Source organism: Streptomyces polygonati, assembly GCF_042650325.1.
Taxonomy (GTDB): Bacteria; Actinomycetota; Actinomycetes; order Streptomycetales; family Streptomycetaceae; genus Actinacidiphila; species Actinacidiphila polygonati.
This window is the reverse complement of the sequence record NZ_JBHSBB010000001.1, coordinates 288,358-346,010: the sequence shown is the minus strand read 5'-3', so window position 1 is coordinate 346,010 and position 57,653 is coordinate 288,358. Positions and strand designations below refer to the sequence as shown.

45 protein-coding genes are annotated in these 57,653 nt (G+C 71.2%); 25 read left to right on the top strand and 20 right to left on the bottom strand.

Going from position 1 to position 57,653, the window contains the following annotated elements; all coding sequences use genetic code 11:
* Window positions 1-3 precede the first annotated feature (3 nt).
* The 4 genes from ACFO3J_RS01395 (at window position 4) to ACFO3J_RS01380 (ending at window position 9,152) form a co-directional block, all read left to right on the top strand.
* Entirely contained in the window at window positions 4-3,870 is a 3,867-nt protein-coding gene (locus ACFO3J_RS01395; protein WP_386425085.1) for an SDR family NAD(P)-dependent oxidoreductase, read from the top strand.
* Entirely contained in the window at window positions 3,857-6,109 is a 2,253-nt protein-coding gene (locus tag ACFO3J_RS01390) for a cytochrome P450 (protein WP_386425070.1), read from the top strand. The genes ACFO3J_RS01395 and ACFO3J_RS01390 overlap by 14 nt, the downstream gene beginning before the upstream one ends.
* Window positions 6,109-7,293, top strand: a complete 1,185-nt coding sequence (locus ACFO3J_RS01385) for a macrolide family glycosyltransferase (RefSeq protein ID WP_386425067.1) — start codon at window positions 6,109-6,111, stop codon at window positions 7,291-7,293. Before ACFO3J_RS01390 ends, ACFO3J_RS01385 begins: the two co-directional genes overlap by 1 nt.
* Before the next feature lie 212 nt (window positions 7,294-7,505).
* Entirely contained in the window at window positions 7,506-9,152 is a 1,647-nt protein-coding gene (locus ACFO3J_RS01380; RefSeq protein WP_386425064.1) for a thiamine pyrophosphate-binding protein, read from the top strand.
* A 75-nt stretch (window positions 9,153-9,227) separates the two neighbouring features.
* On the opposite strand, the gene ACFO3J_RS01375 is transcribed toward ACFO3J_RS01380, so the two are convergent.
* Window positions 9,228-10,016 (bottom strand): hypothetical protein, encoded by a 789-nt coding sequence (locus tag ACFO3J_RS01375; RefSeq protein WP_386425061.1) that lies wholly within the window; start codon window positions 10,014-10,016, stop codon window positions 9,228-9,230.
* Window positions 10,017-10,231: 215 nt separating this feature from the next.
* Here ACFO3J_RS01375 and ACFO3J_RS01370 point away from each other — a divergent pair, with 215 nt between their 5' ends.
* The 3 genes from ACFO3J_RS01370 (at window position 10,232) to ACFO3J_RS01360 (ending at window position 17,189) form a co-directional block, all read left to right on the top strand.
* Window positions 10,232-12,235 (top strand): FUSC family protein, encoded by a 2,004-nt coding sequence (locus ACFO3J_RS01370; protein ID WP_386425058.1) that lies wholly within the window; start codon window positions 10,232-10,234, stop codon window positions 12,233-12,235.
* Window positions 12,236-12,447: 212 nt separating this feature from the next.
* Window positions 12,448-13,200 carry an SDR family oxidoreductase gene (locus ACFO3J_RS01365; RefSeq protein WP_386425057.1) on the top strand — a complete coding sequence of 251 codons (753 nt, stop codon included), beginning with the start codon at window positions 12,448-12,450 and terminating at the stop codon, window positions 13,198-13,200.
* Window positions 13,201-13,673: 473 nt separating this feature from the next.
* The gene (locus ACFO3J_RS01360) at window positions 13,674-17,189 is read left to right on the top strand and encodes a phosphodiester glycosidase family protein (protein ID WP_386425054.1); all 3,516 of its coding nucleotides are present in this window, start codon (window positions 13,674-13,676) and stop codon (window positions 17,187-17,189) included.
* Window positions 17,190-17,319: 130 nt separating this feature from the next.
* On the opposite strand, the gene ACFO3J_RS01355 is transcribed toward ACFO3J_RS01360, so the two are convergent.
* From ACFO3J_RS01355 to ACFO3J_RS01345, 3 genes are read right to left on the bottom strand one after another with little or no spacing between them, the layout of a single operon-like run.
* Window positions 17,320-18,018 (bottom strand): hypothetical protein, encoded by a 699-nt coding sequence (locus ACFO3J_RS01355; RefSeq protein ID WP_386425052.1) that lies wholly within the window; start codon window positions 18,016-18,018, stop codon window positions 17,320-17,322.
* Window positions 18,018-18,917 carry an ABC transporter ATP-binding protein gene (locus tag ACFO3J_RS01350; protein WP_386425049.1) on the bottom strand — a complete coding sequence of 300 codons (900 nt, stop codon included), beginning with the start codon at window positions 18,915-18,917 and terminating at the stop codon, window positions 18,018-18,020. Before ACFO3J_RS01350 ends, ACFO3J_RS01355 begins: the two co-directional genes overlap by 1 nt.
* Window positions 18,914-19,306, bottom strand: coding sequence for a GntR family transcriptional regulator (locus tag ACFO3J_RS01345; protein WP_386425048.1), 393 nt, complete (start codon window positions 19,304-19,306; stop codon window positions 18,914-18,916). The genes ACFO3J_RS01350 and ACFO3J_RS01345 overlap by 4 nt, the downstream gene beginning before the upstream one ends.
* 158 nt (window positions 19,307-19,464) lie before the next feature.
* On the opposite strand from ACFO3J_RS01345, the gene ACFO3J_RS01340 reads away from it, so the two are divergent.
* Window positions 19,465-19,923, top strand: a complete 459-nt coding sequence (locus ACFO3J_RS01340; RefSeq protein WP_386425046.1) for an anthrone oxygenase family protein — start codon at window positions 19,465-19,467, stop codon at window positions 19,921-19,923.
* A 31-nt stretch (window positions 19,924-19,954) separates the two neighbouring features.
* Here the strand turns inward: ACFO3J_RS01340 and ACFO3J_RS01335 are convergent, their stop codons facing one another.
* The 5 genes from ACFO3J_RS01335 to ACFO3J_RS01315 all read right to left on the bottom strand — a co-directional run bounded on the left by ACFO3J_RS01335 (window position 19,955) and on the right by ACFO3J_RS01315 (window position 24,698).
* The gene (locus ACFO3J_RS01335) at window positions 19,955-20,614 is read right to left on the bottom strand and encodes a cysteine hydrolase family protein (protein ID WP_386425043.1); all 660 of its coding nucleotides are present in this window, start codon (window positions 20,612-20,614) and stop codon (window positions 19,955-19,957) included.
* Window positions 20,614-21,675, bottom strand: a complete 1,062-nt coding sequence (locus ACFO3J_RS01330; RefSeq protein WP_386425040.1) for an LLM class flavin-dependent oxidoreductase — start codon at window positions 21,673-21,675, stop codon at window positions 20,614-20,616. Before ACFO3J_RS01330 ends, ACFO3J_RS01335 begins: the two co-directional genes overlap by 1 nt.
* A 77-nt stretch (window positions 21,676-21,752) precedes the next feature.
* Entirely contained in the window at window positions 21,753-22,868 is a 1,116-nt protein-coding gene (locus ACFO3J_RS01325; RefSeq protein WP_386425038.1) for an ABC transporter substrate-binding protein, read from the bottom strand.
* 160 nt (window positions 22,869-23,028) lie between these two features.
* The gene (locus tag ACFO3J_RS01320) at window positions 23,029-23,877 is read right to left on the bottom strand and encodes an ABC transporter permease (RefSeq protein ID WP_386425035.1); all 849 of its coding nucleotides are present in this window, start codon (window positions 23,875-23,877) and stop codon (window positions 23,029-23,031) included.
* Window positions 23,878-23,900: 23 nt separating this feature from the next.
* Complete coding sequence (locus tag ACFO3J_RS01315) at window positions 23,901-24,698, bottom strand: ABC transporter ATP-binding protein (RefSeq protein ID WP_386425033.1); 798 nt, start codon at window positions 24,696-24,698, stop codon at window positions 23,901-23,903.
* Between the two features lie 308 nt (window positions 24,699-25,006).
* Between ACFO3J_RS01315 and ACFO3J_RS01310 the strand changes: the two genes are divergently transcribed.
* The 8 genes from ACFO3J_RS01310 (at window position 25,007) to ACFO3J_RS01275 (ending at window position 33,753) form a co-directional block, all read left to right on the top strand.
* Window positions 25,007-25,324, top strand: a complete 318-nt coding sequence (locus ACFO3J_RS01310; RefSeq protein ID WP_386425030.1) for a DEAD/DEAH box helicase — start codon at window positions 25,007-25,009, stop codon at window positions 25,322-25,324.
* 541 nt (window positions 25,325-25,865) lie between these two features.
* A complete protein-coding gene (locus tag ACFO3J_RS01305) occupies window positions 25,866-28,544 on the top strand; it encodes a M14 family zinc carboxypeptidase (RefSeq protein WP_386425028.1) in 2,679 nt (892 codons plus the stop codon).
* Between the two features lie 75 nt (window positions 28,545-28,619).
* Window positions 28,620-29,903: a threonine synthase gene (locus tag ACFO3J_RS01300; protein WP_386425025.1), complete on the top strand. Its 1,284-nt coding sequence runs from the start codon at window positions 28,620-28,622 to the stop codon at window positions 29,901-29,903.
* Window positions 29,900-30,688, top strand: coding sequence for an amino acid ABC transporter ATP-binding protein (locus ACFO3J_RS01295; protein ID WP_386425023.1), 789 nt, complete (start codon window positions 29,900-29,902; stop codon window positions 30,686-30,688). Before ACFO3J_RS01300 ends, ACFO3J_RS01295 begins: the two co-directional genes overlap by 4 nt.
* 31 nt (window positions 30,689-30,719) lie before the next feature.
* Entirely contained in the window at window positions 30,720-31,649 is a 930-nt protein-coding gene (locus ACFO3J_RS01290) for a transporter substrate-binding domain-containing protein (protein WP_386425021.1), read from the top strand.
* Window positions 31,650-31,651: 2 nt separating this feature from the next.
* The gene (locus tag ACFO3J_RS01285) at window positions 31,652-32,332 is read left to right on the top strand and encodes an amino acid ABC transporter permease (RefSeq protein WP_386425018.1); all 681 of its coding nucleotides are present in this window, start codon (window positions 31,652-31,654) and stop codon (window positions 32,330-32,332) included.
* Complete coding sequence (locus ACFO3J_RS01280) at window positions 32,332-32,988, top strand: amino acid ABC transporter permease (protein ID WP_386425016.1); 657 nt, start codon at window positions 32,332-32,334, stop codon at window positions 32,986-32,988. Before ACFO3J_RS01285 ends, ACFO3J_RS01280 begins: the two co-directional genes overlap by 1 nt.
* An 84-nt stretch (window positions 32,989-33,072) precedes the next feature.
* The gene (locus ACFO3J_RS01275) at window positions 33,073-33,753 is read left to right on the top strand and encodes a GntR family transcriptional regulator (RefSeq protein ID WP_386425015.1); all 681 of its coding nucleotides are present in this window, start codon (window positions 33,073-33,075) and stop codon (window positions 33,751-33,753) included.
* 52 nt (window positions 33,754-33,805) lie between these two features.
* Here the strand turns inward: ACFO3J_RS01275 and ACFO3J_RS01270 are convergent, their stop codons facing one another.
* The 3 genes from ACFO3J_RS01270 to ACFO3J_RS01260 form a co-directional block, all read right to left on the bottom strand.
* A complete protein-coding gene (locus ACFO3J_RS01270) occupies window positions 33,806-35,263 on the bottom strand; it encodes a gluconokinase, GntK/IdnK-type (RefSeq protein WP_386425012.1) in 1,458 nt (485 codons plus the stop codon).
* Window positions 35,264-35,476: 213 nt separating this feature from the next.
* Window positions 35,477-37,888, bottom strand: a complete 2,412-nt coding sequence (locus tag ACFO3J_RS01265) for a glycosyl hydrolase family 8 (protein ID WP_386425010.1) — start codon at window positions 37,886-37,888, stop codon at window positions 35,477-35,479.
* A 258-nt stretch (window positions 37,889-38,146) separates the two neighbouring features.
* Window positions 38,147-39,232 carry a hypothetical protein gene (locus ACFO3J_RS01260; RefSeq protein ID WP_386425007.1) on the bottom strand — a complete coding sequence of 362 codons (1,086 nt, stop codon included), beginning with the start codon at window positions 39,230-39,232 and terminating at the stop codon, window positions 38,147-38,149.
* 50 nt (window positions 39,233-39,282) lie between these two features.
* On the opposite strand from ACFO3J_RS01260, the gene ACFO3J_RS01255 reads away from it, so the two are divergent.
* The gene (locus ACFO3J_RS01255) at window positions 39,283-39,936 is read left to right on the top strand and encodes a TetR/AcrR family transcriptional regulator (RefSeq protein WP_386425004.1); all 654 of its coding nucleotides are present in this window, start codon (window positions 39,283-39,285) and stop codon (window positions 39,934-39,936) included.
* Between the two features lie 248 nt (window positions 39,937-40,184).
* On the top strand, window positions 40,185-41,654 hold the full coding sequence (locus tag ACFO3J_RS01250; protein ID WP_386425001.1) for a lamin tail domain-containing protein: 1,470 nt from the start codon (window positions 40,185-40,187) through the stop codon (window positions 41,652-41,654).
* Window positions 41,655-41,735: 81 nt separating this feature from the next.
* Here ACFO3J_RS01250 and ACFO3J_RS01245 read toward each other — a convergent pair whose 3' ends face one another.
* Window positions 41,736-43,346, bottom strand: coding sequence for a YncE family protein (locus ACFO3J_RS01245; RefSeq protein ID WP_386424998.1), 1,611 nt, complete (start codon window positions 43,344-43,346; stop codon window positions 41,736-41,738).
* 330 nt (window positions 43,347-43,676) lie between these two features.
* On the opposite strand from ACFO3J_RS01245, the gene ACFO3J_RS01240 reads away from it, so the two are divergent.
* The gene (locus ACFO3J_RS01240) at window positions 43,677-44,786 is read left to right on the top strand and encodes a fatty acid desaturase family protein (protein WP_386424995.1); all 1,110 of its coding nucleotides are present in this window, start codon (window positions 43,677-43,679) and stop codon (window positions 44,784-44,786) included.
* Here ACFO3J_RS01240 and ACFO3J_RS01235 read toward each other — a convergent pair.
* Window positions 44,771-46,150 carry an FAD-dependent monooxygenase gene (locus tag ACFO3J_RS01235; RefSeq protein ID WP_386424993.1) on the bottom strand — a complete coding sequence of 460 codons (1,380 nt, stop codon included), beginning with the start codon at window positions 46,148-46,150 and terminating at the stop codon, window positions 44,771-44,773. The genes ACFO3J_RS01240 and ACFO3J_RS01235 overlap by 16 nt on opposite strands.
* Before the next feature lie 70 nt (window positions 46,151-46,220).
* Here ACFO3J_RS01235 and ACFO3J_RS01230 point away from each other — a divergent pair, with 70 nt between their 5' ends.
* Together ACFO3J_RS01230 and ACFO3J_RS01225 are read left to right on the top strand one after the other, a co-directional pair.
* Window positions 46,221-46,817, top strand: coding sequence for a TetR/AcrR family transcriptional regulator (locus tag ACFO3J_RS01230; RefSeq protein WP_386424990.1), 597 nt, complete (start codon window positions 46,221-46,223; stop codon window positions 46,815-46,817).
* Between the two features lie 126 nt (window positions 46,818-46,943).
* Window positions 46,944-47,297: a peptidase inhibitor family I36 protein gene (locus ACFO3J_RS01225; protein WP_386424987.1), complete on the top strand. Its 354-nt coding sequence runs from the start codon at window positions 46,944-46,946 to the stop codon at window positions 47,295-47,297.
* A gap of 88 nt (window positions 47,298-47,385) precedes the next feature.
* Here the strand turns inward: ACFO3J_RS01225 and ACFO3J_RS01220 are convergent, their stop codons facing one another.
* Together ACFO3J_RS01220 and ACFO3J_RS01215 are read right to left on the bottom strand one after the other, a co-directional pair.
* Window positions 47,386-47,760, bottom strand: a complete 375-nt coding sequence (locus tag ACFO3J_RS01220; RefSeq protein WP_386424985.1) for a fluoride efflux transporter FluC — start codon at window positions 47,758-47,760, stop codon at window positions 47,386-47,388.
* Window positions 47,757-48,287, bottom strand: a complete 531-nt coding sequence (locus tag ACFO3J_RS01215; protein ID WP_386424983.1) for a fluoride efflux transporter FluC — start codon at window positions 48,285-48,287, stop codon at window positions 47,757-47,759. The genes ACFO3J_RS01220 and ACFO3J_RS01215 overlap by 4 nt, the downstream gene beginning before the upstream one ends.
* Window positions 48,288-48,837: 550 nt before the next feature.
* On the opposite strand from ACFO3J_RS01215, the gene eno reads away from it, so the two are divergent.
* From eno to ACFO3J_RS01195, 4 genes are read left to right on the top strand one after another with little or no spacing between them, the layout of a single operon-like run.
* Complete coding sequence (eno, locus tag ACFO3J_RS01210) at window positions 48,838-50,115, top strand: phosphopyruvate hydratase (protein ID WP_386424981.1); 1,278 nt, start codon at window positions 48,838-48,840, stop codon at window positions 50,113-50,115.
* On the top strand, window positions 50,112-50,849 hold the full coding sequence (locus ACFO3J_RS01205) for a 2,3-bisphosphoglycerate-dependent phosphoglycerate mutase (protein ID WP_386424979.1): 738 nt from the start codon (window positions 50,112-50,114) through the stop codon (window positions 50,847-50,849). Before eno ends, ACFO3J_RS01205 begins: the two co-directional genes overlap by 4 nt.
* Window positions 50,850-50,898: 49 nt before the next feature.
* The gene (locus ACFO3J_RS01200; RefSeq protein WP_386424977.1) at window positions 50,899-51,234 is read left to right on the top strand and encodes an ArsR/SmtB family transcription factor; all 336 of its coding nucleotides are present in this window, start codon (window positions 50,899-50,901) and stop codon (window positions 51,232-51,234) included.
* 1 nt (window position 51,235) lies between these two features.
* The gene (locus ACFO3J_RS01195) at window positions 51,236-51,952 is read left to right on the top strand and encodes a cation transporter (RefSeq protein ID WP_386424975.1); all 717 of its coding nucleotides are present in this window, start codon (window positions 51,236-51,238) and stop codon (window positions 51,950-51,952) included.
* 86 nt (window positions 51,953-52,038) lie between these two features.
* Here the strand turns inward: ACFO3J_RS01195 and ACFO3J_RS01190 are convergent, their stop codons facing one another.
* From ACFO3J_RS01190 to ACFO3J_RS01175, 4 genes are all read right to left on the bottom strand, one after another.
* On the bottom strand, window positions 52,039-53,922 hold the full coding sequence (locus ACFO3J_RS01190; protein ID WP_386424972.1) for a glycosyl hydrolase family protein: 1,884 nt from the start codon (window positions 53,920-53,922) through the stop codon (window positions 52,039-52,041).
* 278 nt (window positions 53,923-54,200) lie between these two features.
* Window positions 54,201-54,995, bottom strand: a complete 795-nt coding sequence (locus ACFO3J_RS01185) for a sigma-70 family RNA polymerase sigma factor (RefSeq protein ID WP_386424969.1) — start codon at window positions 54,993-54,995, stop codon at window positions 54,201-54,203.
* Entirely contained in the window at window positions 54,988-55,209 is a 222-nt protein-coding gene (locus ACFO3J_RS01180) for a hypothetical protein (protein WP_386424967.1), read from the bottom strand. Before ACFO3J_RS01180 ends, ACFO3J_RS01185 begins: the two co-directional genes overlap by 8 nt.
* 79 nt (window positions 55,210-55,288) lie before the next feature.
* The gene (locus tag ACFO3J_RS01175) at window positions 55,289-57,640 is read right to left on the bottom strand and encodes a M48 family metallopeptidase (protein WP_386424964.1); all 2,352 of its coding nucleotides are present in this window, start codon (window positions 57,638-57,640) and stop codon (window positions 55,289-55,291) included.
* Window positions 57,641-57,653 lie beyond the last annotated feature (13 nt).

Sequence of the window (57,653 nt, the reverse complement as noted above, 5' to 3'; positions counted from 1 at the left end):
TTTGTGGTGGGGCATTCGGTGGGTGAGTTGGCGGCTGCGCATGTGGCGGGTGTTGTGGGGTTGGTGGACGCGTGTGGGTTGGTGGTGGCGCGTGGTCGGTTGATGCAGGGGTTGGCGTCGGGTGGGGCGATGGTGTCGGTGCGGGCGTCGGAGGGTGAAGTGGTGGGGTCGTTGCCTGCGGGGGTGGGGGTTGCGGCGGTGAATGGTGCTGATGCGGTGGTGTTGTCGGGTGATGAGGGGGCGGTGCTGGCGGTTGGTGAGGTGTGGCGGGGTCGTGGGCGTGAGGTGCGGCGGCTGGCGGTGAGTCATGCGTTTCATTCGGCTCGGATGGATCCGATGCTGGGTGAGTTCGAGGCGGTGGTGCGGGGGGTGTCGTTCGGTGTTCCGGTGATTCCGGTGGTGTCGTCGGTGGTGGGTGGGCCGGCGGATATGGCGGATCCGTTGTACTGGGTGCGGCAGGTGCGGGAGACGGTGCGGTTCGGTGATGCGGTGGACTGGCTGGTGGGGCAGGGGGTGACGGGGTTTGTGGAGGTGGGTCCGCATCCGGGTCTGGTGGCGTCGGGGTTGATGCGGCGTGGTCATGATGAGCCGGAGCGGTTGTTGGCGGCGCTGGGCAGGTTGTGGGTGGCCGGGGCGCCGTGGATGCTGCCGGTCCCGGCCGGGGCGGCGCGGGCGGAGCTGCCGACGTATCCCTTCCAGCACGACCCCTACTGGCTCCTCCCGAAACCGTCGGCCGAGGGCCTCGATCCGCTGGACCACCCGCTGCTGCGGTCCCTGGTGAAACTCCCCGACGGACAGGGCGTGGTGCTGACCGGGAAGCTCTCCAAGTCGACGCATCCGTGGTCCGACGAGCACACCGTGCTCGGCTCCGCCCTGCTGCCCGCGACCGCTTTTCTCGAACTGGCCGTCCAGGCCGGCGAGCAGGTGGCCTGTCCGGTACTGACTGAGCTGGTCCTCGAAGCACCGCTCCTGCTGCCCGACCGCGACAGCGTGCATGTGCAGGTCACCGTGGGCGCGCCCGACGGCGCCGGCGGCCGGCCCGTCACCGTCCACTCCCGTACGTCCGCCGAGCCCGACGAGTGGACCCGGCACGCGACCGGTGTCCTGGGTTCCGCCGCGGCCAGCACGGACCGGCCCGAACCGAGGCCCGCCGACGCCGTACCGATCGACATCGGCACCCTCTACGACCGGCTCGCCGCGGCCGGCTACGACTACGGGCCCACATTCCAGGGGCTCACCGGAATCTGGCAGCACGGCGAGGACCTCTACGCCGAGGTCAGCTTCCCCGTGGAACCCGCGGAGCTGACCGGCTACCGCCTTCACCCCGCGCTGCTGGACGCGGCCCTGCAACCGCTGACCCTGCTCACCGCCATCACGGCCGGTGCCCGCGACCCCGGCGAGAGCCTGGCGCGGCTGCCTTTCTCCTTCTCCGGCGTGTCGGTCACCGGTTCGGCCGGCACGGTCCTGGTGGCGCTGCACCCGACCGGCCCCGACACGTACTCGCTGCGGCTCACCGACACCACCGGCACGCCGGTCGCGACCATCGACGCGATCGTGTTGCGACCCTTCGAACTGGCGGGCCTGGCCGCCAAGCGCCAGCCGAACACACTGTTCGCTGTCGACTGGACCCCGCTGACGGCACCGGAAGGCCCGGACGTCGAGGTGGTCTTCCACGAGGTCACCGGCGCCGGCGACCCGGTCGCCGCCACCCACGCGGTGACCGGGGAACTGCTCGGCCGGGTCCAGGAGTTCCTGGCCACCGACACTCCGGCCCGGCTCGTGGTCCTCACCGGGAACGACCTGGCCTCGGCCGCGGCCCGCGGCTTCCTGCGCAGCGCGCACACCGAGAACCCCGGGCGCATTCTGACCGTCGGGCTCGACGGTACGGCCGCGTCCCGGCAGGCGATCCCCGCCGCGGTGCGCGCCGCCGTGAGCGAGGGCGAACCCGAGATCGCGCTGCGCGACGGGACCGTCCTGGTGCCGAGGCTGGTCAAGCCGGTGGCGGACGGCACGGCCGGGCCCCTGGACGGCACGGTACTGATCACCGGGGGCACCGGAACCCTCGGCGTCCTGGTCGCGAGGCACCTGGTCGCCCGGCACGGCGTACGGCGGCTGGTCCTCGTCAGCCGTACCGGCGTCGAGCCGCCCGGGCTCCGGGAGGAGCTGGGCGTCGACCTCACCGTGGCCGCGTGCGACGCCGGCGACCGCGAGGCGTTGGACGGCCTCGTCCGTACGATCACCGACCTGCGGGTCGTCGTGCACGCCGCCGGGGTGATCGACGACGCCGTGGTCGGGTCGTTGACGCCCGACCAGGTCGGCAGGGTGCTGCGCCCCAAGGTCGACGCCGCGTGGAATCTGCACGAGGTCACGAAGGGCATGGATCTGCGGGCGTTCGTGCTCTTCTCCTCGGCCTCCGGGGTGTTCGGCGGTCCGGGGCAGGCCAACTACGCCGCGGCCAACGCCTTCCTGGACGCGCTGGCCGAGCACCGGCACGCGCGGAATCTGACCGCCACCTCGCTGGCCTGGGGCTACTGGGCCGAATCCAGCGGCATCACCGGGAATCTCACCGAGGCCGACCACCGACGGCTGGCCCGGACCGGGATGCTGCCGCTCTCCACCGAGCTGGCCCTCGACCTGTTCGACACCGCGCTGGCCGGCGGACGGCCGGCACTGGTGCCGGTCCACCTCGACCTCGCCGCGATGGGCACCCCGCCCGCGCTGTTCCGGGGACTCCTCCGGCCGCGGCGCACGGCCGAACCGGTCACCGGGACCGGACCCGAAGAGCTGGTCCGGAAGCTGAACTCCCTGCCCGAGCCGGAGCAGCGCGCCCTGCTGCTCGACCTGATCAGCACACACAGCGCGAACGTGCTGGGCCAGAGCACCGCGGGCACCGAGGACCCGCGGCAGGCCTTCCGCGACAACGGCGTCGACTCGCTGACCGCCATCGAACTGCGCAACCGGCTCAACGCCGCCACCGGGCTCCAGCTCGCGGCGACCGCGGTGTTCGACTTCCCGACGCCCGCGCAGCTCGCCAACCATCTGTACGGCCAGCTGTGCGCGCCGGAGAACCGGGTCACCGGGCCGATGGAGCGGCTGCTGCGCAAGGCCGTCGAGGTCGGCCGCGCCCCGGACGGTCTCGAACTGCTCGCCACCGCCTCCCGGTTGAGCCCGAGCACCGAGACGCCCACCTCGGAGGCGGTCAAACTGGGCGCCGGCTTCCTCCAGCCGTCGCTGGTCTGCCTGCCCTCCGCGCTGGCCTCCAGCGCGACGGAGGAGTACGGGCGGTTCGCCGCCGCGCTGGAGGCCACCCGCGACGTCTCGGTGGTGACCCTGCCGGGATTCGCCGGCGACCCGCTGCCGGCGGACGCCGACGTCCTGGTCCAGGCGCTCGCCGAGGCCGCGTCGACCGTCGCCAACCCGGTGCTGGTCGGCCGTTCGGTCGGCGCGTGGCTGGCGCTGGAGACCGCGAGGGAGCTGGAACGGCAAGGGGCCCGCCCGCACGCCGTGGTGCTGATCGAGGGCTTTCCCGAGGACCTGCCGGGCGTCCTCACCGGGATGCTCGACGCCGAGCACCAGGTCCAGCCGATCGACGACGACCGCCTCGTGGCGATGGGCCGCTATCTCGACCTGGCCGGCCCGCCGAAGCCCGTCACCGCGCCGGTGCTGCTGGTGAGTACCGAAAAGCGCTCGTGGCCCCGGCTGTCCACCACCGCCCAGGACATGATCACCGTCTCGGGCGACCACTTCACCGTCCTGGAGAAGCACTCCGCGGCCACGGCGCTGGCGATCAGTACGTGGCTCCTCGATTTCAGCGGATACGGCGCCGGGTTATCCGACCTCAGAGAAAGGGACGAGCATGATCTGGCATGACGTCTACATCGGTGGGACGGGCCGACATCTGCCGCCACGCACGCTCGCGACGGATGCCGTGCCGGCCACCGAGACCATGCGGCGGCTGCTCGCGCTGTCGGACTTCGTATCGTTCACCCAGTCCGCCGACGTCACCGAGCACGCGATGGCCGTGCACGCGGCGATCGGAGCGCTGCAGGAGGCCGGGCTGAGCGGGGCGGACATCTCCATGGCCGCCTACGCCCAGATGGACACGCGGGACCACATGGCGCCCTCCTGCCACCTTCAGCGCGTCCTCGGCCTCGGCCACGCCCTGGTCTACGAGGTCGAGGCGACCAGCAACGGCGGCTCCGCCGCGCTCCAGTCCGCCGCCGCGCACCTGGTGGCCGACCCCGGCGCGACCGCGACGCTCGTCACCGCCACCGCCCGCTTCCTGCCGCCCCGGTGGGAGCGCTGGCAGCCCACCATCGGCATCTTCCTCGCCGACGGCGCGGTGTCGGCGGTGCTCAACAGGGAGGGCGGCCGGGCCCGGCTGGTGGCGACCGCCAACAGCTCGGCGACCCAGATGGAAGTCCTCGCCACGCCGACCATCCCCGACCCGAAAGGTCACCGCGACCGCACGCCGATCGAGGTCACCGGCCTGGCACCGTACCTGACGCTGATGAGCGAGGCGCTGGTCAGCGCGGTCGAGCAGGCCGCCAAGGAAGCCGGTGTCAACATCGCCGACATCACCCGGTTCGTCGTCACCGGCCTGGGCCTGGCCCAACTCCAGGTCGTCGTGCTGGAGCCGCTCGGCATCGACCTGAGCCGCACCACCTGGCCGATGCTGCGCGAACTCGGCCATGTCGGGCCGTGCGACCAGCTGCTGGGCATCGACCACCTGCTGCACGACGAGACCCTCAAGCCCGGCGACACGGTCATGTCCATCGGCCTCGGCATGGGCTCGCGGTTCACCGCGACCCTGCTGGAGATCACCGAGCCGCCCGAGCCGCGCGGTACGACGACCGTCACCCAGCCGGTGCGGGCGAGGATCGTGCCGGTCGACGCCTATGTGATCGACCCGTCCGGCAGTGACATTTTCGGCGAGTCGGCCAACCTGCGCGAGCGCGGCGCGGCCACCCCGGTCGAGCTGCCCGGCGGCATCCACGCCTGGGCGGTCACCGGGCACGAACTGGCCAAGAAGCTGCTGCTCGACCCCAGGGTATCCAAGGACGCCAACCGCCACTGGCCCACCTGGCGCGACGGCGACGTCCCACCGGACTGGCCGCTGATCATGTGGGTGGCGATGAAGAACATGTTCACCGCCTACGGCGACGACCACACCAGGCTGCGCAGCCTGGTGGCCAAGGCGTTCACCCCGCGCCGTATCGAGGCGATCCGGCCGCGCGTCGAGGCGATCACGGCCGCGCTGATCGAGGATCTGGCCGCGACGGCGCCGGGCCAGCCGGTCGACCTGCGCTCGGCCTTCGCCTTCCCGCTGCCGATCCAGGTGATCAGCGGCCTGTTCGGGGTGTCCGCGGCGGAGGGCGCGGACCTGCGGCGGCTGGTGGACGCGGTGTTCAGCCTGGACGCCGATCCGGCCGGCGTCCAGGCGGCGTCCGGTGAGCTGTACATGCTGCTCAAGGAACTCGTGGCCGCCAAGAGGGAGAACCCCGGCGACGACATGACCAGCGACCTGATCGCGGCCCAGGAGGCGGACGGCACCCGCCTGTCCGAGGCGGAGCTGCTGGACACGCTGCTGCTGAGCATCTCGGCGGGCTTCGAGACGACGGTCAACCTGCTCGACCACGCCATCCACGCGCTGGCCACCCACCCCGCGCAGCTCGACCTGGTGATCTCCGGCGCCAGCACGTGGGACGACGTGGTGGACGAGACCCTCCGCTGGCAGGCACCGGTTCCGAACCTGCCGCTGCGGTACGCCATCGAGGACATCTCCGCGGACGGCATCGAGATCCGCAAGGGCGAGGCGATCCTGATGTCGTTCGGCGCGGCGGGCCGTGACCCGGCGCAGCACGGCGCGGACGCGGAGGAGTTCACCATCACCCGGCCCTCGCGGCAGGACCACCTCACCTTCGGGCACGGCGTGCACTTCTGTCTCGGCAGCCCGCTGGCGAAGCTGGAGGCCACCACGGCGTTGTCGGCGCTGTTCTCCCGCTTCCCGGGGCTGCGGCTGGCCGTGCCCTCCTCGGAGCTGGAGCCGCTGGGGTCCTTCTTCACCAACGGACACAAGACGCTCCCGGTCATCCTGGAGGAGAACTGATGGCCCACTTCGCTTTCGTGAGCGCGCCCGCCTCCGGTCATGTGAACCCGACGCTGCCGCTGGTGGAGGAACTCGTCCGGCGCGGTCACCGGGTCAGCTACGCGACAGGGCCTGCCACCATGGACGGTCCGCTGGCCGCCGGCGCGACGCCGGTCGTCCTGCCCTCGGAACTGCCGCCGGACATGGGCGCGCGGGGCGAATTCACCGCGGACCAGCTCGCTGTGACGCTGGAGTACTTCCTGGCCGACGCGCGCGCCTCGTTTCCGGTCCTGTCCGACCATTTCTCGGCGGACCGGCCGGACGCGGTGTGCTACGACTCGGTGACCTTCACCGGAAGGATGCTGGCGAATCTGCTCGGGGTGCACGAGATCTCCCTGGTGCCGACCTTCGCGGAGAACGAGTCCTTCTCCGCGACGCAGGTGTATCTGCCGCCCGACTTCGACCACACGCATCCCCGGCTGGTGGCGGCGATCCAGGAGATGGGGAAGTTCGCCCAGGGGCACAAGTTCCTGGACGACCCGAATCTGATGTTCGGCTATGTGGCGCCGACGAGTGTGGTGTTCATCCCCCGGGAGTTCCAGCTGTCGGGGGAGACGTTCGACGAACGGTTCCACTTCGTCGGTCCGTCATTGGGCAGTTGGCAGGTGGCCGAGGAATGGAGCCCCCGGTCGGACGCGCCGGTGCTGCTCATCTCGCTGGGAACCGTCTTCAATGAACGCCCGGAGTTCTACCGGCTGTGCGTCGAGGCGTTCGGCGACACCGCCTGGCAGGTGGTGATGGCGATCGGCGCGCTGGATCCGCAGTCGCTGGGCCCGGTCCCGGGGAACTTCGAGGTGCACGCCCGGGTGCCGCAGGTGGCGGTGCTCCGGCACGCGAAAGCGTTCCTGAGCCACGCCGGGATGAACTCCACCATGGAGGCGCTCTACCACGGGGTGCCGTTCGTGGCCGTGCCGCAGATTCCCGAACAGCGGGTGATCGCCCGGCGGGCGGAGGCGCTCCAGGTCGGCAAGGCGCTGGCCGAGCCCACGGTGCAGGGGCTGCGCGACGCGGTTTCCGAAGCCGAGTCCTTCCGCCCGCGGGTGGCGGCCATGAGCCGGACCGTGCGCGCCGCCGGCGGCGCGGCGAAAGCGGCCGACATGCTGGAGAAGCTGCTGACCCAGCAGCGGCTCGAAGGGATGGGCTGAGCCCGGGCGGACGGGCGCCGGCGATACTCCGGTATCGCCGGCGCCCGTCGTAAAAGGCCTTGAATTCGACCGGGGCGCCCGTTTGTCTTCCCGCCGGAGAACGTGTCGTCGATCCCCTGTCCACTGTCGTCGGTTATGGTCTGACGGAAATCGCCGCGACCGAATGTATTGACCTCTGGTGGCAGAACGACGCGAACCGAAGGGGAACTTCGATGAAGGCTTTCCAGGCTGTCAATGCCGCAGTGGCCGCCGAGGGGCTCGACCGCTTGTTCGCCGTGATGGGTGACGCGAACCAGGATCTGATCGTGGACCTGGGCGAACATCACGGCGTGAAATTCGTGCACGCGCACCACGAGGGCAGCGCGGTCGCCATGGCCGACGGCTACGCCCGCTTCAGCGGCAAGCCCGGCCTCGCGTCGGTCACCCAGGGACCCGGTTACACCAACGCCACCACCTCGCTGGTGGCAGCCCGGCTGCACCGCACACCCCTCCTGGTGCTCGCCGGGCACGCCTCCTTCCACGATCCCTACGACCCGCAGGGAATGGTGGACCAGGTCGCACTGGCCAAACTCACCACGGAGGCGAACGTCCGGCTGGATTCGGTCCGCAATGTGGATTACTGCCTCGGTGAGGCGTTCCGCCAGGTGAAGGTACGCAAGGGACCGTTCATCCTGAACCTGCCGCAGAACATCCAGCAGGCGGACATGCACGATCCTGACTGGGCGTACGAGTCGATGTACCGCTCCAACGCCCTCCAGCCGCCGCGTGCGCAGGATGTGGAGGAGGCCGCCCGGTTGCTGGCGTCCGCGCGGCGGCCGACGATCCTGTGCGGACTCGGCGCGGTCAACGCGACGGCGGAGTCGGAGGTCCGCAGACTGGCCGAGCAGTTGGGCGCGCCGGTCGGAGTCTCCCTGCTCGCCTCGGGATTCTGCGCGGACTATCCGCTGTATCTGGGAGTCAGCGGCGGACTGGGCTCGGATCTGACGGTGGACACCCTCGCCGACAGCGATGTGATGGTCGTCGTCGGAGCCAGCCTGAACGAATGGACGACGGATTTCGGCAAGCTGCTGAAGAACGGCAAGAAGATCATCCATATCGACAGCCGGCCGGAGGCTTTCGGCTGGTTCGCACGCGTCGCCATCGGCATGACAGCCGACGCCCGGACAGCGGTGGGCGCGCTGGCGGACCGGCTGAGCGCCACCACGGAAGCGCGCCGGCCCAATACCCAGCTCCAGCAGCAGATCCAGGAACGGAACGCGTGGAAGGTGTCGTACGAGGACGGGGATTCGGTCGATCCCCGCCGGGCGGCACAATACCTGGAGGACACCCTGCCGAAGGACGACCGCGTCCTGGTGCTGGACGGCGGTCACGCGGCGATGGTCTGTACGAAAGTCCTCACCGTTCCCCGCGCCGAGAACTGGGAAGTCGGCTGGGACTTCGGTGCCATCGGCCAGGGACTCGCCATCGCGATCGGCGCGTGCTTCGGACGGCCCGGACAACGTGTCACCCACACGACCGGGGACGCCTCGTTCATGATGAACGTCGCCGACTTCCAGACCGCGGTCCGCCACAAGCTGCCGCTCACCGTGGTCGTCTTCAACGACAACGCGGTGGGCCAGGAGAAGCACGACCTGATCCACAAGAAACTGAACCCCTCCTACGCCGACACCCCGCAGGCGGACTTCGCCCAGCTGGCCGCCGGCTTCGGCGCCAAGGGCTTCACCGTGCGCACGCCCGACGACTTCGGCGAGATCGACAAGGCGCTGGCCGTCGAGAAGGGCCCGGTCGTGATCGACGTGCGGATCAACGGTGACATCGAATTGGCGGCGAGCTGGGAGATCGCGAAGCACCTCAGCTGAGGCGTGCCGCCGGGACCCGCTGCGTGAACGGGCGCCGGCCGGCTCGCGGCCGGCGCCTCGCTCGCCTCTCAAAGCTCAAACGGAACGCAGCAGCAGGAAATCGTGCCGCATCCGGAACATCGCGGTGGGGCCGGACTCGACTCCGGGCCGGGCCACGCAGAGGAATCTCAGCCGGTCGCCGCGGGCCACGTCGGCGGAGGACACCGGACTCGCGCACCAGTCGATCCTGACCTGGACGGTGTGCGCACCCGGAGCCACCGACGTCACACAGCTCTCCCCCCTCCGCAGATCCCCCACACGCTTGCCGTCGACGTAGACCTTGTAGCGGCGCAGTCGGGCGTAGGAGTCCGCCTCGTCGCGGAACACCAGGATCTCGGCTGCGCCGTCCTGCTCGTACGGCAGTGACGTGGGCGCCACGGCGGCTCCTTGTCCAGCGGACGAACCGCTCTGCGGGCCGGGCCGGCGCCCGGCTGTGTCCGCGTCGTCGCCCCGGGCGTGTTTGGGCAGGACGAAGAGGGGCCTGCCGATAAACACCAGCGAGATCTGGCCCAGACAGCCGCCGAGGAAGACCGCGAGTCCCGCGAGGGCCACGGCGAACGCCACCGGGTTCCGTGGGTCGGCGGCCCCATGCCGGGGCAGCCACGCGCCTCCCAGCAACAGCAGCGTCAGACCGCTCAGGCACACCGAATCGAGCAGGGAACCCCGCGCGAGCCGCCGCTTGGCCGCGGGTCCGGCCAGCCGGGCCAGGGCCATCGGCGACGGACGCGCCGTGGGATCGCCCCAGTAGCGTGCCACCCGCACCCAGGAACGCGCGGAGATCACGCCCAGGACGGCGCCTCCCGTGAGCGCGGTCAGCGAGATCATGAGAACAGCCCTCCGAGGTTCGGACATCGAGCATGGGGCAGTGCCGTCGAGGGAGCAACGTCTCCATTCCCGGCGGCGCGCAGGCGTAGGTCCGCGATTCCCCGGATGACGCGCCGCCAGTAGCGTTGCGGCTCCCGGGTGACGGCTTCGACGGTCGGATGCGTCGTGAGGGCAGAAGGGGGCCGCCGTATCCGGGGTACGGCAGGGTGGGGGACATGGGCGATCCCGACGGTTCGAAGTCCGGCCGCCGCTGGAGATGGCGCGGGGCTGCCGCGCGGCTGGCGCCGCCGGGGTGGCTGCTGGACGCTGTCCGTCCCCGGCCGGCGCCCGTGCCCTGGGCGGCTGTCACCCGCGCCTCCGTCGCACTGGGCGTACCGCTCGCGGTGGGCATGGCAGTCCACCGGCCCGCCTACGGCGCGCTGGTGGACATCGGCGCCGTCTTCGCGGTGCTGTGCGACAGCGCGGACGCCTACCGGCTGCGGGTTCTGAACATCGCGGTCCCGCAGCTCTTCGGCGTGGCCGGTATCGCCCTCGGGATCCTGGTCCGTGACCGGGGCTGGGTGACCGTCGTGACACTGACGCTGGTCGCCCTCGTGTCGGGGATGATCTCCTCGATCGGCTCGGTGGCCTCCTTCTGTGGGCTGCTGTTCCTGCTCAACGCGGTGCTGGGGGCCGGAGTCGTCTTTCCCGAACCGCATTGGGCGGCGCCGCTGCTGTTCCCGCTCGGCGGGGCGTTCGTCCTCGCGCTGACGCTGACCGGCTGGCCGTTCCGGCGCGGCGCCCCGGAACGCGACGCGGTCGCCCGGAGCTACCGCGCGGTGGCGGATCTGCTGGAGGCGGCCGGCCAAGAGGACTACGACGTGCGGCGGCAGGCCGTCACGATGTCGATGAACGAGGCGTACGACAGCATTCTCTCCCGCCGCACCCGGGACATCGGCGACCGCAGTCCGCGGCTCCGGCTGCTGGCGCAGCTCAATGCCGTCACCCCGCTCGTGGAGGCGGCGACAGCCGCGCGGCTGCCGGACCGCGCCGCGGATCCGGCGATTCCCGGCACGGTGAGAGACCTGGCCGACGCGGTCGCCGAGGGCAGGGGAGCCGGCCGGCCGCGCGCCCTGCCCCCCGCCGGCACCCCCGCCGAGCGTGCCGTCGACACGGCGCTGCGCCACGCCGCGTCAGTGGTGGGCGAGAACTCCCCGGCGCCGGACGGCGCGGCCGACCTGCTCGGCAGACCCACCGCCTTGCGGCTGCGCGCCCGCCGCGCCGCCGCCGACGCACTGCTGTCCGAGGCCTCGTGGCGGTACGGGCTGCGGCTGGCGCTGTGCATCGGTATCGCCCAGACACTGGTGTCGGTCGCGGCGCTCCCGCGGTCGTACTGGATCGCCGTCACCGTCACCTATGTCCTCAAACCCGATTTCGGTTCGGTCTTCTCCCGAGCCGTGACGCGGGCGATCGGCACCGTGCTGGGCCTGGTCGTCGCGACCGCCGTCGTATCGAACGTCGAACGGGGCTGGTGGGACGTGCCGGTGATGGCCGTCCTCGCCGGGCTCATCCCCGCGGTGTCGGCCAAGGGGTACGGATTCCAGACGGCGTCCATCACACCGGTGGTCCTGGTGCTCACCGATCTCCTCAGCCACCAGGGCGTCGGCCTGGTCCTCGCCCGGTTCATCGACAGCCTGATCGGCTGCGCCATCGTCCTGGTGCTGGGCTATCTGCTGTGGCCGGAGAGCTGGCGGACGCGGATCGGCGACCGGCTGGCCGACACGGTCGACGACGCGGCCGAGTACCTGGCCAGCGCCTTCGCGCCCGGTGCGCCCAGCGATGACGCCCAGGCCGCCCGGGCCCGGATGCGGCGACGCGTCTACCGCGCCCTGTCCGTCGTCCGCTCCGAGTTCCAGCGGGCCCTGGCCGAACCGCCGCCCACCGGGCCGCGGGCGGCCGCCTGGCTGCCGCTGGTCGTCGCCGTCGAGCGGATCGTCGACGCGACGACGGCAGCGCGGGTCCGTGCCAACCACGGAGCTCCCGCGCCCGCGCCGTCGGATGTGACCGCGATCGAGGTGCAGCTCCGCCAGCTGGCGGGCCAGGTGCGATCGCACCAGCGGCCCGTCCCGGCACCGGTCCCGGCCGGGGGAGTCGAGGAGGGCGCGCTCGGCGGCCTGTGGCAGGAGGTGGAGGCGGCGCGCGCCATCGCCTCGGCCGGCCCGGACGGTCCGGGCGGCTGATCCCCGACGGCCGCGGCGGCCCGCCGCCGGCCCAGCACGCGGCCCATGTCACATCCGGGGGCGCTGTCTCGTCATCAGGGCATGAACACGAGAATCCGAGCCGCCGGCCTCGGCCTCCTGGCCGCGACCGGGCTGTACAGGGAGATCCGGGCGCACTGGCGCGGCGGCGCGCGATGACCCATCCGAATACGAACACGAAGGAGAGGCACGGCATGCGGGTAGCGGTAGCGGGCGGAACCGGGACGGTCGGACGGTATGTGGTCGAGGAACTGGCCGCGGCGGGGCTGGAGCCGGTGGCGCTGTCCCGGTCGCTCGGCGTCGACCTGGTGACGGGCGCGGGGCTCGACGCCGCCATGGCGGGCGTGGAGGCGGTCGTCGACGTGAGCAATGTGACGACCACGAACGCCAGGAAGGCGGTAGCGTACTTCGACGGTGCCGGCCGCAACCTTCTGGCCGCCGGGGAGCGGGCCGGTGTGCGGCACCACGTCGCGCTGTCGATCGTCGGCATCGACCGGGTCGGCCTCGGCTACTACCAGGGAAAGCTGCGTCAGGAGGAAGTGCTGAAGGGCGGACGGACACCGTGGACGGTGCTGCGCGCCACCCAGTTCCACGAGTTCGCCGAACAGGTCCTCGACCGGGTGCCGAAGCCGCTCGCGGTGGTGCCCCGGATGCGCACCCAGCCGATCGCCGCCCGGGAGGTGGCCCAGCATCTCGTGCGACTGGTCCGGGCCCCGGCGCTGGGCATGGCCCCGGATCTCGCCGGACCGCAGGTCGAGCAGCTCGTCGACATGGTGCGCCGGGTGCTGCGGGCCCGGCACGAGCGCCGACTGGTGCTGCCCGTGAAGATGCCCGGCGCCACCGGCGCCGCCATCATCGGCGACGGACTGCTCCCGAGCGGCCCGGGACCCCGGGGCGGGCAGACCTTCGACGTGTGGCTGGCTCAGCGGGTCGCCCAGGGGGATTGACGACGCCGTGTCCCTGCCTTCCGGACCGGCCCAGGAACCCTGACAAGCTCCACGAGTGGACCGGTGACCACCTCCAGCCCGCGGCCCGGCCTGTCTTTCCCGCGCGTCGCGGCGCGCTGACGCCCCGGCACCTCTTCGCTGACGCCCGGACACCTCCCGCTGACCGGCGCCCACTCGCGCCACGATCCGACCGGGAGGGCTCCCGGCCCGGCCACTTCCGGCGCGGTCGGCGGCCTCCCCGCGGGACCGGAGCGCCGATCTCCTGACCGACCGGCAGACGCGACCCCCTCTTCCGCCAGGGTTCACCGAATGCTCGTGACGGAGCCTTCCTCGCTTCTTGGTCGATCTTCTTAATCGATGACGCGCCCTTGATCGAGTTGGGCATAGCGGGGTGCTGCCCCGATATCATCTCTTGAGCGAAGGTTTCCATGAAATTGATGGTCCTGAACCATCGGTGTACAAGGCCACTACTTGTGGCAATTGTCGCGGCGACCGCGTTCTCGGTCGTCCCCGGCGTCGCGTACGCGAACAGCGGCCAGAGCCGGCCGGCGCCGGTCACCGGCGGAATCCCCCTGGTCAACACGACCGAGAAGATCGGTCCGGGGATCGACCTGCGGCATGTGAAGGCGCTCGACCAGAAGGGCTGGTACGACGCCCAGTACCTGAGCGTCGACCTGTCCAACAGCGCGGTCAGCACCAATCTGTTGACCTCCGGACCGGTCGCGTCCGGCGGGCCGCTCAGCGCGGCCGCCAACAAGGCCGGCGCCGTCGCGGGCGTCAACGGCGAGTTCTTCGACATCGGCAACTCCAACGCCCCGCTCGGCGGCGAGGTCCAGGACGGCAAGGTCCTCAAGAGCGCCGACATCGGCGGCCGCGACCATGTCGGGGTAAGCGACGACGGCATCGCCCAGCTCGTGGACCTCACGGTCGACACGTCCGCGAACTTCGCGGGCGCGGACCACAAGGTGCTGTCGCTCAACGCGGCGGACGGCGGCGGGGTTCCGGCCGACGGCCTGATCGCGTTCACGTCCGCGTGGGGCGACTACAGCCGCAACCGCGGCCTGACGGGTGTGGCCAACGACCAGATCGCCGAGGTCCTGGTCGAGAACGGCTCGGTCGTGTCGGTCACGCCGAGCGGTCCGGCGGGCTCGGGCACGATCCCGGCCGACGGCTTCGTGCTCGTCGGGCGCGGCGCCGCGGCGACCGCGATCCGCGCGCTCAAGCCCGGCGACCCGGCCGCGCTCAGCTACGCGCTCGCCGACAACGTTGCCAAGACGATGAAGTTCGCGCTCGGCGACGGCGGCACCATCGTCTCCGGCGGCAAGGTCGTCAGCGGCCTCGACACCTCGATCGCCCCGCGCACCGCGCTCGGCTTCAAGGACGGCGGCCACTCGCTCGTGCTGGCCACCTGGGACGGCCCGGGCGGCACCGGCAAGGGCGGCGTCGGGATCGACAAGGAGGCGAGCGACCTCGCCGCGATGGGCGTGCAGACCGCCGTCAACCTCGACGGCGGCGGCTCCACCACGATGGTCGCCCGGGCGCTCGGCGAGGACGACACGACCGTCCGCAACGTCCCGTCCGACGGCTCCGAGCGCAGCGACCCCAACGGCGTCGGGGTGTTCGTCGCCAAGGGCGACGGCAAGCTGCACCAGCTCCTCATCAAGCCCGCGCCGGGCGGGGCGGCGGCCGACGGCGGCGTGAAGGTCTTCCCGGGACTGCACCGCGCGCTCGTCGCCGAGGGCACCGACAACCACCAGACACCGGTGACGGTCGACCCGAAGTCCGTACGGTGGTCCGTGTCCGGAGCGCCCGGGGCGTCCGTGAAGGGCGGCACTCTCACGGCCCCGGCCAAGGCGGCGCCGCGCGGCGCGATCACGGTCGACGCCCGGGCGGGCCGTGAGCGGGCGCAGCAGAAGGTCACCGTCCTCGACCCGTTGAGCAGTGTCGAGCTGTCCTCCCAGCGCCTGTCGATCGCCGACGTGACGCCCGACGACGCGACCACCATCTCCGTGACCGGCCGCGACGACCAGGGCTACACCGCCCCGATCGACCCCCGGGACCTCTCGCTCGACTACGACCACAGCGTCGTCGGCATCCAGGCCGTGGACGGCAAGCTGAAGATCACCCCGCTCGCCAACGCGGGCACGATCCTCACCGTCTCGGCCGGCGGCAAGTCCGTCCAGCTCCCGATCACGGTCGGTGTCCAGACCAAGACGGTCTACGACTTCGACGACGACGTGCTCGCCCGCTGGCACAACAACAGCACCGCGGCCACGCAGTTCTCGGTGGACCCCGACGGCCTGCGGATCGACTTCAACGCGATGCGCAACGTCGGCATCACGGCGGCGTCGGCGGCCCAGCGCATCGCGGTGCCCGGCCAGCCGCTGCGGCTGCGGGTGCGGATCAAGTCGGACATCGATGTGCCCAGCGGTCTGACCTACCTGGCCTACAGCGACACCAACGGCAAGAGCAACGGCGTCTACGGCACCGGTCTGACCGCGAGCGACGACTGGCAGTACGCGACGTTCACGCTGCCGGCCAACACGGCGTTCCCGATCTCGATCTCGGGCTTCCAGGGCATCAACACGAGCGTCGCCCAGCAGAAGGCGGGCACCTTCGTCCTGGACCGCGTCGAGGCCGACGTCCCGACCTCGATCGACCTGCCCGCCCAGCCCGCCCTGCAGGCCGACCCGCTCGTCTCCGACGACGGCTCGCTGCCCCAGGGCCGCGGCACCTGGCAGTTCGCCACCCTGTCGGACGTGCAGTTCACGGCCGACAACCCGGCGCTGTCCCAGGTCGCGACGACCGCCATCGAGCGGATCCGCACGACCCACCCGGACCTGATCGTGCTCAACGGCGACATCACCGACCGCGGCCTGCCGCAGGACCTCGCGCTCGCCCGCCAGGTGCTCACCGATGCCGGCTGCGACCTCATCCCGGTCGGCCAGGAGCCGGCGGAGTACAGCACGCCGAACCCGAAGGCCGGGTCGATCCCGTGCTACTACGTGCCGGGCAACCACGAGTCCTACGGCCTCAACAACGTCCAGTCCGACCTGACGAACTTCACCGCCCAGTTCGGCCAGCCGTACCGGACGTTCGACCACAAGGGCACGCGGTTCATCCTGCTCGCCAGCTCCCTCGGGACGCTGCACGGGACCGCGTGGGACCAGCTCCCGATGATGCAGAAGGCGCTCGCCGACGCCGAGAAGGATCCGACGGTGCACAACGTCATGGTGTTCGCCCACCACCCGGTGGACGACCCCAGTGAGACGAAGGCCAGCCAGCTCGGGGACCGCGACGAGGTCGCGCTCATCGAGAAGATGCTCACCGACTTCCGTGACTCCACCGGCAAGGGCGCCGCGATGGTCGGCTCCCACGCCCAGGTCGCCAACGTCCACCGTGTCGAGGGCGTCCCCTACGTGGTGCTGCCGTCGTCGGGCAAGGACCCGTACGGCACGCCGGACCGCGGCGGTTTCACCGGGTGGCTCGACTGGTCCGTCGACGCGAGCAAGAACGCGGACCAGCAGTGGCTCGACGCCGATGTGCGGGCCTTCGCGCAGTCCATCACGCTCAACACCCCGGCCACGGTCCAGGCGGGCGGGACCGCGCAGCTCTCGGGCAGCATCGTGCAGCCGGAGGGCGTGGCGACGGGCACGCGGGTGGTGCCGCTGAGCTACCCGATGTCGGTCGACTGGGGCGGTTCGTCCGACCTGGCGATCGGCAGCGGGAAGGCGGCCGTCGACGAGGCCCGCCGCAAGGGCGAGGTCGCGATCCTCGACCCGCGGACCCGGGTGCTCACCGCGCTGCGCGGCGGCTCGGTGACCGTGTCGGTGACCAACGACTCGATGCGCCCCTACACCGACGGCAGTTCACTCGCACCGATCACGACCTCGAAGACCATCAAGGTCGTACCGGCGCGGCGCGATCCCGGCCACGGAAACGGCCACGGAAACGGCCATGGTTCGGATCACGGTCACCACGCGAAGTGACCCCGGTCGACACCGGTAGGCGCCCGCCGCGGACCCGCTGCTGAGCGGTCCTGAGCGGGACGCGGCCCGGCTGAGGGCGAGCACTCAGGTGCTCGCCCTCAGTGCTGCCCTCGCGGTCACACGGTCACGGTCAGACGGTCAGACGGCGGATGGTGGCGAAGCCGCCGGCCAGCATGACGGCCGCGGCGGCGGCGAGGATGCCGGTGATTCCGGTGACGGTGATGGTGGTGAGGAGATGGCCGAGGTGGGTCCAGTCGTGCAGCCAGGTCGTGACGATCGCGGCGAGGGCCAGCACACTGAGCTGCAGCGCGCCGAAGACCGCGCTGCCGACCAGCCCGGCGCGGCGGTAGACCAGGCCGTACCACATCCCGTAGACGAACAGCAGGACGAAGGTGGTGCTCGCGGTGAGCCACGACAGGTACCAGGGGCCGTCGAGGAGGTAGGGGACCCGGAAGAACGCCATGTTCATGCCCCACCCGCCGGTGGCCCGTTCGAGGGCTTGACCGGCGGTGACGACGAGCCCGAAGCACACGGCCAGGGCGAGGGCCAGTGAGGTGGCGCCGAGGAAGTACGTACGCCGGCTGACCCCGAGGGTCAGGGCGAACGGCAGCGCGCGGGCCACGGACTGCACGCCCACCACGAACACCACGACGAAGACCGCCGCCAGCCCGCCGACCCAGCGGTGGTCGGTGTGACTGGCCGGGGTGAGGCGCAGGACCACCACGTCGAGGACGAAGCCGAAGGCCGCCCATGTCCAGGGCAGTACGACGTAGGTGACACGGTCGAGGAGCAGATAGCGGGCGACGGTGGCGAGCGCGGTGGGCCGCATCAGGATGCCTTCGCTGTCGTGGGGCCGGGTCGGTCCTGGAGTTCGGCCGCGTGGACCGCGAGCTGCTGGAGCGTGACCTCCTCCAGGCGCAGGCGCAGATGGTCGGCGAACTCCCGGTCGCGTTCGTCGAGCCGGCCGACCATCACCGCCCTGGTCTGCGAGCCCATCGTGTGCCGGCTCAGCGTCGTACGGCCGGCCACGAACCGCTCCACGCCGCCGGCCGGGCCGGTGACGGTCGTGGCGGCGCCGCGCAGGTCGTCGGTGGGGGAGTCCAGGACCAGCCGGCCGCGATCGATGACCAGGACACGGTCGAGGAGTGCGGCGGCCTCGTCGATGAGGTGGGTCGAGAGCACGATGCACCGCGGGTGGGCGGTGTAGTCGGCCAGCAGCTGGTCGTAGAAGAGCGTGCGGGCGACCGCGTCCAGGCCCGCGTACGGCTCGTCGAACAAGGTGAGTTCGGCGCGGGCGGCCAGTCCGACGATGATGCCGAGCGCGGTCCGCATGCCGCGCGACAGCTTCTTGATCGGCCGGTTCGGCGGCAGCTCGTACGCGTCCAGCAGGGCACCGGCCAGGTCGGCGTCCCAGTTCGGGTACAGCAGCGACGCCGCCGCGATCGCGTGCCTGACCTTCAGATCGGGGTATATCTGGTCCTCCCGGACGAGGATCATCCGGCGCAGCACCGCGTCGTTCTCCAACGGCCGGGCCCCGAAGACGTGCACGCTCCCGGCGGTGGCGAACTCCTGGCCGGCCAGGATGCGCAGCAGCGTGGTCTTCCCGGCGCCGTTGCGGCCCACCAGTCCGGCGATGCACGGTGAGTCGATCGTGAAGGTGACATCGGCCAGCGCCTGGTGGCCACGGTAGCGGCGCCCGACCCCGGCCACCGAGAGCGCCCGCGTCATGCCTCGCCTCCCACGGTCACCTCGGCCGAGGCCGACTCCTCGCGCACCAGACCGAGCAGTTCGTCCAGCCCGATCCCGAGCCGCGCCGCCTCGACCACCAGCGGCCGTACGTAGCGGTCGGCGAAGCGCCGCCGCCGGGCGCGTACCAGCCGCTCGCGCGCTCCCTTGGCGACGAACATGCCGACGCCCCGGCGCTTCTCCACCAGGCCCTCGTCCGACAGGACGGTGAGGCTGCGCGCCGCCGTGGCCGGGTTGACCCGGTAGAACGACGCGAGTTCGTTGCTCGACGCGACGCGCTCTCCCTCGCCCACGGTGCCGTCGGCGATCTGGTTCGCCAACTCGGCGGCGATCTGGGCGAAGATCGGCCCGCCGTCTTCCAGGAGTGACATCCTGCCTCCCTTGCTCAACTGGTTCCCTAGTCTACTAGTGAACCAAAGTGAGGGACAAGGGAGCGAAGTGGATTCTAGCGTCGCTAGACAATCGAGCGATGGCACGTCCAGTATCGCATCGGAATCTAGCGCCGCTAGGACGAGCCTCGGGAGGGGACATGCGGGACGTACTGGCCGTCGGCACGGTCGTCGTGGTCGGACTGATGGTGGGTGTGGAGTTCGCGGTCGCGGTGTTCGTCAACCCGATCCTCGACCGGCTCCCGGACGACGGCGGACTCGGCGCCCGCAGCGACGGGGCGCGCGTGCTCGGCCGGGTCATGCCGTTCTGGTACATCGGCTCGGTCGTCCTCGCGGCGGTGTGGGCCGCACTGGCGTGGGGCGGCGCGGGTGCGCCGGCCATCGCGGCGGGCGCCGCGCTGCTCGTGCTGAGCGTGGTGATGTCGGTCCTGCTGCTGGTGCCGATCAACTCCCGGGTCGCGACCTGGTCGCGCGAGGGCGCGCCCGCGGACTGGAAGCGGCAGGTGGGGCGTTGGGACCGGTTCCATTACGTCCGCGTGGCCGTCATCGTGCTCGCCTTCGCCCTCTTCGCCGTCGCGCTCGCCTGGAGCAGTGCCTAGGGCAGTGGTCCGGCGGCGGGGAGGCCGCCGGTCACCGGGGAATCCTCTTCCAGAGCTCCACGACCTCGTCGGCATCGCTGAGCAGGGCGACATTGAGCGCCAGTTGGGCGAGGGCCGCGGTGTGGACGCCGAGGTCGTAGGCGGCCGTCGCGTCCCGGGGGACGACGACCGGCCAGTCCAGCTGGATGGCGTCCTGCGCGGTCGCGTAGACACAGCACTCGCTGGTCAGACCCACGATGGTGAGCCAGTCGCAGCCGGCTTCGCGCAGCCGCGCGTCGAGATCGGTGCCGAGGAATCCGCTGTAGCCGCGCTTGACCACCCGCGCCTCGCCCGCGGCGGGCCGCATGCGGTACACCTCGGCGCCGGGTGTACCGACCACGCACGGCTCGGCCGGGCCCATGGGCGCGTCGTAGTCGCCGCCGCGCAGCCAGTTGCCGGCCCGCCACGGCAGCGCCGGATCGCTGCCCAACTCGACCCAGAACACCGGGACTCCGGCGGCGCGTGCGGTGTCGACGAGCTCGCCGACCCGGGTGACCGCCCGGTCGAGCGCCGTCAGGGCGGCGTCCGTCAGCCCGTAGTCCGCCAGACACGCCGGATCGGCGAAGTCGCGCTGCACATCGACGACGACCAGCCCGGGCCCACTGCCGGGCCGGGTGAGGCGGGCGAGTTGTCTCTCCCGCAGGTCCGGCATCAGGCGGCCACCTCGTCACGGGCCCGCAGGGCCGGCAGTACGGTCTCGCCGAACAGCACCATGTCCTCGTCGTACTCCGGGAAGATCAGCATGAGCCCGTCCAGACCGGCCTCGTGCACGATGTACTCGATGTGGTCGGTGACCGTCCGCGCCGAGCCCGCGACATACGCGGTCTGGAACGCCGCCTCGCCCTCGGCGCCCTCGGCCCAGGCGCGGGCCTGGTCCTCGGGCACGCCCCAGGTCCGGCGCATATGGGCGAGTGCCTCGCGGTCGAGTCCCGCGCCCCACTCCTTCACCTTCTTCGCGGCCAGTTCGTCGGTCGCGTCCTGGACGACGGTGAGCATCGAGTAGGTCTTGCAGACCCGGCCGTTCGCCTTCGCCCGGGCGTGGACGTCCGCCGAGAGCGTCCTCATCTCGTCGAGGCTTTCCGCGGCCAGGAAGGCGCCGTCGGCGTACCGGGCTTGGAAGCGGCGCGCGTCCTCGGACTTGCCCGCGCTGATGAGGGTCGGGCGGCTGGCCGGATGCGGGCGGGACTCGCAGTCGACGAGGTCGAAGTACGGCGTGTGCATGGTCACCGAGGGTTCGGTCCACAGCCGGCCGACCGCCTCCGTCCACAGCTCCGTCATCCGGTAGCGGTCCTCGTGGCCGAGCTCCGGGTCCCAGACGCCGAACTGCTCGAACTCCCCTGCGTAGGAGCCGTTGACGATGTTCATGCCGGCCCGGCCGCCGGAGACGTCCTGGAGGGTGGCGAGCATCTTGGCCGCGATGGCCGGGTTGTGCACGTTCGCGTGCAGGGTGGCCCAGATCTTGACCCGGGAGGTGCACTCGGCCAGCGCCGACATCATGGTGATCGATTCGAGCGAGCGGCCCCAGTGGTCGGTGGTCCCGCCGAAGCCGCGCCACTTCGCCATCGACATGATGAAGTCGAGCCCGATGCCCTCCGCGTGCAGGGCGGCGCGCTTGTTCCAGGCGTAGCTCGCCTCGGGATGCGGAGCCGTCGTGGACAGCATCCATCCCCCGTTCCCGATGGGGAGGAAGATTCCGTACTCTTTCGCGGGCACGTTGCGGGCCTTTCCGTGAGATTCCTGAAACCGCTCCGGCAGACGTCGGGACCGGCGGGGCGGCCCCACCGACATGGCTACGGGGCGGGCCAGACGAGCTTGCCGGCGGCGTAGATGTCGCTGACGAACGAGGTGTCGAACCACCCCGCGGCCTTGGCGGCGGTCACGCCGGCCGGCACGATCGTGAACTGGTGCAGCATGCCGACGAGCTTCGCGACGTTGGCGGGGTCGATGCCGCCCAGCGGCTGTCCCGGTGTGGGGTTGTCCTTGACGACCTGGGTCTCGGTCTTCCAGATGCTCGCGTTCAGCGTCTTGTCGTACGTCGGTCCCGACAGCCGCGCCGCGTAGCCGACGCACTCTTCGATGTGCGTCTCGCCGGACGAACAGTAGGCGTAGGCGTGCAGCGCCGCGCGCAGGATGTCCTCGACCGCGTGCGGATGCGCCTTCGCGAAGGCCGGGTTCACGGCCATCGCGCCGATGGAGCTGGGGATGCCGTAGTCGACGGGCTTCCACACGGTGACCTCCTTGCCCGCGGCCTTGAGCTGGTTGGGCTCGTTGGAGACGAAACCGGTGAGTGCGGCGAGGCCGCCCTGCCGGCGGGGCAGTACGGAAGGGTCGTACCCCTCCTTGACCAGTTTGAGTGAGTCCCACTTGACTCCGGCCTTGACGAGCATCGCCTCGACGGCGGCGGGCACATAGCCCTTGTGCCCGACGACTTTGCCGTCGAGCTGGGTGAGCCCGGTGATGTCCTTGTTCGTCATCAGGATGTCCAGGCCCGCGTTCGAGTACGAGGAGATGCCCTCGATGTCGATGCCGTTGGCCCGGGCCTGGATGATGTCCTGCTCGGCGACGGCGGACACCGTCGCCTGCCCGCTGGCCAGCAGCTTGGTGTTCTGCGCCGTGTCTCCGGTGCCGGGCTTGAGGGAGACATCCAGGCAGAGGTCGTCGAAGTAGCCGAGCTTGGCGGCGGCGATGTATTCGAGGATCGAGACGGACGACTGGTACTGGTAGCCGGACAGATAGGTGATCCGGCCGGCCGCCTTGTTCTCCGCGCAGCGCTCGGCGGAGATCGCGGAACCCTTCGAGCCCGACGGCGAGCTGCCGTCCGAGCCGGAGCCGCATCCCGCGACGACTGCGGCCAGCACCACGGCGGCCAGGCCCGCGGAACCGGATCGGATGAGGCGGTGCGGCATGGTGACTCCGTAAGGGGTGAGGTGGCCAGGGGGTGAGGTGGCCCGGGAGGGCCGGAGCCGGCCGAGGGGGCCGGCCGGGCGGCAGGGATTACCGGGCGCCGGGACCCTCGCGGGCCCTGCGCCCGGCGGGGCGGAGCGGTGCGTTCGGCGCGCCAGCGGGTCAGTCCGGCGTGCTGTCGTGCCAGTGCAGGGCGCGACGCTCGACGAGCGTGACGGCGAGCAGGAGCACGACGCCCATGAGCGCGAGGACGAAGATCGACGCGTAGACGACCGGCAGCTGGTTCATGGACGAGGCCGTGCTGATCGCCGTGCCGAGGCCGCGGGTCGAACCGGCCGCCGACATCTCGGCCACCACGGCGCCGATGATCGACAGCGGGAAGACGATGCGCAGCGCGGCGAAGAGATAAGGCAGCGCGTTGGGGACGCGCAGGTGCCACAGCAGCTCGATACGGCTGGCGTCCATCGTCCGGTACACCTGGAGCACCTGCCGCGGCACGGACCGCAGACCGGCCGCGGTGTTGATGAGGATGGGGAAGAAGCAGATCAGCCCGGTGATGATCAGCTTGGGCAGCGGGCCGAAGCCGAAGGCCACCACGAGCGCCGGGGCGATCGCCACCAGCGGGGTGACATTGAGGACGACCGCGATCGGCATCACCGCGCGCGCCACCAGCGGGAGTTCGCTGGTCAGCACCGCGAGGACGAACGCGGCGACGAACCCCATCGCGAGCCCGGCGGTCGCCTCGCCCAGCGTGACCAGGGCGTTGTCGACGTAGTAGCCGGGGTTCGAGGTGAGTGATCCGCCGATGTCCGGGAGCGACGGCAGGAGATACGGCAGCCTCCTCGCGCCGTACTGCCACAGGGCGGCGAGAAGCAGCAGCGTCACTACGAGAGGCAGCCACACGGAGGGGCGGACCCGCGCCGTCCAGGACGTCCGACGGCCAGGACCGGAGCGCGGCGGTTCGGCGGGCAGCCCCGCCTCGGGCAGCGTGGTGGCGCGTTCCTCGGCCACGGTCACGTCCTCCGACCCCCCGCTCACGCGGCGTCGCCGTGCCAGGCGCGGCGCAGCCGGTCTCGGACCAGGTCCTCGTACGCGTGGAAGCGGCGCTCGCCGAAGAGATCCTGGCCGCGGGGCCGCGGCAGGTCGACCTCGATGCTCTCCACGACACGGCCGGGATTCGGGGCCATCACGACCACGGTGTCGGAGAGCCGGACGGCCTCGGACACGGAGTGGGTGACGAACAGGACGGTCGTCTTCAACTCGTCCCACAAGGTGAGCAGTTGGTCCTGGAGGCTCTCGCGGGTGAATTCGTCAAGCGCGGAGAAGGGCTCGTCCATGAGCAGCACATCGGGCCGCAGGCCGAAGGCACGCACGATCGCCACGCGCTGCCGCATGCCGCCGGAGAGTTCGGCCGGAAGCTTGTGCAGGGCCTCGCCGAGACCTGCCTTGACGAGGAGTTCGCGCATATCGGGGGCGGCCGGTGCGCTCTCCCGTCCGGTGACGTCAGCGATCCGCGCCCGGCGTTTTCCGGCGCCGCGGTTGATCTTCTGCGGCAGTGTGACATTCCGCAGCACGGACATCCACGGCAGCAGGGCCGGGCTCTGCGGCACCAGACCGATCATCTTGGCGGCGCACGCCTCGGCCGGTGCGACACCGTGCACCCGGACACCACCGCGATCGGGCTGTTCGAGCCCGGCGACCAGGCGCAGCAGTGTCGATTTGCCGCAGCCGCTGGGCCCGATGAGGCTGATGAAGCGGCCGGGCCGCACCGTGAGGTCGACGTCGTCGAGGGCCACCGTCGTGGACGGCCCGAAACCGTAGGCCCGGCGCACGGACCGTAACTCAAGCGCAGGCGTGCCTGCCAACTCCACACTGCCCTCCCTGGTCGGCCAACTGCCACGCGGAAGCCGCTCAGGTACCCGGCCCCGGCCACCTTGTGTCTCTGCCCAGCGCCGCGACCGATTACGCGGCGTTTTCCGCTGGATGCGGCGCGTCGCGGAAGCCGGTGGGGAGGCGGACGGGACCGGCGGCCGTTTGACATGCGTGCCACGCCTGCAAGACTGGTGGACAGAGCGTGACAAGAGCGGCATTTCCGCTCCTGGCGGGGCGGCTGTGCCGCGATACCCGCAAGGAGGAACCGATGGCTCACCACAACCGGGACCGCAGGGCCTCTCCCGAGCGTCGCGAGCGCGGCCTCCCGACGCGTCCGGACGACGACGCGCTGGCCGATCGCACCGAGCGCGAGCGCGTGGACGCGGGGCTCGCCGACTACGACCCCGGGGATCTCCCCCCGGCGTCCGACGAACCCGGCAAGACCCGCGTCACCGAGAGTGAGCAGTACCGGGAGGAGAAGACCGAGATCGACCGCGAGACGAAATCCGGCGAGATGGACTCCGACGGCACCAAAGCCCGCCGCGACCGGGCTCCGTACCCGCCCACTCGGTACGAAGACCGCTGATCACCCGGCCGGCCCCGGCCGGAGCCGCCGGACATCGGCGGCAGGCCAGGATGTCCGGTCCTTGCCCCGGCTGCCCAGCGGCAGCCGGGGCGAAAAGCTGAACCCCGCCGCTCCTGAGGGTGCGCCCGCCCCTTCGGCTTCGCCGGTGCGCGCCCGGGCGCGAAGGGCTGTCGATGCGTCAGCGGACCCTCGCCGAAGGCGTGTTGCCGACCCTCCGAAACCCGCTGACACCCCCTCAGCCAGGCACGATGCAACACGCTTTTAATATTAAATCCAAGATGGAACCGTTGCCTTCACTCGTTCCCGGCTGGCACATTGCGTCGCACGCAAGGTTTTCACGGCCCGGGGTCGGGGGCGCTCGCGGATCACGCGAGTCCGTCCGACAGCAGCGCGCGGCACTCCCGGCATCGCGACAACCAGGTGGCGCAGCGTCGCGCCACGGCGTTGTACGACACCCCGCAAGCCAGTGGAGTCGGCCCTCCCCGACTCCGCGACGGACAACGGCCCGGCCCAGCCGGACTGTGAAAGGCGATGTCGGTAGATGACCAGCAGCGAAAGCTCAAGACTCTCCCGCCGAACGCTTCTTCGGACTACCGCGGCGGCCGGCGCCGGGGCGGCCGCGACCGTGATCCACCCGGGCGCCGCCTCCGCGGCGCCCGCGACCCCCGAGGCCGTGACCGACCACGGCCAGCCGTCCGCCCGCACACAGAAGAAGGGGGCCATCCCGACCCCGGCGGAGTACTTCGGAACGCCGATCGGAACCGATGGCTTCCTGGCACAGTGGGACAAGATGGTCCCGTACTTCCAGCTGATCGGCGCCCGCAGCGACCGGGTGACGTACGAGGAGATCGGCAAGACCACGCGGGGGTATCCGTATGTCCTGCTGACCATCAGCTCGCCGAAGAACCTGGCCAATCTCGACAAGCTGGTCGCCACCAACGCCAAACTGGCCGACCCGCGCGGGCTGTCCGAGGCCGAGGCGAAGAAACTCGCCACCGCCGGCAAGCCGTTCTACTACGTGCAGGCCGGCATCCACTCGACCGAGGTCGGCAACTCCCAGGCCGCCATCGAATGGGCCTACCGGCTGGCCACCGAGCAGTCGGACTACATCGAGAACATCCTGGACAACCTCGTCATCCTGCTCCAGCCGTGCCAGAACCCGGACGGCATCGTCCTCGTCAACGACTACTTCGCCGCCACGGCCGGCACCAGCTACGCGCGCACCTACCCCGACCTGTACAACAAGTACACCGGCCACGACGACAACCGTGACTGGATCATGCTCACCCAGATCGAGAGCAAGTACAACGTCGCGATCCTGAACAAGTACCGGCCCCAGGTCTTCCAGGACTCCCACGGCGCCAGCACCGGCTCTCCCCGGCTGTTCACCCCGCCCTACCTGTCGCCGTACGACCCCAACATCGACACCGTGCTGGTGCAGCAGACCGACACGGTGGGCCTGGCGATGCAGCGGGGTATGACCGCCGCCGGTATGAAGGGCAACGGCTGGGGTTCGGAGTACGACTACTGGTCCCCGTCCCGGCAGTACTGCGTCTACCACGGCTCGGCGCGCATCCTGACCGAGGCGGCGGCCGCCTCCAACCTCGCCTATCCGCAGGTGGGCACGAAGCCGCTCGGCCAGCAGACCACCGACATCAACTTCATCGAGCCGTACGACTCCACCACCTGGACGCTGCGCAACATCGTCGACTGGGTCTCCCAGGCCTTCTATTCAGGCCTGGAGACGGTTGCCTACGACAACTACAACTGGCTTTACAACTCCTACCGCGTCGGGGTCAAGGCGGTCACCCGGACCAGCCCCTACGCCTATGTCATCCCCGCCGGGCAGCGTGACCCGCAGGCGGTCCACGACGCCCTGGAGATCTTCCACCTCGGCGCGGTGGAGATCCGCCAGGCGCAGGTCGCCTTCTCCGCCGACGGCAAGCAGTACCCCGCCGGGTCGTACATCATCTTCCTGCAGCAGCCCTATGCCGGCTTCGCCAAGACGCTGCTGGAGGTGCAGGACTACCCGCAGTTGCTGCAGTACCCCGGCGGCCCGCCGCAGCAGCCGTACGACACCACCGCGCAGACCCTGCCGATGCTGCTCGGCTTCGAGGCGGACCTCATCACCACGTCCTTCTCGACCAGCACCAAGCTGCTCAGCTCCATCAAGCCGCCCGCGGTCGCCACACTGTCGGCGGCGCCGAGCACCGGGGCGTACGCGATCGGGCCGGAGTCCTACGGGGTGTTCCGGATCGTCGCCGCGCTGCAGAAGCAGAACATCCCCACCTTCCGCGCCGCCGCCCAGTTCACCGACAACGGCCGCACCTTCCCGGCCGGCACCTTCCTCGTCCCGCCGTCCCCGGCCGCCCGGCAGCTCCTGCAGGCCCAGTCGAAGACCACCGGCATACCGGTGTCGACCCTCCGTGCGGTGCCCGCCGTGGCCGGCGTCCAGCTCAAGCCGGGCACCAGGATCGGCCTGATCAAGCCGCCGGACAACATGCCGTCCGGCTGGCTGATGTGGACGTTCGAGCAGTACGGGGTGGACTACTCCGTCGTGGAGGCTGGCGACTACGCCGACCTCGCCGGCAAGTACGACGCCATCATCATGCCGGAGGGGGTCAGCAAGAACTCCATCACCAACGGCCTGAACCCGAAGAACTACCCGCCCGACTGGGCCTGGGCCTTCGGTGTCGGCACGACCGGCTGGAACCAGCTGCACGACTTCGTGACCGGCGGCGGCACGCTGGTCACCTACGGCAGCGGGACCGCGACGGCCAAGTCGCTGTTCACCCTGCCCATCACCTCCGCGCTGCCCAGCTCCGACTCGGACTTCTACTGCCCCGGATCCCTGCTGAGCCAGGAGTTCGACCCGAACCACCCGGTGGCCTGGGGCGTGCCGGCCGACAACCCCGTCTGGTTCGTCTCGGACGACGCCTACCGGCTGTCCGGCACGAGCACCTACCCGGTCGAGGTGGTGGCCAAGTACCCCGACACCGGCGACCAGCTGCGGAGCGGCTGGCTGATCGGGGGCGAAAGCCTCAACGGGGCGGTCAACGGGCTGTCCTGGACGATCGGCGACGGCTACGTCGTCACCTTCGGCAACGAGATCGGCTTCCGCACCTGGAACCGGTCCGAGCAGCGGGTGCTCTTCAACGCCGCCTACTACGGGCCGTCGACGAAGCTCACCGAGGACCAGTTCCGGCGCCTCGGCAAGTAGACCACCTGGTGGGGGACGGGTCCGCCCGCCCCCCACCACCGGCCATCCCCGGCCCGACAGAGAGGAAGTCACCGGTTGTACCCCGACGACGGCAGCTGGACGAGCGCGCTGACCCACCTGGAGTGCGGACGGTGCGCCGAGCGGTACGACGCGGACGTGCCGCAGAACGTGTGCCGCTGCGGTTCACCGCTGCTCGCCCGCTACGACCTCGACCGGGTCCGGGCCTCGGTCGGCCCGCAGGACATCGTGTCGCGCGGCGCGGACCTGTGGCGTTACCGGGAGCTGCTGCCGGTGAGGGACCCCGCGAACGTGATCTCTCTGGGCGAGGGCTGGACACCGATCGTGCCGCTGCCCTCCTACGGCCGGCGGATCGGGATACCGGGCCTGCTGGCCAAGGACGAGGGCATGCTGCCGACCGGCAGTTTCAAGGCCCGGGGCGCGGCGGTCGGCGTCTCCCGGGCGCACGAACTCGGCGTGCGGCGCCTGACGCTGCCGACCAACGGCAACGCCGGCGCCGCCTGGGCCACCTATGCCGCGCGGGCGGGTACGGAATGCCTGGTGGTGATGCCCGAGGACGCTCCGGAGGTGACCCGCAAGGAGTGTCTCGCGGCCGGCGCGCGGGTGTACATCGTCGACGGCCTGATCGGCGACGCCGGCCGCATCGCGGGACAGGCGGTGAAGGACGGCTGGTTCAGCGCCGCGACGCTGCGCGAGCCGTACCGCATCGAGGGCAAGAAGACGATGGGCCTGGAGATCGCCGAGCAGTTCGGCTGGCGGGTGCCGGATGTGGTGGTGTACCCGACCGGTGGCGGCGTGGGCCTGATCGGTATCCGCAAGGCACTCGACGAGTTGACCGCGCTGGGCTGGATCACCGGGCGGCTGCCCCGCTTCGTGGCCGTGCAGTCCAGCGGCTGCGCCCCGATCGTGCGGGCCTTCGAGTCGGGGGCCGAGACCGCCGAACCGTGGCCGGCCGACCAGGCACGCACGGTCGCCTTCGGTATCAACGTGGCCAGCGCGCTCGGCGACTTCCTCATCCTGTCCGCGCTGCGGGACAGCGACGGCACGGCGGTCGCCGTCGACGACCGGGACATCCTCCAGGAGCAGGTGGCCTGCGCGGACTCCGACGGTGTGCTGATGTGCCCGGAGGGGGCGGCGACGCTGGCCGCGGTACGCCGGCTGCGCGCCGACAACTGGCTCGACGGGGACGAGGAGGTGCTGGTGCTCAACACCGGCAGCGCGCTGAAATACGCCGACTCCCTGCGAGTCGGCCAACCGCCCCGGCTGGAACGCGACGCGGACCTGCCGCCCGAGGCGACCTCCGCGGCCGGCACCGCCGGCGGCTGTCGGACCCTGTCATGACGGACTCGCCGGGCGCCGGCGGCCCGCTCGCCCCGGCACCCGCCGACGAACCGCCGGCGATGGTGGAACTGCGCGGGGTCCACAAGTCGTACGGCAGTGTCGACGTGCTCAAGGGCGTCGACCTGACGGTGGCGCGCGGCGAGGTGGTCGCCGTCATCGGCCCGTCCGGCGGCGGCAAGAGCACCCTGCTGCGCTGCGTCAACCTGCTGGAACCGGTGACCTCCGGTCAGGTGCTGCTGGAGAACGAGGACCTGACCGGGCCGGGGGTCGACCTGAACAAGGTTCGCCGCCGGATCGGCATGGTGTTCCAGCAGTTCAACCTCTTCCCGCACCTGTCCGCCGTCGACAATCTCACCCTGGCGCCGCGCAAGCTGCTGGGGATGCCCAAGGACCAGGCGCGGGAGCGGGCCACCGCGCTGCTGGACCGGGTGGGGCTGGCCGGCAAGTCCGGCGCCTATCCCAAGCAGCTGTCGGGCGGGCAGCAGCAGCGGGTCGCCATCGCCCGCGCGCTGATGATGGACCCGCACGTGATGCTGTTCGACGAGGTGACCTCCGCGCTCGACCCGGAGCTGGTCAGCGAGGTCCTCGACGTGATGCGTGACCTCGCCCGCTCCGGGATGACGATGCTCTGCGTCACCCATGAGATGGGCTTCGCCCGCGAACTCGGCGACCGCCTGGTGTTCATCGACGGCGGCGTGATCGCGGAGCAGGGCCGCCCGGCCGATGTGCTGGACCGGCCCCGGAACGACCGTACCCGTCAGTTTCTGCACAAGGTTCTCCGATAACCCGTCAGATCCAGCAGAAGGAAGCAAAGCCTTGAGATCGAAATTCGGCATTGTCATCGGTGCGGCGATGGTCCTGGTCTTCGCCGCCGGCTGCTCCTCCTCGTCCGACGGGTCGTCCCCGTCGGCCGCCGGTTCCAGCGGCTCCACCGCCACCTCCGGCGGCACCGTGGACGTCGGGGCGCCGCTGCCCGACGAGGTGAAGAGCAAGGGCAAGCTGACGGTGGGCGTCAAGTGCGACTACCCGCCCTTCGGATACATCGACGAATCGTCGAAGAACGCGGGCTTCGAGATCGACATAGCCCACCAGATGGCCGCCTACGCGTTCGGCGACCCCAACGCGCTGACGCTGACCTGCGTGACCGGGGCCAACCGGGTGTCGTTCCTGACCTCCAAGCGCATCGATTTGATCGAAGCGACGATGAACTACACCCCGGAACGCGCCCAGACCATCGACTTCTCCACCCCTTACTTCGACAGCGGCGTGAAACTGCTGGTACCCAAGAACTCGCCGATCACCTCTTACGACCAGCTGGCCGGCAAGTCGGTCATCACCATCTCGGGCGCCACCGCCAGCCTCTGGCTGACCCAGTGCGTGAAGGACGCCAAGCAGACCCTGTTCACCGAGACCAGCCAGGCACTGACCGCGCTGAAGCAGAAGCGCGGCGTCGCCTTCGCCCAGGACGACACCCTGCTGCTCGACCTGGCGGCGAAGAACTCCGACCTCAAGGTCGTCGGCGACGCCAAGGCCGACAGCCCCTGGGGAATGGGCGTCCGCAAGGGCGACGCGCAGATGCTGGCCTGGGTCAACGGCGCACTGGCCCACATGCAGCAGACCGACTTCTTCTGGACCGAATTCCAGAAGACGGTCACCGACGCCTCCGTGCAGCAGCAATTCGCCAAGTACGTCCCCCGCCCGGGCAGCAAGCTGACCTATCCGTCCGGCTCCACCCTGCAGTGCTGAGCATGTCCGACGCCTCCGGCTACCACTTCCAACCGGGCTTCATCGCCCATCACCTCGGTGAGCTCGGCACCGGCCTGCTGCGGACGCTGGCGATCAGCGCCATCGGCATGGCCGGCGCCCTGCTCGTCGGGGTCGTCCTCGGCGCGATCAGCACGCTCCGCGTGCCGATCGCCCGACAGCTGATCAGGGTCTACGTCGAGGTGTTCCGCAACACCCCGCTCCTGGTGCAGATCTTCTTCCTCTACTTCGCGCTGCCCGACACCGGGCTGCGGCTCGGCGGCTTCACCGTCGGCTGGCTGTCCCTCCTCCTGTGGGGCGGCGCCTACAACGTGGAGAACTTCCGGGCCGGCTTCGAAGCCGTCGAAGGCGGCTACGTCGAGGCCTGCCGGGCCCTCGGCTTCCCCCGGCTGGCCGCCTTCCGGCAGGTCACCCTGCCGCTCGGAGCCCGCATCGCGCTGCCGTCGGTCACCAACATCCTCATATCCGTCTTCAAGAACTCGTCGTTCATGGTCGCGATCAGCTATCCGGAACTCACCGCGACCGCCGTCAACATCGTCGCCGTCAGCTTCCGGGTCTTCGAGATGTTCCTCGCCATCGGCGTCATCTACCTGGCGCTGGTCTGGCTCATGTCACTGGGCGCCGGAGCCGTCGAGCGTCGTTTCGCGATACCGGGAGAACACTGATGCCCCCATGGGCCGGGCCCGTAGCCAGCTACCTCGCCACCGGCCTGCGCGAGACCGCCCTGCTGGCCCTGGCCAGCATCGCGGCCAGCCTGCTGCTCGGCACCCTGCTCGGCGCCGTACTCACCCAGCCCAGCAGAGCGGTCCGGGCGGTGGCCCGGGCCTACGTCGAGATCTGGCGGGGGCTGCCGATCATCATCATCCTGTACTTCATCTTCTTCGTCCTGCCCATCATCGGCATACGGGTCGACACCTTCAGCGCCGCCGTCATCGGACTGTCCCTGTGGGGGAGCGCCAACATGGCCGAAGTCGTCCGCGGCGCCGTCCAGTCGGTGCCCCGCGGGCAGGCCGAGGCCGCGGCGGCGCTGGGCTTCTCCTGGACCGGACGCATGCGCCACGTCCTGCTGCCCCAGGCGGCCCGGCGAGCGCTGCCCCCGGTGATCGGACTCGTCGTCAACCTCACCCAGCAGACCTCGCTGGCCGCCGTCATCGGGCTGCTCGACATCCTCGAAGCGTCGCAGCGCTCCATCGAACGACTCACCCTCTCCGGCGGCTCCTCCCACGCGGTACCGATCCTCGGGGCCGTACTCGCCGTCTTCTTCGTGATCTGTCTACCATTGACGATGCTGTCCCGCTGGTACGAGCGCCGACTCCACTGAGACGCCCGGCCGGGCCCCGGCAACGGGGCAGCACCGTCCTCGGTACCGACAACTTCACGCAGAAAAGGGGGGCCACCGGCGAGCATGACCGTCCCGCGCCACACCCTGCTGAACGCCGCCTACGACCACCTGCGGGCCGCCATCCTCGATGGTTCCCTCACCCCGGGCTCACGCGTCACCGTCCGTCCCCTGACCGAACAGCTCGGCCTCAGCCCGACCCCCATCAAGGCGGCGCTCGCGGCGCTCGAACGCCAGGGCTTCCTCATCGCGGTCCCGCACCGCGGCTACTTCGTCCCCGAAGCGAGTACCGACGACCTGCTGGAACTGTACGAGCTGCGGGAGGCCCTCGACGGGATCGCCGCGCGCCGGACGGCCGTGGCGCCCGGCCACGACCAGATCGCCGTCCAGCTGAGCCGGCTGCTGGCCAAGCAGCGCAAAGCCATCGCGGCGAACAACCTCCAGTCCTACGGGGAGTTGGACCTCGCGTTCCACCGCCTGATCTGGGAGGGCTCGGGCAGCCGGCGGATCATCCCCATCGCGGAGAACCTCATCGCCCAAGTGCGCCTCGGCAACCGCCTGTCCGCGCAGGCGCCCGGCCGGCTGCCGGTCGCCCTCGACGAGCACGAGGCCATTCTCGAGGCGATCCGCGAGGGCGATCCGCGCGCCGCGGAGCGGCACATCCGCCACCACGTCCGCGAAGCGGGCCAGGCGCTGCGGCGCTCCCTCGGGATCCAGGGCACGGCGGAGCAGCCGCGGCAGCGGTGACTCCACGCCGGCGGCGCGCGGCCGGGGACGGCCCCCGGCCCGCGGCCTTGCCTCAAGCAGCTGTCCGGCGGGCCGCCAGCCGGGCCTGGACCTCGGAGACGATCCGCAGCGGCGGCAGACTCGCGCCGAGGGTCATGCCCGCCTCGTCGGGCTCCAGCGGTTCGAGTGCCTCGAACTGCGAGTCGACCAGCGAGGCGGGCATGAAGTGCGCGTCCCGGCTGGACAGCCGGGACGCGGCGTCGGCCGGGTCGATGGCGAGGTGCACGAAGAAGGCGTCGGGATGGGCGGCGCGCAGCACTTCGCGGTAGATCCTCTTCAGCGCGGAGCAGGTGACCACCAGCCCCTCGTCCGGCGGGGTCGCGGCGACGCGGCGGGCGATGGCCGCGAGCCACGGGCTGCGGCTGCGGTCGTCGAGCGGGACGCCCCGCGCCATCCGCTCGATGTTCTGCTGCGAGTGGAAGCCGTCCCCCTCCTCGTAGGGCGTGCGCAGGGACGCGGCCAACAGCTTGCCGACGGTGGACTTGCCGCTGCCGCTGACCCCCATGACGATCACGGGGACATGGCTCGGGCCGACGATCTCCCGCATGGCCTCCTGGAACGGGGCCCGGTCGGCGGCGCGCAGCCGGTCGACGTCGAACCGGACCAGTCCGGCGCGGAGTCGCTCGCGTACGACGGGGTCCTCGAAGCGGCCGTAGCGGATCTCGGCGAGGATCGCCCCGGCGAAGGACTCGGCGGTGGCGGCCAGGCCCTGGTCGACGGCGTGCGCGAGCCCGACGTGGAACCACATCGCGGCCGGCAGCGGCCGCACCGGGTAGCGCTTGACGGCGCCGCTGCCGGAATCCGGGCCGGGTGTCGCGCGGGGAGCGGCACCGGCCGCGAGCGGGTGGCGGCCTGCCCAGTCGCGGTCGATCCGGTGGTTCAGGGCCATCTCCACCGGGTGCGCCAGCCGCAGGAACAGCTCGTTGCGCGAACCGCGGAGCAGCGTCCGGTGGAACAGCGCGTCCACGTCGCGGAACCGCTCCCGTATCGCGAATCCCTCCTCGGCCCTCTCGAAGTCCGCTTCCCGGCTGAGGGCGTGCAGTTCGTGGGCGAGGCCGATGAGGTCGTGGCAGATCTCGGCCGGTCGCCAGACGGCCGCCAGGCGGGCCGCGCGCGGTTCGACGGTCTCGCGCAGTTCGGTCAGTGAGCGCATCTGGCTGTCCGGCGCCTTCCGCAGGCGCCAGGCGATCACATCCGGGTCGAGGAGATCCCAGTCGCCGAGCGGCCGGACGGTGGCGCCGATCCTGGGCTGGAGGTTGACCAGCCCTTTCTGGTGGAGTGTCTGCAGTGCCTCGCGGGCCATCGGCCGGGTCACGCCGAACTCGTCGGTCACGGCCTCGACGGTGAGGTGGAAGCCGCGGGGCTTCCCGCCGTCCACGATCTGGCCGCCGATCCGGGCCACGATCTGCGCCGTGGACCCCCGGGACGCCTCTCCTGGGCCTGCGGCGTCCGCGTGTTCGTCATCGGTCATGTCCGGCACTTGTCCCTCGCTTCCACCGGGTTGCGAAATGGGCGGGTCTCCCGGCGCTGGGACGGGTCATGCTCGATTAGATCACGCCGACCGTTGTTCCTGGCCACTGGCGTAGTCATGCATGGGCGCCCCTCGCCGTGCTGGGCGGGACGCCCGGAGCCCCGGCGCGGTGGCCGGGGTGCCGGGTGCCCGAGGGCGCTGGTGGGGGGTGGCTCAGCGTGTGAAGGTCAGGCTGTTGAGAGTGACGGGACCGGTGACGGTCAGATAGACGGTGGCGGTACCGCTCGGCTTGGGATAGCAGGAGTTGGCCTTGAGCTGCCAGGCGCCACCGCTGTCCGGATAGACGGTGCAGACCGGGGCGGCGGTGGCGCTGCCGAGGCGGATGTTGACGTTGACACCGGGCGTGGTGGTGGAGACGCGCAGTTGGACGCCACTGGCGCCGGGCGTTCCGAACTGCGTGTTCTTGAAGGCGAGATAGCTGCCGGCGCCGTTGAGTTTGACGACGGTCCCGCCGTCGGCGCTCTGGGTGCCGCTGCCGGACGCGGCGTCGTAGGACTCGGCCTCGATCGCGGCGTACGGATTGCGGGTGGCGGACGGGGGCGCGGCGGTCGCGGTTTCTTCGTTGGACCAGCCGGACTCGCCGGCCGCGTTGGACGCCAGTACGCGGTAGGTGTAGGCCGTGCCGGCGGTCAGCGCGGTGTCGGTGTAGGTGGTGCTGCCGGCCCCGGGGGTGGCGAGGTCGGCCCATGCGCCCGTGCCGGACCGGCGTTGGACACGGAAGCCGGTCTCGTCCTGGGAGTTGTCGGTCCAGGAGAGCGTGATCTGGGAGGTGGCCGAGGCGGTGGCGGTGGCGGTGAGCGCGGAGGGGGCGGCCGGAGCAGTGCTGGCGGGCGGTCCGGAGGGAGCGCTGTCCGGCTGGTAGATCCGGAAGTTGCCGCTGGTGTGCAGCAGGGCCATGAAGCTGAGCAGGCCGTCGTAGTACCGGTACTGCCCGGTCGGGGGCTGGAGGTTCCACAGCCCCTGGACGAAGTCCCAGGCGCGCGGGTCGGTGGCCGACAGCGAGGCCGCGGCGTTGGAGGCGATGAGTCCGGGCGACCGGTCACTGGACAGGGGGCTTCCGGACAGCGAGTACTGGTTGACGTAGGCGTTGACGCCCTGGGTCTCGAAGAAGCTCTGGAGGCGGTCGGTCAGTGTCGAGGAGCTGGTGTCGTCGGCCCACCAGGCCTGGTCGACCGACCAGTTGACGGCGGTGCGCCAGGCGTCGAAGCGGAAGTCACCATGGTTGCCGGTGTTGTTGGGGGCGCCGGTGAACTCGGCGTAGTCGGGAGCCAGGCCGGTGGCGGAGTTGGTGGCCTTGGCGAAGTAGGCGCGGCCGGCCTGGGCCGCGTCGCTCCAGAACTGCCGGTCCGCCGCCTGCTGGCCCTGGTAACCGTCGGCCCAGCGGGCCCACAGATCGTAGAACGCCGGCAGGTCGTAGGACGGGTCGGAGAACTGGGCGGAACTGCCGAAGGGCACGAACACCGGCAGCTTGGTGGTCGCGTCGAACATGTCGGTGACGCTGTCGACCACCCCGCCGTTCATGTCCTGCTTGTGCAGCATCACGTCCAGGATGGCGTTGGCCTGGTCGGTGTAGTCGTAGATGCCGCTGCCGTCTCCCCAGCGGTGGCCGGCGAAGAACAGCGCGGTGGCGAAGTACTCCTCGCCGTCGGTGGCCGGATTGTCGTCCTCACAGGAGCCGCCGAGGGTCGCCTCCCAGCAGAAGTAACCGGCCCGGGAACCGCTGGTGTGCTGCATGAAGGTCTTCGCCCAGTTCCACAGCGCGTCGAACTGCGCCTTCTTGTCCATCTGGACGGCGATCATCATGCCGTAGCTCATGCCTTCGGTACGGACGTCCGTGTTGCCGGTGTCCTCGATGTAGGCCATGGGTCCCTGGGCGTTGGAACCGGCGGGGTAGTACAGGCGCTTGGTGTCGTCGGTGCTGGTGAAGAAGGCGTTCCAGTAGGTGTCCAGCTTGGCCTGTACGGTCGCGTCGCTCAGCGTGGGGTCCCATTCCTGGAACATGTCGCGGTACTGGCCGCTGGCGTAGGCGCCCGTGGTGGGGGGTTTCGGCGCGGGCAGCGGGGGCGGGGTGGCACCCTCGTACGAGAGCGCGTACTGGTCGACGTAGGTGTCGTTGCTGCCGTTGTCGGTCTCCAGCATGAACTTGATCTGGGTGGGTCCGGGCGTCGCGATGTCGAAGACCGCCTGCTGCACGGTCCATGCCGTACCGGTGAAGGAGAGGGCGGCGACCTTCTTGCCGCCGATGTACACGCTGATCCCGGCGGTGTTGTTCGCGCTGGAGGCACCGGTGACGTCGATCCGGTAGCGACCGGCCTGGGTGAAGTTGTAGCCGGCGAAGGTGTTGTCCTTGTTGCAGTAGTAGACGGCCCGGGTGGCCTGAAGGCTCGTGCAGCCTCCGCCGTTGGTCATGGACTCGGCCTGTGAGGTGACCGGTTGGGTGTCGGCGCGGGCGTGCGCCGCGGGCAGTGCGACCGGAGTGAGCAGCGCGGCGCAGACCGCTGCCAGGACGGCCAGCAGCGTGAAGCGGTTGTGGGGGTGCGGCCCACGGTGTCGACGTGCGGTCACCGTGTCCCTCCTTCGGGGAGCGGGCGATGGCAGGTCCAGGCAGCCCCGGACGCCGTGAGCGATTGTGAAACCTCGCGGCAGCCCCGTCAATGGATATGTATCGATGAAATTTCCGAAATGTTTCGAAGCACCAACTCATCACTACAGGTCAGCTCGATAGCTGGCTGTGGCTTCATCTCTTGGGCTCGAAAACTGCCTGGGAGCAGCGAAACTTTGCGAAATACAAAGGCTTCGACGGGTCCCGCCGTGCCGGCCGGACTACGCCCGGCCCGGCGCCGTCGGCGCGGACCGTTCGGTGGCGGAGCGCCGCGCCGCGTGGCGGCGCCGCAGGTGGATCACGGTGGGGGTGGCGTGGATCTGTTCGTGCCGGAGCCCCGATCGCCGTTTCTGCCGCGTGTGCAGGAGGTCCGCGAAGGAGATCACCGTCAGGGCGCCGAGCGCCCACAGCGCCAGGGCCAGCAGCGGCTGTGCCACACCGTGTCCGGAGAAATAGACCACGCCGCGGAAGGCGCGGACCGCCGCGCCGTTGGGCAGCCACGGCGACAGCTGGCGGTAGACGTCCGGGAGCAGGGGCGCGGGGACGGTCGAACCGTTGGCCGCGTTGCCGACCACCAGCATCGCGCCGGCCCCCAGGGCGGTGCCGGGCAGGCCGAAGAGCGCGTGCGCCGCGGCCATGGTCAGCAGGAAAGCCATCGAGGCGGCGGCCCCGGTCGCCATCAGGGTCCAGGGCGAGCCGGTCAGTGCGCCCAGTGCCGCGTCCAGTACGACCACACCGAGGGCGGCCGACAGCACGGCGTAGCCGGCGGCGGCCGCCACCCGGAACCACAGCCGGATCCGGCGTCCGAACAGATACAGCCCCACGCTGCCGATCACCCCGGGGACGACCAGGCCGATCTCGTAGCCGAACGACGACTGGCCCGACCGGTCGCCGGCCGGCAGCGGCACCTCGTCGACCGCCCGCACCGGGCGGTCCAGCTTCCGCGCCACTCCGCCCAGTTGTCCGGAGACCACCTGCTGCAAGGAGACGCCGTCGGCGCCGGCGGTCAGCACCCGCGCCGGACCGGAAGGCGGCACGACGAGCGCGCCGTAGACGGACGTGTCGAGGATGTCGGTGCGCGCGTCCTGCTCGGAGCCGCGCGTCCGTACCTCGAAGCCTCCGGGCGCCGCTTTCTCCAGCCGGTCGCGGACCTGCGCGGTGGTCGGCGCCGACGCGACGACGTCGACGCGGACCCGGTGCGGCGCTGGCGCGTGCATCGCATAGCCGTAGGACAGGACGAAAAGGCAGCTGAGCACCGACGCCCCCACCGTCAGCATGAGCAACCGCCGTATCGCTGCTTTGTCCACTTTCTCCCTTTCGTATCGCCTGCTCGGATTCTGTGGCAGGCTGGGAAACCGTGTCCACCTCCCGAAACCCTTCGGCCGGAACCGTTTCGCGTCCGGGTCCGCTGCCCATACCCGTCGGCTCGCAGCCGGGGCGGCGGCGCCGGCCGGAGACGGCCCGCGCCGTGCTCAGGGCGGCGCTGGACCTGCTCGACGACCCCGGGATCGGCTACCGGGGGCTCACGATGCAGGCGGTCGCCGCGCGCTCGGGAGTCAGCAAGGCCACGCTGTACCGCTGGTGGCCCGACAAGGCGCATCTGGTGGTCGACGCCTACCGGTCGAAGAGCGCGCGCGACATCGCGGCCGTCGCCTCCAGCGGCGACCTGCGCACGGATCTGGCGGCGTATCTGGGACGGCTCGCCTTCGCCCTGGTCCGCCGGGACTCCGGGACGGCGATCTCCGAGATGATGCTCGCGGCGGCCGGTGATCCCTCCTTCGGCAAGCTCTTCCGCGAAACGCTGCTCGACGACCGGAGGAAGGCGCTGGTCGACATCCTGCTCGCGGCGCGCGACCGCGGTGAGCTGCGGGCGGACGCCGAGCTGGAGGTGGCGGCGGACGCGGCCATGGGCGCCATCCACCACCGTCTGCTGCTGACCAAGCGGCCGATCGACGGATCCTTCGCCGGCACGCTGGCCGACCTGCTCGCCGGCGGCCTGGGGGCCTCCTGACCCGCTCGGCTCGCTTCTCGACCCGCTGTCCGGCGACGACGGTCGACTCGCCCCGGTCGGGCCCGGGGGATGACGACCGGTATGGACCGTTCGGGGCGGCTCGCGCCGTGCGGGAGGCGCTGGACCCGCGGGCTGACTCCGCAGTGTTCGCGGCGAGTTCAGGTGCCTTTCGCCGGTGTGCCGGAGGCTTCGCCGGGAGCGCGAGCGCGCCGCTCGCCACCCCCCCTTTGAGAAAAGGACCGGCCACATTGCGTACGCATTGGCGTAGAAGAGTCCAACTCACCGCGGCCGCCCTCACCGTCTTCGCCCTCGGTCTGGCCGGTGCCCCGGCATCCGCGCAGGCGCGGGCGCAGGCCTCGTCCACGGTGCGGATCAATGAGGTCGAGTCGAGTGGCGGCAGTCCGGGTGACTGGGTGGAGCTGGTCAACATCGGTTCGGCTGCGGCTGATGTGTCGGGGTGGGTCGTGAAGGACGACGACGACGATCACTCGTACAAGGTCGCTAAGAAGACGTCGATCGCTGCGGGTGGGTTTTTGGCGTTGGATGTGGATCCGTCGTTCGGGTTGGGCGGTGACGACTCGGTGCGGTTGTTCCAGTCGGACGGTTCCACTCTGGTGGATTCCTACAGTTGGACGGATCACGCCGACACCACGTACGGGCGTTGCCCGGACGGTACGGGTGCGTTCACCACGACGAGCGCGCCGACCAAGGGCGCGGCCAACGCCTGCGGCACCACCGGCGGCGGAGGCGGTGGCGGCGGGACTCAGCCGGTCCACGGACCCTGGCCGGGTGACGCGGCGGTCACCGTCGCCGACGGCTCGAACGTGTTCGGGGAGAACCTCAGCGGTCTGTCCTTCGAAAGCCCCGGCGTGCTGTGGGCGGTGGACAACGGCCCGGGCAAGCTCTACCGCCTGGTGCCCAACGGCGCGACGTGGCGCCCCGACCCGGCCGGCGGCTGGTCCTCGGGCAAGGCCCTGCACTACGCGGGCGGCAGCGGTGACCCCGACGCCGAAGGCGTGGTCGTCACCCCCGACGGGATGTTCGTCTCCACCGAACGCGACAACCACAACGACGGCAAGAGCCTGCCGGAGATCCTGCGCTTCGACGCCTCCTCCACCGCCTCCTCGCTGAACGCGACCGCGACGTGGAACCTCACCTCCGACCTGCCCTCCCTTCCCGCCAACTCCGGGCCGGAGGCCATCTCGTGGGTTCCCGACTCGTTCCTGACCGCGCACGGCTTCCGTGACGAGCACACCGGCGCCGCCTACAACCCGGCCGGCTACCCCGGCCACGGCACCGGCCTGTACTTCACCGGCGTCGAGGCCAACGGCACGATCTACGCCTACGCGCTCGACCTGACCGGCGGCGGGTTCACCCGGATCGCCACCATCAGCAGCGGCTTCCCCGCAGTGATGGACCTGGAGTTCGAGCCGGCCACCGGCCACCTGTGGGCGGCCTGCGACGACACCTGCGAGGGACGGACCTCGACCCTCGACATCGGCGCCCAGGACCAGTTCACCCCGACCGCCGTCTACGACCGCCCCACCGGAATGGCCGACTACAACAACGAGGGCTTCGCCATCGCCCCCCAGTCCGCCTGCACCGCCGGCAAGAAGCCGGTCCTGTGGTCCGACGACGCCAATGACGACGACCACGCCCTGCGCGCCGGCACCCTGCCGTGCACGGCGGCCGCCGCCTCGGCCACCCGCACCGGCTGAGCCGTCCGAGGGACCACCGAAGCGACGGGCCGCCCCGCACAGGGGGCGGGCCCGTCGCCTTCCGTTCGGCCGGGGAGGTGGCTACGGAGCCACCTGGACGGTGGACGACACGGTGGTCCCGTTGTACGCGGCGTCTCCCGCGTAGCTGACGGTGTAGACGGCCGGGCCGGCCACGAAGGGGACGTCGGTGATCTGGAAGGTGCCGTCGGCCGCGACCTTGCGGGTGCCGACCAGCGCGGGGCCGGGGCCGGTGCCGTCCGTGCGGGTGATGGTGACGGTGGCGCCGGTGGGGATCGTGAGGGCGGAGGTGAGCCTGCCCTGCATCTTGAGCTTCTTGCCCACCTTGGCCCGGTCCTCGAACCGCAGCCAGAGCGTGGTGTCCGTCCTGGCGGACCGTGTCACGGTCAGCGAAGTCGATCCCTGTGCGGGCTGGTGGTACCGGTCGCCGTCGTAGCCGAGCTGGTAGGAGACGTCACCCGCGGCGGTCACCGTGTCGGTGAAGGAGAAGGTGCCGGCGGCGTTCACCGCCGCGTCCGGCAGCGCGACGCCGTCCGGGTCGGCCGCGTCGGTGCGCGTGACGTGTACGGTCTGCCCGGCGGCGAAGCCGGCCGCCGAGGCCAGCTCCCCGCCGACCGTGTACGGCGTGCCGGCCTCGGCGGCCGACGGCGGGTTCAGCGCGATCGTGGTGGTGGCCGCCAGCGGGTTGTCCAGGACGTGCAGCACCGGATCGGTGTCCCCCGACTCCGAGCCTCCGCCGGAGACCGCGTACAGCCGCGATCCGTCCGCCGACCACGCCAGCCCCCCTTCGTCGATCGGCGTCGGGTAGGTGCGCCGGGGCGTCGAGTCGTCGGCTCCGAAGACGGACAGTCCGACCGTCGGCGTGGACGAGTAGGACCAACTGCCGGCCGCCACCGAGCCGTCCGGTGCCACGGCCACTGACAGCGGCACGTCGTCCGTGAAGTAGGACTCGTCCTCAAGGGTCAGACCGGGAAGCCGGTACAGCTGCACCGCGTGGGCCCCTTGGCTCGCGACGGCGACGTCTTCGCCGTCCGCCGTCACCGCGGCGTCGGTGAACGAGAGGATGCCGATGGTCAGCGCGGTCTGGACCGCGGTGCCCGAGGAGACGTCGAAGACCGCCAGGGCGCCCGGGCCGCCGTCGCTGCCGACGATCAGCTTGTTCGGGTCCGCCGGGTCCGCCAGGACGTTCGGAGCTGTGTCGTCCCAGGGGGCCTGCGGCTGCCGGTTGACGGTCGGGGTGCTCGCGCCGACGTCCAGCGATCCGATGCCGTTGCCTTCGAAAGCCCGGTAGCCGAACCACAGCCGGCCGCCCGCGAAAGCCAGGTGTTCGGGGATGGCGCCGCCGCCCAGGTCGTAGGCGGCGGTCGTCTCCAGCGTCGTGGTGCTGACCGCGGCGATATAGCCCCCCGCGGACTGCGCGATGTAGAGCGTGCCGCCGTCCGGCGACAGCGCCATGCCGGTGGAGCGGTACAGATTGTCGATCGTGCCGACCCGGTTGCCGTCCAGGTCGAAGACCTCGACGTAGGAGAGATGGTTCCCGACGTCGACATAGACGCGGTGGTTCAGGTTGTCCACCAGGACCTGCGGGATCGACTGCCCCGAGTCCGCCGCGGCCGGCGAGACCGGCAGCGCGGCGAAGGCGGTACCGGCCGTCACCGCGACGGCGACGGCCATGGCAAGGACCGTGTTCCTGAAACGCATGAATCCCCCCAGATTGTCGGCGGGCACGCGGCGGCAGAGCTGCCCCCGCCGTGTGCTCCCCGTACTCACCCACCCCAAGTGCTACGGAAACGAGGGTAGTTGATCGAAAATCGGCGATCAACGATCTTGGGCGAGGACCTGGACGCCGGGGGGAGGGGGCTTTCCCCCGCTTTCCCGCCGGGGGTAACCCCCCGGGCAGGCCGGGTGATGGCGCCATGGTTCCCGACCGGGCGGATTCGTAGCGTCGTGGGTGGGATCGGGAAAGCCGAGCCGTACCGCCCGCGACCGCTTCTTGGGAGCGCCATGCCGACTGTCCGCGGCACACTCGCCGTCATCTCGTCCGAAACGCCGCCGGAGCCGGATTCCGGGCCGGGGGGCGCGGACGCGGCGCCGGCCGGCGGCAGCGAATTCGCGCCGCTGCTGCGGCAGATCAAGGACGCCGGGCTGCTCAAACCGAGGAAGGGCTACTACGCGCTGATGGCCGGCGGCAATCTGCTGGCCCTCGCCGCGCTCTGGGCGGCGGTGGCGCTGCTCGGCGGGGGCGGGTCCTGGTGGGTGCTGGCGCTGGCCGGGCCGGCCGCGGTGCTGTCGGCACGCACCGCATTCATCGGGCACGACGCCGGGCACCAGCAGATCGCCGCGGGCCGCCGGGCGAACCGGCTGCTGGGGCTCTTCCACGGCAATCTGCTGCTGGGCATGGGGGCGGGCTGGTGGACGGACAAGCACAATCGCCATCACGCCCATCCCAATCACGTCGGCAAGGACCCGGACGTGGAGGTGGGGGCGCTGGTGTGGACCCGGGCGCAGGCGGTCGAACGGCGCGGGGTGGCGGTTTTCCTGACCAGGTATCAGGCCTGGCTGTTCTTCCCGATGCTGCTGCTGGAGGGCTTCGCGCTGAAGGCGGCGAGCTTCCGGGACCTGCGGCGGCTCGCGGCCCGCGACCGCGTGGTGGAGGGCGGTCTGCTGGTCGCGCATGTCGTCGGCTACATGGCGCTGCTGCTGACGATCCTCCCGGTCGGCCAGGCGGTCGCCTTCGCCGCCCTGCACCACGCGCTGTTCGGTCTGCACCTGGGATGCTCCTTCGCCCCCAACCACAAGGGCATGGCGATGCCGGAGGAAGGCGCCCGCTGGGGCCATCTGCGGCGCCAGGTGCTCACCTCCCGCAACGTCCGCGGCAATCCGCTCACCGACTTCTTCCTCGGCGGCCTCAACTACCAGATAGAGCACCACCTGGTCCCCAGCATGGCCCGCCCCCATCTGCGGCTGGCCAAGCCGCTGGTCCACGCGCACTGCCGCCGACTCGGTGTGCCCTACGCCGAGACCGGTCTGCTGGCGTCGTACGCCCTGGCGCTGCGCCATATGAACGCGGTCGGCGCGCCCCTGCGCGGGGGCCGCGCTCAGCGGCCGAGATAGCCGTCCGGACGGACGAGGACGGTGGCGCCGTCCGACGCGTCGTAGGCGGCGAAGGCGTGGCCCTCGGCGTCGATGACGTGGGGGCCGGACGCGGCCTGGCCGGGGCGGAACACCGCGTAGCTGTGCGGTTCGTCCGGTGCGGGGGAGCCGAACACCAGGCGGGTGGCGTGCGGGCCGCGGTAGAGGTCGAACAGCCTGGTCGGCCGGCCGGAGGCGTCCACCACCGGTGCGTCCGGGGCGCGGTCGCCGGCCACGAGGCGGCCGTCGGACGTCCGGTAGCTCACGTCCAACTGCCGGGTGTTCGCGCCGCGTTCGTGCGCGTCCTCGGCGCCTTCCGTGTAGCGCCGCATGAGTTCGGCGCTGACGCCGAGCACCCGGGCGGCGACCGCGCGCCGTTCGGTCCCGTAGCTGTCCAGCAGGTCCGGTGAGCCGTCGGCCAGCTTCCAGCCGAGGTTGTACGCGTCCTGTACACCGGTGTTCAGCCCCTGCCCGCCGGTCGGCGGATGCACATGGGCCGCGTCACCCGCGATGAACACCCGGCCGACGCGGAAGCGCTCCGCCAGCCGGATGTTGGGCCGCCAGACGGTCGACCAGGCCAGTCCGGTGAGCCGTACTCCCGCGTGCAGGGCGTCGAGTTTGCCCTGCAGCGTCTCCAGCGAGGCCTCGTCGTCCTCCTCGGACAGCGGCGCGCCGAACTGGAACAGCCCCCCGATGTCCGGCAGCGGGCTCAGTACGATCCCGGCCATCGGATCGGCGGCGGCCGCGAACCAGTAGCCGTACGCGTGATCGAGCCCGTCCGCCGCCACGTCCCCGAGCAGCATCCGGACCGACTCGTCCGTGGTGCCCTCGAAGGCGATGCCCAGGCCCTTGCGGACGGTGCTGCGACCGCCGTCGGCGCCCACCAGGTACGACGCGCGTACGGTCTCGCCGGTGGACAGGCGGGCGGTCACCCCGTCCGCGTCCTGGTCGAAGCTGGCCAGCGCGGTGTTCAGCTCCACGCCCACACCGAAGCCGGCGAGCCGGTCACGCAGGACGGCCTCGGTCTGGGACTGCCCGAGGACCCACGCGTTCGGGTAGGGCACATCCGGGGTGGGCGCGACGGGCTCGGCCATCCGGCGCTCCATCGCGAAGCTGCCGTCGAGGTGCACCCGCATCACCGGCAGCGGCCTGCCCCGTTCGAGCACCGCGTCGAGGACACCGAGGTCCTCGAACACCTCCAGCGTGCGGGGCTGGAGACCGTCGCCGCGCGAGCCGGCGAAGAAGGCGGCCGACTTGTCGACGACGCGTACCTCGACGCCCCGCCGCGCCAGGTCGATGGCCAGCGTCAGGCCGGTCGGACCCGCCCCCGCGATCAGCACATTCATTACTGAACTCCTATTCACTGAATCGAGTTTCAGCATGACTTGTTGGTACCGTTCGCGTCAAGGAGGTGGCGTGAACCGCAAGGAGAAGGCGGCGGAGACCGAGGCCGCGCTGAAGGCCGCCGCGAAGCGGGTGTTCGCCGAGCGCGGCTACCTGAACACGAAGATCACCGACATCACCGCCGAGGCCGGCCGTGCGGCGGGATCCTTCTACAACCACTTCGCCGGCAAGGAGGAACTGCTCGCGGCGCTGCTCGCCGACATGTCGGCGGAGAGCGACGTCGTGGCGTCCGAGTCCGGCCATCTGTCGGACTTCACCGACCCCGCGGCCATCCGCTGGCACATCGCGGTCTACCTCCGCTTCCAGCGGGAGAACGCCGTGACCCTCCTCGCCCTGCGACAGGCGGCCCTGGTCAGCGAGAGCTTCGCCGGCACTCTGGCCGAGTTCGGCAGCACCGAGCTGGCGGACCTGCTCGGCCACGTCGCCCACCTCACCGCGGCCGGGTTCCAGCTGCCCGCCTCGCCCGAGGCCAGCCTGTGGCTGCTCCACGCGCTGGTCGACGGCTTCGTGCAGATGCGGCCACCGGCGCCGTACGAGCTCAGCGACGAGGAGGCCGTCGAGATCCTGACCCGCTTCGTCTACCGGGGGCTCACCGGCCAGGACTACTGAGCGGCCGGGCGGGTTCACTCGTCCCGGTGGAACCCGGGGTGTCCGGCGGGAGAGGAAACGTTTCGCTGACGGACCGTCGGCATACGGTCCGCTGTGAACCTCCCACCGATCTTGAGGAGATCTCCCGTGAAGCTTCGCAGTGCCGTCACCGCGGGTCTGGCCGGTCTGGTGCTCGCCCTCGCCGTTCCCGGATCGGCCTTCGCCGCGACCGGTGACTTCGGCTACTCCTTCACCGACGACGAGGGCCGGGCGCTGTCGGTCACCCTGCACCACCCGAGCAGCGACGCGTGCGTCAACCTGCCCTACGTCGGCAGCGAATGGGTCGAGCCGGGACACTCGCCCCACAACGACACGGACCAGTGGGCGACCGTCTACGAGGGCGCCGACTGCACGGGCCCCACCTGGAAGCTGCGTCCGCACGGCAAGCCGGCCACGGAGCGCCTCAAGGTCCGTTCGGTGTACTTCCAGAGCCCGGCCTGACCGGAGCCCCCGCCCGGACCCCCGGCACGGCACCCGCGACCCGGAAGCGGCCCGCGACGCCGCCCCGGCGGGTCGCGGGCGCCCGCCGTCAGCCGAGGACGGCCTGGGCGAGGCCGGCGCCGACATAGGCGGTGCCCAGGCCCGCGACGATGCTGACGCCGGCGTTGGCGAGCGCGAAGTAGCGGGAGCCGGTCTCGGCCAGGCGCAGGCTCTCGAAGGAGAACGTCGAGTAGGTGCTCAGGGTCGCGCACAGGCCCGGCCCGATCAGATGCTGCACCGACTGCGGCACGGTGGTGGCGGTCGCGGCGCCGGTGAGGAAACCGAGGCCGGCGCAGGCGGCGATGTTGACGGTGAACGTGCCCCAGGGGAAGACGGTGTTGTGCCGGGCCTGCACGGCCCTGTCGGTGAGGTAGCGCAGCGGGGCGCCGACGACGGCGCCGACGACGACCATCAGCCAGTTCACGCCCGGCTCCCTTCGTCCGTGATGCGGGGCATGGTGATCCGGCGGGTGAGTGTGGACGTGGTCCAGATCGCCAGCATGGCCGCCGCGAAGGTGCCGGCGAGGTAGACCAGGGCGGTGCCGGGATGGTGGCTTTCGAGGAGGCGCCTGGTGTCGAGGGTGGCGGTGGAGAAGGTGGTGAAGCCGCCCAGGACACCCGTGCCCAGGAAGGGCCGGGTCAGCGGGTGCGCGGTGAAGCGTTCGGTGATCAGCACCATGAGGACGCCCATGGCGGCGCAGCCGATGACATTGATCCAGAACGTGGTCCAGGGGAAGGCGCCCGCCCCGGTGGGCCAGATGAGGGTGGCGCCGTAGCGGGCGGCGGCGCCGATCACGCCGCCGGCGGCGATGGCGGCCAGGATCTCGCCCTGTTCGCGGCGCGGGCCGCGGCCCGGTCGGGGCGGCCACGCGTCGATCGCGGTGTCGGGGTCGGCGGGCTCGGCTTCCCAACCGGCGGGTCGGGGGTCGGGCGCGGCATCGTCGAAGGCCATGCGTCAGGCTCCTACCTGATCGTCCGGGACCGCGCGCAGGCGCGCGGAAAGGTCAGGTAGGGACCGTTGTCGGCAATGGCGCCGCGGTTGGTTACGGCGGGCCCCACCGCCGTACGGCCCCCCGTGAGGCGCCGCGCCGTCCAGGATAGCCAGCCGCGGCGGAAGCGGGGCGACCGGGCCCGCGAAGCGGCGACCGCACCGTGGCGGCCGCCTGCGGGGCGGGCGCGGTGGCGCACCTCGGGGGCGACCCCGGCGGAACGCGCGGGAGCAGCGGGGCGCTGTTCCGGCGGCCGGCTCCGGACCCCGGGCACGACCAAGAGGGGCCGCGGCGTTCGGACGCTGGTGAACAGGCGGCAGTCGCCGAGCCGGTCGATCCTGGTATCGACGCGCCGGACGCCGGCCGGCCGGAGATCGGCGGCGGTGCGGTCGGCGCCCCTCGCGCTTCCTGACCGACCCGGCTGGGGGGCCACCGTCCGCGTAATCCCCGCCCCCCGGCCGCACCGAGCCCGCAGCGTCACCCCGCCCCGACACGAGAAGGAAGCAGCGATTCATGGCCTTCACCGTCAGCGCCCTGGACGCCACCGAGATCCTCGACTCCCGGGGCCGCCCCACCCTGAACGTGACCGTGCGGCTCGCGGACGGCACGAGCGCGGAGGCCGGTGTGCCGTCCGGGGCCTCCACCGGCAGCCGCGAAGCGGTCGAACTACGCGATCGCGACCCGGACAGATACGGCGGGGCCGGCGTACGGAAGGCCGCCGGCAACGTACGCGGAGAACTCGCCGACCTGCTGCGCTCTCGTGCCTGGGACACTCTCGCCGACGCCGACCGGGCCATGGACGACGCGGACGGTACGGGTGGCAAGTCCCGTCTGGGTGCCAACGCGATCATCGGGTGCTCGCTTGCGCTCGCCCGCGCCCTGGCCTTCTCGGCCGGCCAGGAGCCGCACACCTGGCTCGCGCCGGCGGGTGTCGCGCCACGGCTGCCGGTACCGCACTTCAACGTACTCAACGGCGGTGTCCACGCCCCCAACCCGCTGGACTTCCAGGAGTTCATGATCGCCCCGCTCGGCGCGCCCACCCTCCCCGAAGCGGTCCGGGCCGGCGCGGAGGTCTACGCGGCGCTGCGGACCCGGCTGCGCGGGGCGGGGCACGCCACCGGGCTGGGGGACGAGGGCGGCTTCGCCCCCGGCGTCACCCAGCCGGAGGACGCGCTGCGGCTGATCGTCGCCGCGATCGACGACGCCGGCTACCCGCCCGGCCGCGACGGCGTGGCCATCGCGCTGGACCCCGCCGCCAGCGAGTTCCGCCGGCCCGACGGCACGTATCAGGTCGCGGGCGAAACCCTGAGCAGCGACGACATGATCGCCCGCTACGAGCGGATCGTCACCGACTTCCCCGTATGGTCCATCGAGGACGGCCTCGGCGAGTACGACGACGCCGGCTGGCAGCGGCTCACCACCGCCCTCGGGCATCGGGTCCAGCTGGTCGGGGACGACAACTTCGTCACCAACCCGTCCCTGATCGCCCGAGCGGTCAGGGACGGTGTCGCCAACGCGGCCCTGATCAAGGTCAACCAGATCGGCACCGTCACCGAAACCCTCCAGGCCATGGCGGTCTGCCGCGAGGCCGGGTATGCGGCGATGGTCTCCCACCGCTCGGGCGAGACGCCCGACCCGTTCATCGCCGACCTCGCGGTCGCCACGGGCTGCGGGCAGATCAAATCCGGCGCGCCCGCCCGCGGCGAACGCGTCGCCAAGTACAACCGGCTGCTGGCCATCGCCGCCGCCCGACCCCGACTGCCCTACGGCCTCGCCGGTGACCACGGGTGAGCGCCGCACTCGTCCTGCTGCGGCACGGTGAGAGCACCGCGAACGCCGACGGCGTCTTCACCGGCTGGACCGACGCCCCCCTCACCGAGCGCGGCCGCGAACAGGCCCGCGGTGCGGGACGCCTCCTGGCCGGGGCCGGCCTGCTTCCCGACGTGGTGCACACCTCCGTGCTGTGCCGCACCGTCACGACCGCCGACCTCGTCCTGGACGAAACCGGGCGGGACTGGGTGCCGGCGCACCGCAGCTGGCGGCTCAACGAACGCCATTACGGGGCGCTGACCGGACGCACCAAACACCAGGTTCGCCGGTCCACCGACGAAGCGGCGTACCTGGCATGGCGCCGCTCCTGGGCCACGCCGCCGCCACCCGCTCCGGCGGGCGCCCTGCCTCCGTGGGGCGACCCCCGCTACACGAACCTGCCGCCGGAAGCCTGGCCGCTGACCCAATCGCTGGCCGATGTCCACGCCCGGGTCCTGCCCTACTGGGCCGACACCATCGCCACCGACCTCTCCGCCGGCCGCACCACCCTGGTCGTCGCCCACGGCAACTCCCTGCGCGCCCTGGTCGCCCACCTCGACCGCATGGACCCGGCCGCGGTGGAACACCTCGACATCCCCACCGGGCAGCCCTTGCGCTACGACTTCGATCCCGGCCAGCGGCAGCTTCCCGGCGGCGGCCGCTACCTCGACCCCGACACCGCCGCCGCGGAAGCGGCGCTGGTGCACGGTCAGTAGAGGATGATTCACGATTGCCTGAATTCATCATTCTGTGTACTGTCGCAGCGTGCTGACTCTCGCTCCCGACATCGAGGTGCTGGCGCGGTTCGGCCGCGCCCTCGCCGATCCGATCCGCTGCCGGATCCTTCTCGCGCTGCGCGAGGCCCCGGCCCATCCCGCCGATCTCGCCGACGCCCTGGAGATCTCCCGGACCCGGCTGTCGAACCATCTGGCCTGCCTGCGCGACTGCGGTCTGGTCGTCGCCGTGCCGGTCGGCCGCCGTACCCGCTACGAACTCGCCGACGAACGGCTCGGCCGCGCGCTCGACAACCTGAGGGCGGCGGTGGTGGCGGTCGAGGCCGACAAGTCCTGCGCGGACGCGGACGAGAAGGGCTGCTGCTGAGATGGCCGCCGAGCTGACCATCGGCATCGGCCCCTCCCCGGCCCGGCGGGACACGCTGACCGGCCGGGTACGGCTGCTGGTCGCGGCGACCATCACCTACAACGTGATCGAGGCGATCGTCGCGATCAGCGCCGGCACGACGGCGTCCTCCACCGCGCTGATCGCCTTCGGCCTGGACTCCGTCATCGAGGTGTCCTCCGCCGCCGCGGTCGCCTGGCAGTTCGCCGCCCGTGAGCACGCTGTGCGCGAGGCCCGCGAGAAGACCGCCTTGCGGATCATCGCCTCGTCGTTCTTCGCGCTCGCCGCGTATGTCGGCGTCGACGCCCTTCGCTCACTCGTCGGGACCGGCGGGGCCGACAGCTCCGCCCCGGGCATCGCCCTCGCCGCGCTGTCCCTGGTCGTGATGCCGCTGCTGTCCGCCGCCCAGCGCAGGACCGGTCGCGAACTCGGCTCCGCCAGCGCGGTCGCCGACTCCCGGCAGACCCTGCTGTGCACCTGTCTGTCCGCGATCCTGCTGGTCGGCCTGGTCCTCAACACCGCCCTCGGCTGGTCCTGGGCGGACCCGATCGCGGCCCTGGTGATCTCCGTCGTCGCGGTCCGGGAAGGCCGCGACGCCTGGCAGGGGAAGGGCTGCTGCGCCCCGCCCACCGCCGCCCGCCCGGCCGTGACCGGGGAGGAGACCTGCGGCAGCCGTTCCGGGTGCGACTGCGGCCACTGAGCGGCCGGTCTCCGCGACCGGAGCGAGCGGCGAGGCCCCGGACCGGCGGTGGTGCCGGTCCGGGGCCTGATCGCCCCGTGCGGTGCTCAGCGCTGGGTCCAGATCTCGCTTCCGCTGCCGTTGCAGGTGTAGATGTCGGCGAGGGCTCCGTTCGCGGTCGAGGCACCGGTGACACTGAGGCACTTGCCGGACTGCGCGGCGACGACGGACCCGCCGGCGGTGACGGCCCACTGCTGGTCGGCCCCGCCGTCACAGGCGGAGATGTCCACGCCCGCGTAATTGGCCGTCGAACCGCCCACCACCTCAAGGCATTTGCCGGACAGCCCGCCGATGACGGTTCCGTCGGCGGACGGCGTCCAGCTCTCGCTTCCGCTGCCGTCGCAGGTGTAGATGTCCGCCGTGGCCCCGTTCGCGGTCGAACCACCGCTGACGCTCAGACACTTGCCGGACAGGCTGCCCACGAAGGTGGTGGCGGCCGGAGGCTGTCCGTTGCCGAAGGTGAGGATCGAGGCGCTCCCGGCCGGAACGGTGACGGTGGTGGTGGCGCCGCTGACGCCGATCGCCGTGGTGGTCGGGGCCGCCAGACTGCCGTCGCTCTGGACGGACTGCCCGCCCAGGGTGATGCCGGTGGTGGCGGTGAGGCCGGCGGCGGTCAGATCGGTGCGCCGGCCCGAGGTGTAGGCCGCGCCGAGATCGAGCTGGAGGGTGGTGGGACCATTGCTCCTGGGGTCCTGCACATTGTCCAGGACGACGGTCATCGTCCCGTCGGAGTGCTTGACGGCGTAGGCGCGTACGGCCGCCCAGGCCGGGTTGTCGAGGGTGAGGAAGTCGCCGGCGCCGACCTGATGGACCGCGGCCAGGCCGTAGTACTCGGGCTGCGCGGCGAGCCGTCCGGCGGCGGCGTCGGCCGCGGTCGGCGCGCACAGCGGCGTGTAGTACATGAAGAGCGGCTTGGGCGCGTCGCACTGGATCACCGTGCCGTGCATGTAGTCACCGGCCACCCCGCCCCGGGCCAGGTCGAGTTGCTCGTCGATCTCCCACAGCGCCGCGGCGAAGACGTCGCTGACGCCCTCCTGGCCCTCGCACACCACCGAGTTGCCCTCGTCCATGACGGCCGGCAGCCCGAGCCGCGCCGCCTGGGCCGCGGCGCTCTGCGCGACCGCCGTCTCGGCGTTGCGCACTCCGGTGCCCAGCAGGTCGGCGATCGTCGGGCTGCCGCCGCAGGTGCTGGAGGTGAGCGGGTAGTAGTGGCTGGTCAGTTCGGAGACGGAGGGGCGGGCGAGCGCGGCCTGATTCGCGATGAACGCGTTCTGGAAGGAGCCGCCCGGGGCGCCGGCCGCGTCCGTTCCCACGATCGCCACGCCGGGCACCGCCTTGGTGATGGCCGCCACGTACGCGCTGAAGTCGGTGAGGAACTTCGCGGTGTTCCCCGAGTACTGGGGGTAGAGGTCGGGTTCGTTGCCGATCTCGATGGCCTGGAGCGACGAGCCGAGCGCCGAGGCGGCGTGCGACGCCTCGTCGGCCGCCCTGGCGGGGTTGTACTGCTTGAGGTTGACGCCGAGGATCACCTTCCACCCCGCGGCCCGGGCCAGCGTGCCGAGCGCGGTCAGTCCGCTCGGGGTGATCGTCGCGATCGACCACGACGGCGGTGTCTCACCGGTGGAGGTCCAGAACGTCTGGTCGACGGTGTTGCCGCCGATCCGCAGTGTGGAGGTGCCGAGCGTGCGGAGGTAGGCCGCGAGGTTGCCGGAAGTGAAGCCGCTCAGCGCGAGGTCCGACGCCTCGAACGACAGCCCGGCCGACCCGGCGGTCAGCGAGGTGCCCGTGGTCGTGGACCCGATGGTGACCACCGAAGCGGCCGCCGCGGCGGGCGCTTCGGTGGCCGTGGCGGCCGTCGCTGTCGCGGTGGCCGCGGTCAGGGCCGCCAGCGCGGTCAGCAGAGCGGCCCAGAGCCGGAAGCGGTCACGCATACGGATACGCGGAAGTATGGGGTGCACGGCGAGCCTTCCATCGGTGGGGGGAGACAGTGCTGGGCCGAGCCGCGGGCAGGGGTGACGGCACGAGGCGGCAACCCCTGAGAGCAAACACATGTATGAACGCTGATCGCATGAATGGACGGCGAAACGATAGGCGCCCGCCCCGGCGTCGTCAACGGCCCCGCGGCCGACACCTCTTGACCACCCGCCGCAGCGAGTGCCCGCCGACGGGAGGAGGGACCACCGCCCCGAGCGGAGAAGTGGCCCTCACATCACTGCCCCGTCGGCGGACGCGGAGGCCGGCGGGCGACCCGCCAAGCGACCCACCCCAAGGACAGTGCCGCCACGACGACGGCGGGAGGTCCGACCACGGCGGCCGTCATCGGCACCCCGCAGTGCGTGAGCACGACGGTGGCCGCGGCGCACAGCAGTGCGCCCAGTGCCACCACGGCGAGAGCGTCGCTCAGCAGCGGACGGCCCCGCCGACCCGCCTGACGGACACCGCTCCACCTCTGACGCAGCACCCTGGTGCCCCGGAAGACATGGACACGGATGGCCTCGGGCGACGAACCCAACCGGTCCCCGATCTCCCCGCTCGGCATACCCATCACATGCCGGGCGAAGGTCGCCTTGGCCTGCTTGCCGGAAAGCTCGCGCATCTGGTCCACGACCATGTGGGCGAACGCCGTGTCCTCCACGGTGGCCTGCGGGCTCATGGAGGACCAGCCCGACAGAGACGACTCGTCCAGCTCGGCCATGTCCAGTCCCGCCGACATGCGGACCTCGTGTGCGATCTCACGCACCCGCATCTGGGCGACCTTGTACAGCCAGGGCTTCGGGTCGCGGATCTCGGGCCACTTGCGCATCGCCCGGACAAAGGTCTCCTGCACCACTCCGGCGCTGTCCAGCGCCGATTCGGGCAGCTGCCAGGCCCGCGCCTGGGCGCGGACGAACCTCAGCAGCCCTTCCTGATGGGCGCGATAGGCCTCATCCACCTGGTCCTTCCACCACGGGTCGGGCACCGGCCGCGCCGCGGGATCGCCGGGGTCCGGCATCGCGTCATCCACGGTTCTCCTCCTTCACCGACGACTTCCGCAGCCGCTGGGCGGCGGGCACTTCGGCGTGCCCGCCGCGGCCGGCCTGCTCGCGCGATGCCACCGCCGTCGCCCGGGCGAGCTCCGCCCGGCCGCGCAGGGTGAGCCACAGGGCCACGGCGTCGCTGAGCCGCAGAAGGCTCTGGGCGCAGACCAGCGCCAGGAGCAGGTGATCCAAGTCCGTCATCGCGTACGACCTCCCCAGTCGTCGGCCGACCCGCGGTGGTCGGCCGTTCACCATGTACGAGACGCGGCAGGGCATTTCGTTAACGAGCTCTTGTCACGGCGATGAGGACGAGGACGAGCCAGACGACCGGTGCGGCCGCGATCGCCGCGGCGCCCAGCGCGACGGATCTGCCCGTCATCCGGGCTTCCCGGACCGACCGGATACCGAACAGGACGGAGAGGACGCCCAGCGGCGGGCAGCACACCGCGAGAGCCAGGCCGATCACACCCCAGCGCACGGGTGCGAGCCCCGTTCCGGCCGACGCCAGCTGCTGCGCGCGCCGGGCCGCCCCCCTGCCGCCTCCCCCCTTGCGCTGGCGGACACCCCGCCGGTAGTAGACCGCCAGGACCACGGCGGGAATCGCGAAGACCACGGCGAACGCGTAGCCGACTTCGACATCCCCGGTACGCAGACCGGTCAGCAGCATGCCGACCGGCAGCAGGACGATGCTCGCCCCCACCAACCTGACGTAGTTGACCTTCCCGTTGCCGCGCTTGTCCTCCTCCATGGCGGCGAGCCGCCGCAGGGTGGGCGAGGACGGGACCGGCACGGGCGCGGAGGTGACCGGCGGCATGCTCGCGGCCAACCCGCGCAGCGCCTCCCGGGCCTCGGCGCTGTGCTCGTACCTTCCGGGGCGCTTTCCGGCGCGTTCCGGTCCGGTGTCCACCAGGGACAGAGAAGTGCCGTCCAGCAGGAGCAGCCGGACGTTGGCCCGTGTCTCGTGGAACACGCTCGCCCGCTGGATCCGCTCGAACGGCACGAGCAGGAAGCCTCCCGGCGAACGCACCTCGTCGGCCTCGAAGTTCTGCGCCCGGTCGAGCAGCCGTTCGTAGGGGTTCTCCCACCGCGTGCTGAACCGTTCCACCGGGACGAACACCAGGGAGGTGGTCCGTACGATCAGGTCGTACTCGCTTCCGTTGAGCCGGACGGCCAGGGCGCCCACGGTGCGGGCGGGCTCGGCCACCTGGCCGGAGTCGGAGAGGTGACCGAGATTCTCGGTGACGCCGAGATCGGCCAGCCGCGCGCGCACGCCGGCGACCTCCGCTCCGCCGCCGATCGCGCGACGCGCCAGCGGCCCCAGGTCCAGCCGCCGACCGTCGGTGGCGACCAGGACCACCCCGGTGTCCTCGCTGTACGACCGCCGCGCCGCGCCGCTCGCCTCAGCGGCCCGCTCCAGGGCCGCTTCGAGTCGCCGGGCGAGTTCGACCGTCGGATTCGGATGGTCCACGTCCAGCCGGACACGCCGCAACTGGGCCACGATGTCCGGCGCGTAGCCGCGGGCGAGAAGATCCAGCACCTCGCCCAGACCGGCGCCCGGGGTGCCGGCGACGCGTGCCGCGGCCCCGTACAGCACGTCGGCCTCGTCCTGGCGGCGCCCTCGGGCAAGGCGCACGGCGTACGGCGGGAACGGCTCGGCACGCCGGCCGCCACGGCGGTCGGGGTCAGGGAAGATCAGCCGGTCGAGCCGGGGACCGTAGGAGGGGAGAGCCGGGAGCAGGGCGTCGGCCGGCCGGTGGTCGGCGGGCCCGGCGGGTGCGGCGGCTTCCATCGCCTCGATCGCGGCGATCCGCTCGTCGGTCGGCGGGTGGGTCGCCCACTTCGACCGGTCCCGGTCCGGCGGAGCTCCGGCCTCCTCGTACTCCAGTACGCCGGCGTCCCAGGTCGCGAGGAAGTGGCGGAAGCCGAGGACGGCGTCGCCGAGCACGTAGTCGCCCACCCGCGTGCCAGCGCAGGTTTCGAGGTACGCCGACCAGGCCCGGTCCGCGCTGTCGAGCCGGAGCAGCGCGGTCACCGCCGAATCCCGGTCGGTGATCCCGGCCCAGGAGCTGTCAGCCAGGTATTCCTGGCGGCGGCGCACCGCGAGTGACACCAGTTCGAAGATCCAGAGATAGCCGCGGAGCACCGCTCGCCATGGCGTACCGAAACCGACGTACTGGACGGCCCGCACGATCGCCTCGCCACTCACGAAGGTGATGGCGGCCAGCCGGGTGTCCTTGTGCGAATAGTGCCCCAGCTCGTGGGAAAGCACGAAGGTGAACTGGTCGACCGTCAATGCCGTGAGCAGCGGAGTACCGAGGCAGAGATACCTCCGGCCCGGGAACAGCCCCAACAGGGGAGAGGCTTCGGCCACATAGGCGTTGGCCTCGGCGATCAGCAATACCTCATCGGGCGGCCTGGTCCGCATCGCTTCGGCCGAGCGGGCGATGATCTCCCACAGTTCAGGGGCGTCCGCCCTTGCCAACGGAACTCCGGGAGGGGGCTTTTTCGCGCCGACCAGGGTCCGGACGAAGGAGAAGGCCACGGAGAAGACCACGATCGCGGTGAACAGGGTGAGCTTGAGGCCCGCGAGGTCGGAACCGTTCACGAACATGTACACCGTGGCCGCGGTCATCAGCCCGACAACG

What these genes read in the sequence shown, in the direction of transcription:
- ACFO3J_RS01390 (WP_386425070.1), top strand. Translation starts at nt 3,857, where the DNA reads ATGATCTGGCATGACGTCTACATCGGTGGGACGGGCCGACATCTGCCG.
- ACFO3J_RS01385 (WP_386425067.1), top strand. Translation starts at nt 6,109, where the DNA reads ATGGCCCACTTCGCTTTCGTGAGCGCGCCCGCCTCCGGTCATGTGAAC.
- ACFO3J_RS01380 (WP_386425064.1), top strand. Translation starts at nt 7,506, where the DNA reads ATGAAGGCTTTCCAGGCTGTCAATGCCGCAGTGGCCGCCGAGGGGCTC.
- ACFO3J_RS01375 (WP_386425061.1), bottom strand. Translation starts at nt 10,016, where the DNA reads ATGATCTCGCTGACCGCGCTCACGGGAGGCGCCGTCCTGGGCGTGATC.
- ACFO3J_RS01370 (WP_386425058.1), top strand. Translation starts at nt 10,232, where the DNA reads ATGGGCGATCCCGACGGTTCGAAGTCCGGCCGCCGCTGGAGATGGCGC.
- ACFO3J_RS01365 (WP_386425057.1), top strand. Translation starts at nt 12,448, where the DNA reads ATGCGGGTAGCGGTAGCGGGCGGAACCGGGACGGTCGGACGGTATGTG.
- ACFO3J_RS01355 (WP_386425052.1), bottom strand. Translation starts at nt 18,018, where the DNA reads ATGCGGCCCACCGCGCTCGCCACCGTCGCCCGCTATCTGCTCCTCGAC.
- ACFO3J_RS01350 (WP_386425049.1), bottom strand. Translation starts at nt 18,917, where the DNA reads ATGACGCGGGCGCTCTCGGTGGCCGGGGTCGGGCGCCGCTACCGTGGC.
- ACFO3J_RS01345 (WP_386425048.1), bottom strand. Translation starts at nt 19,306, where the DNA reads ATGTCACTCCTGGAAGACGGCGGGCCGATCTTCGCCCAGATCGCCGCC.
- ACFO3J_RS01340 (WP_386425046.1), top strand. Translation starts at nt 19,465, where the DNA reads ATGCGGGACGTACTGGCCGTCGGCACGGTCGTCGTGGTCGGACTGATG.
- ACFO3J_RS01335 (WP_386425043.1), bottom strand. Translation starts at nt 20,614, where the DNA reads ATGCCGGACCTGCGGGAGAGACAACTCGCCCGCCTCACCCGGCCCGGC.
- ACFO3J_RS01325 (WP_386425038.1), bottom strand. Translation starts at nt 22,868, where the DNA reads ATGCCGCACCGCCTCATCCGATCCGGTTCCGCGGGCCTGGCCGCCGTG.
- ACFO3J_RS01310 (WP_386425030.1), top strand. Translation starts at nt 25,007, where the DNA reads ATGGCTCACCACAACCGGGACCGCAGGGCCTCTCCCGAGCGTCGCGAG.
- ACFO3J_RS01305 (WP_386425028.1), top strand. Translation starts at nt 25,866, where the DNA reads ATGACCAGCAGCGAAAGCTCAAGACTCTCCCGCCGAACGCTTCTTCGG.
- ACFO3J_RS01295 (WP_386425023.1), top strand. Translation starts at nt 29,900, where the DNA reads ATGACGGACTCGCCGGGCGCCGGCGGCCCGCTCGCCCCGGCACCCGCC.
- ACFO3J_RS01285 (WP_386425018.1), top strand. Translation starts at nt 31,652, where the DNA reads ATGTCCGACGCCTCCGGCTACCACTTCCAACCGGGCTTCATCGCCCAT.
- ACFO3J_RS01280 (WP_386425016.1), top strand. Translation starts at nt 32,332, where the DNA reads ATGCCCCCATGGGCCGGGCCCGTAGCCAGCTACCTCGCCACCGGCCTG.
- ACFO3J_RS01275 (WP_386425015.1), top strand. Translation starts at nt 33,073, where the DNA reads ATGACCGTCCCGCGCCACACCCTGCTGAACGCCGCCTACGACCACCTG.
- ACFO3J_RS01270 (WP_386425012.1), bottom strand. Translation starts at nt 35,263, where the DNA reads ATGACCGATGACGAACACGCGGACGCCGCAGGCCCAGGAGAGGCGTCC.
- ACFO3J_RS01245 (WP_386424998.1), bottom strand. Translation starts at nt 43,346, where the DNA reads ATGGCCGTCGCCGTCGCGGTGACGGCCGGTACCGCCTTCGCCGCGCTG.
- ACFO3J_RS01240 (WP_386424995.1), top strand. Translation starts at nt 43,677, where the DNA reads ATGCCGACTGTCCGCGGCACACTCGCCGTCATCTCGTCCGAAACGCCG.
- ACFO3J_RS01235 (WP_386424993.1), bottom strand. Translation starts at nt 46,150, where the DNA reads ATGAATGTGCTGATCGCGGGGGCGGGTCCGACCGGCCTGACGCTGGCC.
- ACFO3J_RS01215 (WP_386424983.1), bottom strand. Translation starts at nt 48,287, where the DNA reads ATGGCCTTCGACGATGCCGCGCCCGACCCCCGACCCGCCGGTTGGGAA.
- eno (WP_386424981.1), top strand. Translation starts at nt 48,838, where the DNA reads ATGGCCTTCACCGTCAGCGCCCTGGACGCCACCGAGATCCTCGACTCC.
- ACFO3J_RS01195 (WP_386424975.1), top strand. Translation starts at nt 51,236, where the DNA reads ATGGCCGCCGAGCTGACCATCGGCATCGGCCCCTCCCCGGCCCGGCGG.
- ACFO3J_RS01190 (WP_386424972.1), bottom strand. Translation starts at nt 53,922, where the DNA reads ATGCGTGACCGCTTCCGGCTCTGGGCCGCTCTGCTGACCGCGCTGGCG.
- ACFO3J_RS01180 (WP_386424967.1), bottom strand. Translation starts at nt 55,209, where the DNA reads ATGACGGACTTGGATCACCTGCTCCTGGCGCTGGTCTGCGCCCAGAGC.
- ACFO3J_RS01175 (WP_386424964.1), bottom strand. Translation starts at nt 57,640, where the DNA reads ATGACCGCGGCCACGGTGTACATGTTCGTGAACGGTTCCGACCTCGCG.